The following is a 57,347-nucleotide window of genomic DNA, read 5'->3' as shown; positions in this document are numbered from 1 at the left end:
AAGAAAAAGCAAATCATAAACGGTTTCAGCTTTTTTTTCAGATTTTATCAACCCTTATTGATGTAGAATCGTCTAATATTAAAAAGAACCAGAGAGGGGGGGATGCTATGAATAAGAGTAGCTTTTCTACAGATGATGCTTTTTTTGAATATATCTTTCACCACTATAGTGACGATGTTTTAAGATTGGTTTTTACATATGTAAAGAAGAAGGACATAGCAGAAGACCTTGTACAAGAAATTTTTATCAAGTGTTATAAAAATATGGATAAATTTCAAGAGAAATCTTCAATTAAAACCTGGATATTTAGTATTACGATCAACCAATGTAAAGATTATCTGAAGAGTGCTTACTACAAATACATATATCTAAGTGACAAAATTTCCGCTATTGCTAAAGGAGGGACCAAAACACCTGAGGAACTCTTTATGGAGGAATACGGAAAACATAGACTAACTACAGAAATTTTAAATCTATCATTGAAATACCGTGAAGTAATTTCTCTATATTATTTTCAAGAGTTGAAAATAAAGGAAATAGCAAATGTATTGGCGATAAATGAAAATACAGTAAAATCACGTTTAGCCAGGGCAAAAGAATTGTTAAAGAAAAATTTTGAGGAAAGGGGATATAAGGATGGAGAGAATTTTGAAAGAGCAAGTGAACGAATCTCCAATCAATAAGCTTTGCTTAAGCTCTGAGAAAAAAAAGGAAATGATTTATCAAATAAAACAGAGTGGAAATCCAAAGCGAATGATTGTAAAGAAGCCTATTTTTGCCCCAGTGTTATCAGCTGTATTTGTTGTAGCTAGTCTATTTATCTTTGCCTATTATGGTGGCGTAGGATTAGAAATCATTGATGGAAAAAATGCTGTTAATGGTATTCACTATTATGATGTAAATAAAGAAAGACCCTCATCTATCGATGAAGATTTTAAATTTCTCACAAAGCTTCCTTTTAAGTTAAAGGAATTTGATGTAAACCAATTACAGAACGAGAATACAACCGTTGTAACATTTTACGGGGAAGAAAATCAATATCTAAGAGTTGAGTTATTAAAAGAAGATCCAATTTTTTTCTCCCCTAACGATTTTAATGGAGAAACAATTCAAGATGGGAACTTTGTAGGGTATTACAGAGACGGGCAATCAGATACTGGACCAATTATTACGTTTGATCCAAGTCTGAGTATACTACATTGGGAAGAAGATGGAGACCTTATTTACGGGTTAACATATAATCCAGGAGACTCTAATGTTATGCTCTACAAAAAAGAATTAATCTATATTGCCAAGTCATTTCAGTAAATCTAATAAACCATTACAGAGAAAGTGTTAAGGGAAAACGGTATAGTCATTTAAAGTTTTACAATATGAAAATCATTATAGTCCAACTTATCCTTCAAAATTAAATGCTGTTTCTGAGTATACTTATCAAATTTCCTTTTGCAGAAAAAGCAGCGTTTGCTGACAAGCAGCCGCCCCTTTGTTCAAGTAATGGAGGAGTTTAATAGAATAAGCGAAACTAAAATTTGTATGTTTTCGTCTAATTTATTAAGAAGAATTCGGTTAAGTTTAGAAAGGATAAGTTTATAATGAAATTCTCAAAATTAGTTGCATTATGTGTAATCTCACTATTGTTATTTATGGGGTGCCAATCAAGTGATAATGCTGAAACTCATATTGTACGGGGAGAAACTACTTCGTGGAAAGCGAACCTTGAAGTAGTGTTTACTGCTGACCGAGAAATGTATTATGTAGGTGGGAGCTTGAAGTCCAAGTCCGATTCAATCCCAAAAGAAGTCACGTATTTTATAACCCACTCACAAGGAGGGGGTTCTGGCACATCAAGAGATGGAAACGGTGAATACATTAAAATACCCCAAGGTGGAGGAAATAACCCCCCTGGAGATATAGAAGCATTCGCCGAGGAGATTACACTACGTGTAGAATGGGAAAGCGAAGATGGCGAAACTTTTAATGAAACAATACCTTTAGATTAAGTCACTTCTAGGTATCCACCTTATTCAAGTAAAGGGCAGTTTAGTTGAATAATCAAAACTCAACTGATTTGGATTAAGTAATTTTTATGAATAACAGGAGTATAAATTTCTAATTAAGGGGTGATTTTATCCAAGACCTTAGAAAGAAAAATACTATTTCGAAAATATCATTATTGTCCTTGGCATTAGCTCTTGGCACTACGGTATGGTTAATAACTCTGTTTATAGAGGATAAAATGTTGGAAAAAACAGTTTCTGAAAAACTTGAAGAGACATATGATACTGAAGATATTTCAATTCAATCCGTTGAAGAATTAAAAAAGCACAGTTCTCTTGTAAGTTATCAACTTGAAGGTAACGAAAAGACATTTTTGAGTCTCTATGAAAGGGATAACGGTAATTTGGTTCTAGTAAATACGAGAGAACTTGAGGAATAACAAATGAACTTCTACTGAAGAGGGCGTTTGCTGAACAAGCAGCCCTCTGTTCAAGTAGAGGAACAGGTTAATTGAAATAGATATTAGGGGGAGGTGGAACAAATCCGATTAAGAAAGGGGAAGAGAAATATGAAAAAGACCATTTATATAATAGCAGGTGTATTCATTCTAATTATCATATTGGCAAACGTACCGAAAATAATGGCTTATGCTAATTTATATTCGTTCGACAAGAACAAGGAAGTAACAACCGAAGAAAGGGTTGTATCCTTTGATGAAATATCTGAGACTTTGCACCAACAGAGAAAATTGGCTCAAGAATTAGAAGGTACAAGAAAATACTCATTGATAGGCGACGAAGTGAGAAAAGGACTTGATGAGGCTATTGAACACCAAATGTTTCTAGACAACCATCCACAAGTCAATTCTATTAAAGTTAAAGTGCCAATAACGACATATAAAGATGACAATAAGACAATTGAATTTATTTCTGGAGAGGGCGAGGTTTTAGAAATATTAGAGAATGGTCAATGGAAAAAGTTCAATGGTTCTTAAAATTTAAAGTAAACATTGCCCCACCTTATGGGTTCTGCGGAATAAATAGCAGACCTTTTGTTCAAGTAAAGGGAGCGTTAATGGAAGATCTGGTCGAAGTTTAATGTAGGGATTTTTGTGTCACTCTTCAAGAGCGCTAAAAGTATATGTCATTGAAGAGTTCCCAGAAGAAATCTGTTCTTTTGCGTCATTATTTCTCCAGAATTGTGTTATAACAAGCTAATAATATTCTAAGGATTAAATGTAAGAAGAGGTCTCTTTATAATAAAGCATAAATTAAATAATTTGAATTGAAATATATAATTAAATAATAGGGTAGAGTCCTGACAGTTGTGTCAAAAATTTCATTATCTAAACTTTGTGGCACATTTGTCAGGACTTTTGTGTCAATCGTCACTCCGCCAGCGAAGGTACTTCCACCTAGTAAAAGTCTCAAAAACTCCCCATCAATCTCAAAAAGCCCCTAAAAATGGTAAAATACTCTATAATGGTCCTATGAACCTAGACAAACGATAGAGGTGTATAAAGATGAAAATGATTGGGATGATCGGCGGCATGAGCTGGGAATCTTCCGCGGAGTATTACAGAATCATCAATGAAATGATCAATGATCAGCTTGGTGGACTGCATTCGGCGAAATGCCTGCTCTATAGTGTGGACTTCACAGAAATAGAGCGTTATCAGTCAACTGGTGAATGGGGGAGGGCTGCGGACGTTTTAGGCGAGGCTGCAAGTTCTTTAGAGAAAGCTGGCGCTGACTTTATCATTCTTTGTACTAACACGATGCACAAAGTGATTGATCTTATTTCTGAGCATATAAGTATTCCCGTTCTTCATATAGCAGATGCAGCTGCGGTACATATCAGATCCCAAGGGATTAAGTCTGTTGGTCTGCTAGGGACCAGGTATACGATGGAACAGGATTTTTATAAAGAGCGGCTTAGAATGAATGGAATTGAAGTGGTGGTACCTGATGGGAAGGAAAGAGAAAAAATAAATACAATCATCTTTGATGAGCTGTGTGTTGGCAGGATAGAGGGAGAATCTCGAGAATATATGAAGGATATCATAGAGTCATTACAGACAAAGGGAGCGGAGGGGATTGTCCTCGGTTGTACGGAGATCGGCCTGCTGATCAAGGAGAAGGACTGTAATGTGCCTGTTTTTGATACTGCACTTATTCATGCTGAAGAGGCAGTGAAAAAAGCGTTGCAAATCGATTAATGTCAGGTGCCGGGATATCAGTTGATAACAAGCCGGCACCATTGCTCCTAACAACATTAAATTTTCCCGAAAAGTTTAGACTGCCTCGAAATGCCAGGATTACCAGGAACCCAATTGGCAGGAACAAGCTCTCCGGTTTCACGGCTGTATTGAAGTGCTTGTAGAAGCCTTAAGATCTCGTAAACATTGCGCCCTACTTCCAAAGGGTTCACAAGCCTTGAAGCGATGACTCCTTCTGGGTCTATGATGATTGTGGCTCTTAAAGCAGCACCTGTTTTTTCGTTGAGGACCCTGTAGGATCTTGAAATTTCATGTGTTCTGTCACTGACCAAGGGGTAGGCTACCTTTGATAAAGAAGGTGATACCTCAGTAAATACTTTATGAGCATAAACGCTGTCTGTGCTGATTGCCAGGACTTCAGCGTTTAAAGATTGAAATACAGGGTAAATAGCAGCGACCGCTGCCAATTCAGTCGGTCAAACAAATGTGAAATCACTTCCATAAAAAAACAGGACCACCCATTTTCCCCGTAATTCTTCTAATGTAATGGTCCTGATTTCTTTATCGGAATTATAAAAGGCTTCTGCCGAAAATAAAGCAGCAAAATCGTTAGTCTGTGCACAAAAGTAATCATTGGCAGGCTGGTTTGCTTTATTATCCATTTCCTCACCTCATTTCTATACGATAAATTAAATATATTCAATTACTGCACTTAATAGTAGAAGCAGAATGTCATGAAAAAGCATTCCAGAAATCATGACATATCAGTAGATGAAAAAGAATTTTCAAGTGACCTCTTTTAAATGGTAAAAAAGTGAAACTTTTTGAGGGCAGGATTCGTTATTTTATATAGGGTCCAAAATACAAAATTGAGCGTGATACAAAATGAATATTTATATGATTTTCGCAGTTTGTCTCCTTTCGTATGGTTTTGGAGGCTTAAATGGTGCTTACTACCTGACCGAATATTACCTGAAGGATGATATCCGCCGATACGGAAGCGGAAATGTCGGGGCAACAAACGCAGGAAGAGTGCTGGGGAAGAAAGGTTTCCTCCTCACGGTACTTATCGATGTGACGAAAGTGATGACTGCTTTGACGATTAGTTATTTAATTACCGAAAATGAGACCATTGCTATGGCATTGAGTGCTTTATCGCTTCTACTCGGCCATATCTTTCCATTGCAACTTGGATTCAGGGGAGGAAAAGGTGTGGTGGTCTTTCTCGGTGCATCCCTATTCTTAGTTCCTATAAGCATCTTTATATTCGGTATTATATTCGGAATAACTTATTTGCTGTTAAGAGATTACAAGAAAGCCGGGTTCATTTCCATGTTTTCAATTCCTATCTCTGCTTTTTTATTGAACCAGCCTGCACAGTATGGAACAGCACTGCTGATCATGCTCGGCATCGTCCTGTTGGCACATAAAAAAACACCGACCCAACGTCACCACCGGCATATTAGGAGGATTGAGGATGAATAAAGAGTCTCTTCACTATAAAATTGCAGATGAGCAAGAAGAATTTAATCAAATACATAGAATGAATTATCAAACATTTGTTGATGAAATACCTCAACATGGGGTTAATGAAAAAAAGATTCTCATTGATAAGTTCCATGTTGAAAATACATATATCATAGCGAAAAAGGGGAATGCCCTGGTTGGGATGATAGCAGTTAGGGGAAATCGTCCTTTTTCTTTAGATGAAAAATTGAGTGAAATTGATTCTTATTTACCGGATGGAAGCATTCCTTGTGAAATTCGTTTGCTGTCTGTAAAAAAAGATTTCAGAAGCAGTACGGTTTTTTATAAATTGGTTGAGAGAGCTGTATCCCATTGCCTCGAGCACGGTTATAACCTGGCCCTTATCTCGGGGACTGTAAGGCAGTTGAAATTATATAAGCGGATTGGCTTTGAACCCTTTGGCCCTTTGGTTGGTGAAGAAGATGCCCGTTTTCAACCGATGTATCTGACTAAGGAAAGGTTTATAAAAAGCGCAAAGGTTTTCAACAAGCTGATGATCAGGCAGTCTCCCAACAAGGAATCAATGAATTTCCTACCCGGGCCTGTTCCCGTCCACACTCAAGTGGAAGAAGCATTCTCGCAAGGAGCGGTTTCACACCGATCGGAAGAATTCATTTTGCAAATGAATGAAGTTAAAGAAAAGCTCAAACAACTGACAGGTGCTCAGCACGTCCAAATTCTCGTCGGAACCGGTACCTTAGCGAATGATCTGGCAGCAGCTCAATTAAAAAGATGTGCAGGGCAAGGGCTGATTTTGGCAAATGGGGAATTTGGTTTTCGTCTTGTCGACCACGCAAAGCGAATGGGTCTTTCCTTTAGGGTGATTGAAAAGGAATGGAATGAGCCTATATCCCTGGCTGAAGTAGAAAGGTATCTTTTAATTAATGAAAATATCAGCTGGCTGTGGACGGTTCATTGTGAAACATCAACTGGCTATTTATTTGATTTGATAGGGCTGGAAAAACTATGCCGCAAGTATAGTGTCAATTTGTGTGTCGATGCTTGCAGTTCTGCCGGAATCGCGCCACTGGATTTGGAAAATGTTTACTTGGCGACTGCCGTAAGCGGGAAAGCCCTGGGTTCTTATCCAGGCTTGGCAATTGTATTTCATCGCGAAAAAGTTGAGCCTGATAGGACTCTTCCGCGTTATTTGGATGTGGGGCTGTACCAGGAAAATGGAAGTGTGCCTTTTACACACTCTTCTAATCTGGTATCTGCACTCCTCTCAGCCTTAAATACTTTGGATAGGCAAAAAGGTTTACTTCTTTATAAAGAAGTGAAAAGTATCCTTACGAGAGAGGGACTTGAATTCCTGGGGGATGACTCCTATTCACCTGGAATCATTACGATTCCTCTCAATGAATTTATTTCATCAAAAAAGTTTGGTGATAATCTTAAACGCAAAAACATTATCGTAAGCTATGAAAGTGACTATTTACTGAAGAGAAATTGGGTGCAGTTAGCATTGATGGGAAAATATCATAGAGGTGAAGTGATGAAGGCAATGGGAACTATAATAGAAGAATATAATAATATTAAAGTAAGTGCAGAAACAGTTCAATGATGATCAGGAAACTCGATTCTGCCCAAAACATCACTTCACTCAGACTAGTCATCCTTACTGTCATGGCACTTTGGATCAAGACAGCTTTTGTTTTATTCTTGGGTTTTGATTTACAGGTCGTTTCCACACCTGAGATACCTGCCATCTTGTTGAGCCCGGCCGGATCATTGATATTGTTGTTTGGAATAAGTTTCTGTTTTTCCAAGTCTTTTAAGCCCTCACTCTTCTGGGGCGCATGGCTTGTGGCGAATGCCTTATTGTACGGGGATTTACTGTATTATCGGTTCTATGCTGACTTTATCACCCTGCCGATTCTTTTTCAGTTTGATAATGTTGGGGGACTTGGTCCAAGTACGCTGGAGTTGATGAGTCCCTGGGATCTATTGCTCTTTATTGATCTTTTTATTATTGCCTGGCTTTTTAAGAAAAGATCGAACAGAGAAACAGTAATTAAAACAAAACAAAAAGTTTGGTATGCCTCTGCCGGACTCATGTTGGTATTAATCACAGTCGGCTTCGGTTTAATCCGATCACCCTATCTGTTTTCTGCATCCTATGACCGGGATGGGCTTGTCAAAGCTCTTGGTCCATATAATTACCACCTTTATGACTTTGCACTGGGAGCAGTAACTCCTTTGAACCGAACCTTAGCATCCAAAACGGATGCGCTGCCTTCAGAAGATTACCTGAAGAATAAAACAGGTCAATCTACGGAACTGTTTGGGATAGCCAAAGGAAAGAATGTAATGCTGATCAGTATGGAGTCCACGCAGGATTTTGTGATCAATCGGAAGATAGAAGGAAAAGAAATCACTCCATTTCTCAATGATCTCATAAAAGACAGTTTTTATTTCAACAATATTTATGATCAGACTGCACAGGGGAAAACGTCAGACTCAGAGTTCATGATTGATACGGGGCTATACCCGCTTGCCAGTGGTTCGGTGTTTGTTCAAAAGCCTGAAAATACGTATTACAGCCTTCCTCATATTTTAAAGGAGGAAGGATACTATTCATCCGTTTTTCATGGTAATGAGAGAACGTTTTGGAACCGGGAGAATATGTATACTGCGCTGGGCTATGATCATTTTTATTCTGAACGGGATTATAAGGTGACCGAAGAAAATTCGGTGAACTATGGAATTAAAGATATCGAATTCTTTGAACAGACTGCCGGGAAATTGGAGGATCTTCCTCAACCTTTCTATTCGAGGTTGATTACCCTAACCAATCATTTTCCATTTTTGCTGGATGACAAGGACAAATTGATTGATGAAGCCGATACAAAAGTGGATGTCGTCAATCGGTATGTCACAACTGTCCGGTACCAGGATGAGGCAATTAAGTATTTATTCGACGACCTTAAGGAAAAAGGAATATATGAAAATACTATGTTTGTTCTCTATGGCGATCATTATGGGATCTCTGAAAAGTTTGAAGACGGAGTTTTTGAAATTACTGGCCAGGAGGCGTCTCCCGTAAATCATGTTGCATTGCAGCAGGTTCCCCTGATTATTCATATTCCGGGAGTGGAGGGAGAGGTAATTAGCAAAATTGGCGGTGAAATTGACATCCGTCCAACCATTCTTCACTTATTGGGTATCCAAACAGAAAATAAATTATCATTCGGACACGTCCTCTTTACAAGAAATGAGGAGCATCCTGTTATTTTCCGGGACGGAAGCTTTGTGACCAAAGATTTAACTTTTAATGATGGTGTTTGTTACAAAAACTCAGGTAAGCAAATATCCCCATCAAGCTGTATTCCTTTTCAGGAGACGGTAAGAAAAGAACTGGAACTGTCTGATGATATTATCTATGGTGATCTTATAAGGTTTCTACAATAATGACAATGACCTTTTGCAGAAGTGCAAAGGGTTTTTTGTTAGAACATAATTAACACTTTTCCGTAACCATTTTTGTTTGATAGATGAAAGTGGTTTCTGCTGCAGTTGCGGGATTCCGCAGGACTGGCGGTCAGCCAGCAGAAGGTCACGCATCAGCTTTATCAACCCTATTAACAATAGAAAATTTTCTCTTCTATTCCTGCCCTCCAAAACATAAACTGTACAAGCTGTTTTGGAAAAGGTGGAGAGATTATTGAGTATCAGCATTCTTTTTAGTTATATTATATTGGGTCTTACCCTTGCTGCGCCTATAGGGCCCGTCAATTCGGCGAGATTGGATAAAGGAATCAAGAACGGTTTCTGGCATGCATGGATAGTGGGAGCGGGATCGATGATTGCAGATGCCATTTTCATGCTTCTTGTCTATGTAGGTATGGTACAGTTTCTGGATGTTCCTGCTGTGCAAGTATTTTTGTGGCTTTTCGGCGGATTCGTTTTAATTTATTCAGGGATTGAAAGTATGGTAAGTATCAAGTCATTTTCCGTTGAGTCTGTCAGAAAAAGGGATTCATTGGGTAAATGTTTTTTAACAGGATTTGTCATGTCCATCTCTAGTCCGCTTTCGATTCTCTTTTGGCTTGGTATCTATGGGTCTGTATTAGCAAAGACGGCTTCTGAAAACGGGACAGGCGATCTGTTGATTTACAGCAGCATGATTTTCATAGGGTTAACACTCTGGGACGTTTTTGTGGCATCACTGACAACTACATTCAGAAGATATTTTCACTCGAATATCTTGGTAATCATTTCGACTTTGTCAGGTATTTCATTGATTGGATTCGGGGTATATTTCGGGTATCAGGGAATTATTGCTTTATTCGGTTGAAGTCATTAAATTTATTCTTTGTTTGGAGTTGGTTATGTCAGACTGTGTGGCAGAATTTGCTCCCGCTTAATTTTCGAAAAGTTTTAAAAATAACTCGTCCTGTTAGAGTAAACTATATTGAATATATGTATAATGGAGGTAATCTGAAAAGTAAGGGTGGGAAATATGCAGCCAGTCGGTAGTATACCTGAAAGACTATCTCTGTTGAATGCATTGAATAGTATTGGAGAAAACATCATTATTGCAGATTTGGAGTATAATGTGGCGTGGATGAATAGTTATGCGGCTAAGTTGTTGACTGATTTGGCACCATTATTCGGACTTGAAAGTGCAGGAGAAATGATAGGGCTGAATATGGGGGCTTTTCACCATGCACCATCCTACCAATTGAAAATAATGAATGAGCTTACAGAAATACATAAAGCGAGAATAACCATCCGGGAAAAATTTGCTGCAGATATCGTCATTACACCGATAAAAAATGAAAAAAATGAAATTGATGGTTATGTTGTCATGTTGATGGATGTGACCACAAAAGCCAAAGAGGAACAAGACAAGGAGAAGTTGATTAAGTCTTTGTCAGTACCAATAATTAAAGTCTGGGACAGGACTATTGCCTTACCATTAATTGGACACTTTGATAACGACCGGGCTGAGAGAATGATTACAGCTGTCTTGCATGAATGTGCCTCTAATAAGATTGAGTATGTCCTGGTTGACTTAAGTGGAATTTATGAATTGGACATGAATATTAAATATCATATCCAAAATTTATGTGATTGCTTAAGTCTTATTGGCTCTCAATGTGTGATTGCAGGCATCACTCCTGAATTTGCCAAGGCAGCAGGCGAATTATCCGGGAAAAACCTTATTTTTAGCAATGCCCATGCAGGATTGAAGTACGTTATCGATAAGCTAAAATAATTATTTTAAAAATAAGTGTTGTTTTTACTTTCAAATGTTCCGGAAATCTGTTATGATAAAGATGAATTATTTTTGTTCGGTATGTAAGGAACGAAATCAATCATTCTGAATACCGCTGAGAGCAAGGATAGTATTAATTTGTGTGAAACGCACTAGGAGGCAACAAAAATGGAAAAAGGTACAGTAAAATGGTTTAACGCAGAAAAAGGTTTCGGATTCATCGAAGTTGAAGGTGGAGAAGATGTATTCGTTCATTTCTCAGCTATTCAAGGTGAAGGTTTCAAATCTCTTGACGAAGGTCAAGCAGTAACATTCGACATCGAGCAAGGTCAACGTGGACCTCAAGCTGCAAACGTTTCTAAAGCGTAAGCAGAGTTTTTATAGCACTTTAAGCCGGCAGGATATCTGCCGGCTTTTTCATGTTCTTAAGAGATAGAATAAAGCAAGGTGTAGAGGGTATAGAGGAAATATTAATAATGTATTGGGGGGAAGGGAAATGGCAGACAAACAATCCTCTGTAAAGAATACAAAAGTTGCCTTTTTTATTAATCTCTTATTCGCCATCGTTGAATTTATCGGTGGGGTGATGACAAACAGTATGGCGATTCTTTCGGATGCGGTTCATGATCTTGGAGATTCTCTCTCTCTTGGGAGCTCCTGGTACCTGGAGAAATTGTCCGGAAAGGGCCGGAATTCAAGGTACAGCTTTGGGCACCGGCGTTTTTCTCTCCTGGGTGCACTTATAAATGGTATCATTTTGATTGTTGGTTCGCTGTTTGTCTTGTATGAGGCCATTCCCAGACTATTTCATCCGCAGCATCCAAATGCTCAGGGAATGGTATGGCTGGCAATCTTAGGGATTATTTTGAATGGAATTGCAGCTTATCGTCTTCATAAAGGCTCGTCAATGAATGAAAGTATTCTAAGTTGGCATATGCTGGAGGATATCCTTGGCTGGATTGGGGTTTTGATTGTCAGTATTGTGTTACTGTTTAAGGAAATTCATATACTGGATCCGATTCTGGCGATCAGCATAGCTGGTTTTGTTCTGTTTAATGCTTTTAAAAAAACGGTCAAGACTATGCGGATTTTTCTCGATGGAGTCCCGGAAGGTATTAATCTGGACGCTGTTGAAAAGGATATGAAGAAGGTAGAAGGCGTGGAAGAAATATCACATCTGCATATAGGGTCTATAGACGGTGAAAAGAATGCCATGTCTGCTCATGTTAAAGTTCGGAATGGACTTGAGGCGAGGGATGAAGAGAAGATAAAAGAAACAATCAGGAGTCAGCTTTCATCTTGTAACCTGACTCATTCCACAATTGAAATTAATCACTCGTGAATCTTAATTTGCAACAGATGACTAAGGAGGAAAAGCTATGTCTGAGCTCTTGGGGTTATTGAAGCAGGGTAATAAATCAGCACTTCTCGCAGCAGTCATAAACGCAATCATTGCTGTAGTAAAAGGGGTTGCCTATGTCTTTACGGGGAATGTAGCAATGTTCGCTGAAACTTTACATAGTATAGGCGATTCTGCGAACCAATTTTTTGTTTTTATCGGTTCGGCCTTAAGTAAAAAATCTCCTACCGCCCGCTTTCCAAATGGCTTTGGCAGGCTGGTGAACCTTGTCTTACTAGCTGCAGTATTAATTGTCGGAATCATGGCTTATGAAACGATTATTGAAGGGTATCATCATATTTTACATCCTGTCGAATCTAAAGGGTTCCTGATTAACGTGTCTGTTTTATCGTTTGCTGTCATCCTTGAGGCCTTTGTTTTGTTCAAAGCAATGAAAGAAACCTTGCATGAAGTTGGTATAGAAGCTAAAGGGTTCAATATTGTGACGAAAAGTGTAGCCAACGTCAATAAAGCAAAAGCAGCAACGAAGCTGGTCTTTTTAGAAGATGCTGTAGCAACAGGCGGAGGCCTGTTAGCTCTAATAGCCATCGTGATTTCTCAATACACTCCTTTTCACCAAGCCGAAGGAATTGCTTCTATTATAATTGGGATAATGATGTTCTTTGTTGTCGGAAAAACATTCTTGGATAATGCAGCAGGAATTTTAGGTGAAGCAGATTTAGAAATGAGAAGCGTTATAGGTGAAATCGCCTATAAAGATCCGGGAGTTAAAGACGTTCAGGATATTGCTGTGTTAAAAGAAGGTGATGAATATCATGTGGAGCTGGTTGTTGAAGTCGATCCAACCATAACTGTTGCAGAAGCTGATGATATAAAAGACCGTCTGGAGGACAGGATATTAAGGGAAAACGGGGTAACAGATGTAATTGTTGAATTTGATGAGGACGATAAGTATTCCAAGTGGAAAGAACAAGGGAAAAACAATATTGACTAGTCAGCTGCCTAAGAAAGGCGGCTTTTTTTGGTTTAAGGCTGTGTGTCTATTAAGACGTTAAAAACTTATAGACCAATAAGGCAAAAGATCTAAAAGAAAATGGTCTTAGGCTAGAGTGAATGGACCAAAAAACGAGAGAAGTAAAAAGAAAATGGTCCAATTCCAAAGTGAATGGACCAAAAATACAGGGAAGTACAAAGAACTTGGTCCAATACTCATCCGAATAGACCAAAAATCGATTCAAAGAAGAAAATAATCTAAGCCGGAAAAATAAGAAGGAGAAAGAGCTTGAGGTGTATAATTACTAACCATCGAACTTATAAGGAGGAAATGTATTGTGATAAAAATGAAACCGATTGCAAAAGCCAGTAATAATAGGTCCGAAATAAAAGACGATTACTGGGGGAAAACAATAACAGAAATCACCCTTGATGACCACCTACATGAAGATGCGCTTGAAGGAATTGAGCTGTTCTCTCATCTAGAAATCATTTTCTATTTTCATCTAGTAGATGAGAGCAAGATTATTAGTGGTGCAAGACATCCAAGGAATGATATCAGCCTTCCTAAAATGGGGATTTTGGCTCAAAGGGGAAAAAACAGGCCGAACCGGTTAGGGCTCACGACTGTAAAATTACTAAAACGCGATGGAAGAAAACTATTTGTCGAAGGGCTTGATTGTATTAATGGAACTCCTATACTTGACATCAAGCCGGTTATGAAATCATTCCTGCCCAAGGAAACCGTAAGAGAACCAAAGTGGACTGACGAGATAATGAAAGATTACTGGAAGTGATTTTTTTATGTGCTGATACAAATCAAACCTAATATCATTCTTTGATACATGTGTCTCAAAGTGAAGACGCCGCAACAAGGAAGGTGTATGACCGGGGCGGAAAACAACATTAATGCCTAAGAGAAAAAATGATTTTTAAAAATTGAAACTTTTAGGCGGTCTCCCTCGTATACATACTATACCCGCTAAAATATAGAGGGAAAGAATTTAAGAGGGGGAAACAACATGGAGTTTTTTGGTATGTTAATGATCTTGATACCTGTGCTGATTGTCGCAGCTATTGCGGGGGTTGGTTATTTCTTTTGGGTTAGATTCCGTTACCGCACAGCCAAGTCCAATCAGGCTTTAATCATCACTGGTCCGAGACTTGGAGACCCAGAAAAAGAAACGAATATCTTTACTGATGATGAAGGAAGATCCATGAAAATCATCAGGGGTGGCGGGTACCGCTTAAGAAGGTTCCAGACATCCACACCTGTCAACCTGACATCGTTTCAATTGAAACTTTCCACACCACGAGTATACACGAACGGGGGAGTGCCGATTGTGGCCGACGCCGTGGCAATGGTAAAGGTTGCCGATTCATTGAATGGAATAGCCAATTATGCGGAACAATTCCTTGGGAAAGATCAAGACGAAATTGAATCAGAAATCATTGAAGTACTAGGCAGTAACCTTAGAGCAATTCTTTCAAAAATGACTGTCGAGGATATCAACAGCGACCGGGAGAAATTCAATGCTGACGTCGCTGAAATAGCCCAGAAGCAATTGGACCTTATGGGATTCAAAATCACTTCCCTTGGTTTGACGGATTTACGTGATGCAGATGAAGAGAATGGATACTTAGAAAACCTCGGACGTCCTCGTATCGCAGAAGTGCGTAAGCTGGCTGAAATTGCTGAAGCAGAAAACGAGCGTGAAACGAGAATTCATAGAGCGCAGACAGATCAGCAGGCTAAAGAAGAAGAGTATAAGCGTCAAATCTCGATAGCTGAGAGTAAAAAGGAGAAGGATATAAAGGACGCTGCTTTTAAAGAAGAAACCGAGAGAGCACGTGCAAAATCCGAACAGTCTTATGAGCTGGAAAAAGCTAAATTGGCAAAAGAAGTGAAAGAGGAAGAATTGACGTTAAAATTCCTTGAACGCGAACGTGCTGTTAAGTTAGAAGAAGAAGAAAGCAAAGTCCGTAAGACAAAAGCTGACGCTGAGTACTATGAAACTACGAGAAAAGCGGAAGCAGAAGCCCGCAGAGCCGAAATTGACGGGGAAGCTAAAGCTAAGATCCGCCGTGAAGAAGGTTCCGCGGAGGCAGATGTTATCCGTGAGCGTGGTAAAGCCGAAGCGGAAGCTCGTAAATTGCTGGCAGAAGCCATGGAGAAACATGGAGACGTCATCATTACTGAGAAACTGATAGAAATGCTGCCGCTATTTGCAGAGAAGATTGCCCAGCCGTTAAATAACATTGATTCTGTCAAAATTATAGATTCAGGTAATGGAAACGGCATTCCATCTTTCGGTAAAAGCATCACTAAGACGATGGTCGACATGCAGGAACCACTAAAAGAAATGACTGGAATCGATGTTGGCGAACTGCTAAAATCGTATGCATCAAGAGGAAATACAAACCGTGCTGACCATGCATCAGGTGGTCAATCACATACTGTACTGGCAGAGCCATCTGCTTCTACTGAGGAAACCCCAGTAGAAGCCAAAGAGAAAGAAAAAGAAGATTAATTGATAAATTCATAATTAAAGGCGCATCCGGACAGGTGATGCGCTTTTTAAGGGGGATAAAAAGTGAAATCAGAGATGATGAAAGTAATGGAAATAATAAAACTGGGAGAAAAGTTGAAAAGTGAATTACGTCACAGCTGGTTATCAAATGGACGCAGAGAAAGTGTAGCAGAACACACATGGAGAACCACGCTCATGGCAGTCCTGATCACTCCTGAGTTATCAGTAGAGGCGGATATGGAAAAGCTGCTTAAAATGCTCATCATACATGACTTAGTCGAGGCTGAAGCGGGAGATATACCTGCCTTTGACACTTTAGACAATGCGAGTTTCAAAACAGCTAAAAGAAATAATGAAATCAAAGCCATTGAGAACATAAGAGATATTCTAAACAATAACACGGGACAGGAGTTATATGATCTTTGGTATGAATTTGAGGAAAAACAAACAATCGAAGCGAAGGTAGCGAATGCCCTGGATAAACTGGAAGCTCAAATTCAACATAACGAGAGCGATCTATCAACCTGGATCAATATCGAACATGAAATGAGTTTCAATTTGGGAAGGCATGTAGAGTTTGACCCTGTCCTTATAACTCTCAAAGACATTATACAAAATGAGGCGGAAGCAAAGCTTAAGGGTGCTGGTATTGATGTTGATGTGCTAAAGGATAAATATCAAATCAAGTCATGAATGAACTGTTTTCGCAAAGCATGTTTTTCTCCACTAAACTCGGATTAGCGGGACGGCTAGTTCCAGCGCCCGAGGTTACGTATCCACCGGAACATAACCCCCAAGAGTCACGCACCTGGAGCGGAAATCAGTTTATAACTGTTTAACAAAAGGAATATTTAAAAAGCTTTTCTTCAAAGTCCACTATAAGAATATCAAACATAATTAATCCTCTTGTTATAATTCAGAATATTTATTATGTTAAAATAAAATGATAGATTATAACAAAGGGGGAGAACAATGGAATTTCTAATAGATACCCAGAGGCTTAAAAAAGCATTGAATATTGTCGGAAGAGTGATTCCGGGGAACCCCTCAGTCCCTGTGTTAAATGGAGTCAAGATTGAAGCAGACTTGAAAGGCTTGATCTTGACTGGGGGAGATTCAGATGTGAGTATCGCAAAAACAATTGATTTACAACAAGCTGATGCAGGAAGAATAATAGCCCCCGGGAAACTTGTTGTACCAGTTAGATATTTTCATAACCTTATTAAAAAAATGCCAGATGACACATTTATTAAAATAAAAAAATTCAACAAACAAGTAAAGATTACTAGCGGTGAAATTGAAACAACTTTAAGTCTGCTGAATGAAGAGGATTACCCTGAAAGACCAGAGAATACCGGTAATGAGGGAGTGAGAATAAAAGGCAGCCTGTTGGTTGAGATGATTAAACAAACACAATTTGCAATATCTGCATCAGATTCAAGGGCCGTTCTGACTGGTGTTAATTGGGAATTTTCAGAGAACCAGTTAACACTGATTGCAACGAACTCTCAGCGAATGGCTATGAGAAAAGCAGCCATGTCATCCCCTGTTACTGGATCATTCATTTTACCGGGTAAAGCTATGACTGAGCTTGTAAACGCTATTGATAAACACCAATTTATACAAATTTACCCTAGTGACAACTTGGTCATCTTCCAAGCTGATGACTTGTTTCTTTATACGAGGCTTATATCAGGAAACTATCCTGATATAACAAAAATCATACCTGAACAAACGACTACGGAGGTAGTGGTTTCACGCATCAAACTTCTTCAAGGAATAGGACGGGCTAATTTACTTGCTTCAGAATGGAAGCATAATAATGTATCCTTCTCCTTGACGAATGAAGGCAGAATTCAACTGACATCCAGTACTTCGGAGATCGGGGTGATCACCGAAAAACTGACCCCGCTGGAAATCAAGGGAGACTTGTCATTGAAGATCTCATTTGACGGAAAGTTCCTTGCAGAAGCACTTAAATCGATGAGTGAGGAATTGGTCTCGCTCAGTTTTGGCGGAAGTTTAAGACCTATCATCATCAAGCCATATAATAAGAAATCGACCATTCATTTAATTTCTCCAGTCAGGGCATCTTAATAGCGACTTTCGATAGAATTTTTCTGCAGAAATTACTTCTGTATCGCTATTGTAAGATACAAATTTACACAAGTGAAAACTAGTGAAATTAATATATTTTTCACATGAGTATATATTTTGGACACTGGCCATCAGTTTGGTCAGTGTCTTTTTTTATGAAAGATTTGACGTGTAAGGATGTTTGATTTCTGTCATAAAAGGATAATTAGCAACTAAGATAAAAAATCATATAACATAAATTCTCAAAAAATAAAAGGCGGTGTAAAGAAATGAGTAAAATAAAAAGGGACAAAGTAAATATTGGTGACTGGGTTAGAGGGTTTGCAAAAAATGGAGCATTGATTCAAGGTTATATGGAAAATATTGATCCTCTAGATCCATTGTTTAAGATTAGAGTGATTGACAGTGATGATAAAGACTTGATTGGCTATTCACTAAACATGGATGACAGCCTGATTGAAAAAATACCTTCAAGTCAAACCCTGACGGAGCCTCAGCTTCAATTTCTGATCGACATTTCTCTACAAACCCAGGACAAGGAATGGTTCTATGAACTTTCCAATGCCTTACAGGAGTTCAAACGAAATGCCAAGGGCAGCCAAGCTAAGGAATTTGTCGAATTCTCCCTATAGCAATCATAATAAATAGTAGAGGGACTAAGAAAAGGAGGGCTAAAGTGAAAGATTTGGAAGCAGTTGCCGATAAGCTAAAAGAGCTGTTAGGAGCAGAAGGAGAAGCACAGGAGGGAATGATATCTCTGGAGCTTCCCAGGAATCTCGAAGTAAAGGTACAGGGCAGGCCTTTCAAAAGTGAAACGGATATGGAGATTCATTTTGAGGCTTTTGAAGATGATGGAACAGCATTGAACCATGCTGAAATCGTCTTGCTGCCGGAGGAAGTGCCTGACTTTACTATCGCCTTAGGCAAAAATGACATTCCCATAACAGCATTGCATAATCACTGGCTGTACGCAGAGCCTGCAATAAAGTACTTACATGTTCAGACAGTAGAAAAGCCGGAGTCATTTGCAAAGAGGCTGTCGGAAGCGTTTAAGGTATTGAAACATTAAAACAAGAAATAAATTGATCCTTTATTTACAAAATAAGGTTGGCTAAAAAAGAGCAACTCCATCACTTGGATTGCTCTTTTCGTCTTTGCAGCATCTTTTTCTCGATAGAAGAAGCGAATTCGCCAATTCTCATTAGGATATAGAATTAAGTCCATTTGGCTGATTACTATTCTGGTATTTTTTATAGTAAGCTAGTAAAAGGGCTTCATAAAGTGAACCCGATATGCATATAGCAAAGGAGGAACACGATGTCATTACATAAATATACAGCTTTTCCTATCATACTACTGCTATTGTTATTGACAGCTTGCAATATTACAGAAATACCTTCTGTTCAAAATACAGATCAATCTCCACTTACTGTTGAAGAAGCTTTATCCCTAGAGGATGGGAGGGAATTGACCGTCCTGGGGTATATCACTGGCCAGCCAGTCTCGACCAGCAGTATAGCAAGAGAGGGATTCTCGAATGATTATGCCTTTGTTCTGGCTGATTCTCGTGATGAAATGAATCTTGACAAAATGATATTTGTTCAAATATCCTCTGAATTCCGGGAAGAATACGGCTTGCAAAGTAATCCTTCTTTAATGGGCATGAAAATAGAGGTAACAGGAACTCGAGAAAAATATTTTGCCCATGAAGGGATTAAGTCGACTACTTCAATGGTGTTAAAAACAGAATTGGGTAATCCCGATGAGGAAGAAGATCCCCCTGAACCTCCTGTCATAACAGATCCTTATTATCAGCAAGCAAAAGGCAAAACCGGTATTGAGCTGAAGAATGCCCTGCATGAGATTATTGATGATCACAGAAAGCTTTCGTATGGGGATGTGTGGGAAGCATTGAGAGAAACCGATGAAGATCCAGCAAATCCGGATAACGTCATTCTCCTGTATACAGGCCGATCTCAATCCAAACTTTTAAATGGAGGAGGTTCAGATGAATGGAACCGGGAACATGTATGGGCAAAATCACATGGCGGTTTCGGGACCTCACAGGGTGCTGGAACGGACTTACATCATTTGAGGCCCACTGACACGACCGTAAATTCCTCCAGAAGTAACCTTGATTTTGATAACGGAGGGTCACCACATGATGAAGCCGCAGGTAATTTCTCAGACAGTGATTCGTGGGAACCCAGGGATGAGGTGAAGGGGGATATCGCCCGGATGTTATTTTACATGGCGGTAAGGTATGAAGGGGACAACGGAGAATTAGATCTGGAAGTGAATGAACGAGTTGAAAATGGATCCAAACCATTTCATGGAAAGTTGTCTGTTTTATTGAGTTGGCATGAATTGGATCCGGTAGATGAAGCAGAAATAAGAAGAAACGAGTTAATCTTTGAAAAATACCAAGGAAACCGTAACCCATTCATAGATCACCCGGAATGGGCGGAAATGATATGGTAGATTGGTTGATTCGCTTAAATGATAAACCGGTGTTATGAAGTGATAATATTAAGAAAAGTACAGCTGCAGCTGTACTTTTCTTATGCCTACGTTTCTCTCCAAGTCCTGATTTCCCCTTTGCGCCTTTTTAAATCCATATTTCCAATCACTTCACTGCCGCATTTTTTTTCAATGATTAACAATAATTCTTGCCATGAGTCAGAAAAGGGTAAATACGGAACAGGACATACCTTGGAATAGGGGCCTTTTTTGGCATGGATTTCCATGATTGGAGAACCGCTCATTTTTCCTTTTCTAACTTCATGGATATGGTTGAAATCAATTTTATGGCGGGTAATACCGATGACTTTCAAGATAAATTGCTTCTCGGTAACAATGATCCGCTGACTTTTGATGGCGAAATAAATGAGGGAGCAAGCCACAATATAGAGAAAGCTCTGCAGTAGGAATGATGTCCATTGGGCTAATGTTTCATTAAGGTACAAACTCAAGAAACTGCCGCCTGCTAACAGAATAAAATAAACTGCTGCCATAATCTTGATGATCCCTTTAGTTTCTGGAAAGAAAACTTTTATTACCTGCAAATCAGTCACACCTTTTTGTAGAGAATAACCGTGGCTAAAGTAGAAGGGTTGACTTGGTAAGTGAAGAAGGTTAATACCCATTCTTGCCATAAATCAATGGGTGAAAACGTAAAAATTATCTATTGTACCATTAACCTTATACCATTTTGGTAAACCACTGAGGACCACAAAAACCATAAATATGTAAACATAATATTATTATTATTAATTGCTGTTTGAAAATTTATCTGACTTGCTTATAAGATTTCAGGAAAAGGTTGTTTACGTATAATGTAGATTTCAGAAAAATCCCTTGTGCCGGATTTTTCCCCTGGTACAAGGTTTTTACTCTCTGAACAGGAAGAGTAGCTCTTTTCTTCCTTGCTTACCAAAATATTTCGAGTGATTGATGTTTATATTTTTCGAAATTCATCTTAAATGGCTTCAAAGTTTAAGAAGGGAGCCTAGGAAAAAGAAGCCAGAAGCTGAAAGTTCGGCTCCTGGAGTTATTCTTATAAAGTAAGGTCTTTTTTGATTGAAAGGGTGCGGATAGAGGAAGAAGATAAAAGTGTCGGCCTTCTCTTTTGATAGTCTCCGTCCAATACTGTCCTGATCCCATTCGTTAGTAATGTCAGGGAAGTAATAAGCAGGGCAAAAAGAAGGACGGGAAAGAAGATGATCCATGGTGATACCATTAATTCATAATAGTTGCTGCCAATGAATGCTGTCCATCCTGGTATGTAAAATCCAAGTATAGAAATATGCATCATCAATGTCAGGACTGCAATCAATTGTCCGCTGAACATTAGTATTATTTTACCCCTGATAGAGGGGATGACATGCTTAACCAAAATGTGTGTGCGGCTTCCACCCAGAACTTTTGCACCTTCAATGAATTCATTGTGAAGAGCGAGGTTCGTTTCTTTTCCAATTAGTTGTAACAATGTCGGAATGCCTATGGCAATCAGAGTATAGGCGATGAAATACCATCTGAATTCTGGGTTTTCCATGATGAATTCAAAGTTCATGAAGTTCAACCCGAGGAGCAACAAAAAGGCGAGAAGGGTAGCCGGAACAAAATGAAAGCCTTCAATAAACAGATCCAGCCATTTCAACTTCCTATATTGCAGTCCATAGAGAAAGCCCATAAATAAAGAAATGGTCATTCTTCCTGCAGTAATGAAGAGTGCCAACTTGATCGTAGGGAATGTCTGGCTCAGGACAAGGTCGAATAAATCGATTCCCCCCTGTGATGTTCCAAAAGGATGCTCAGTGGAAGGGGGTTCCGGCTTATTTGCATAATATTCTTCATTTGATATATTCTGCAAATCTTCCTTAAAGAAGTGTGTATTGAATGCACTCCCTGCCAAGATAACCGTTAGCAAGAGTAGTCCCGCTGTAAAACCAGCATTTTTAAACAGCTGCTTGATCATAGTAGGTCACTCCTTTCGGGAGAAGCAGTTTGATAAAGAAAAAGACAAGAGATATTGGCAAAGTCAATAATAGTACTCCAACAGTTATGATTTCATAGCTGGGGTGGTTCGTCATAAATTGCAGCAATCCATAAATGTTATACATATACTCTAGAATAATCATATGAGATATGAGCAGCAGATACATATATTTTAGATTATAAAAAAAGGATAAAAGAACATTGGGAAAAACGTGACGCAGCAATATTTGAAGTTTTCCAATTCCTTTGGAAACACCAAATTCGACATAGGGTTTGCCAAGTTCATTCTCATACATCATAAGTGTATTTTTATATAAATAGATCATTGGAATAAGTGATAATGTCAAAATGGGAAGGAAATAAATCTTCTGCCCGGAAAGGGCATATGGTTCTGTAACGAGCAAATTGGTATGTTTAAACACCCACACTGCACCCAACTGGAGAGAAAAAATCACAAAAACGTCCGGCAGTGCTTCTGCTATATGAGACAGCTTCCTTATCGCTCCTTGCAGTTTTGATGGTAAATAAAAGGTCACAGTAGTGAGGAATACAGCGAACAAAAGGGCTATAAGAAGTGAGACAAATAATAGGGTAAGAGAGTATGAGTAGGATTCAAGGATGTAGGGAAAGATTTTTCGCTCAACATTCGTCCCTTGAGCAACATAGCTAATATCATTCCAATTGAGGAGACTGAATAAAGTATTTTTGATTTCGAAAATATAGTCGACTGGAAAGAAACCAAATGCTTTTTCCACTTGCATTAAAGGCTGTCCCTCTGGGAGAGGTTTATTTTTAAATATGAGAGCCGGTAGATGGCAAATGAAAATTACACTTATCGTTAAAATCATTAACTTTAGTATAAAATGAAAAGACTCTTTGAAAATCATCCAATACCCCCTAAAATTGGAAAACTAACCCTTTTTTTATGTTACTAAAAAAACACTACCTTCTCAACACTTTTTAAGAATTAAAAAAAGAGACCGAAAAACGGCCTCTTTTTTGTGTTATTCGATATAAGTCCATTTATAAGAGTAATCTGCACCGAATGAATGACGGTATAAGTTCTTAACATACTCTCTTTGAAGATATGCAGAACCGTCTTGGAACATTGGGCTGATTGCTTGCTCTTCTAAAAGGATTCGCTCAGCTTCCAGCAGAGCTTCCCAACGTTTTTCCGGATCATCAAGCAATGTCGTTTGAGCATCGTTGATCAATTGGTCATATTTTTCATTTGAGAAACCGGTTTGGTTATAAGAACTTCCTGTAACAAACATATCCAGGAATGTCATTGGGTCTGGATAATCAGGGCCCCATCCTGCAAAGGAGAAGTCATAATCTCCTCTTTGCTCAACTTCAAGCTTTTGTTTGAAAGGCTGTTGAGAAATCGTGATGGTCAATCCTTCAAGAGTGCTTTCCAGCTGTTCTTTCAAATATTCTCCGATTTTACGGGAGTTTTCACTGTCGTAATTCAGCAACTCTAGTGAAGCAGTTTCAATTCCAAGCTCTTCTTTTGCAGTATTCCAAAGTTCTGCAGCTTTTTCCGGGTTATATTCACCCAGTTGACCGTTTGTATCACGGAAGTCATCTCCATTTGGTCCTGTTACAAAATCATCTGGAACAAGATAGTAAGCAGGGATGGAACCGTCGTTTAGAAGAACTTGTACAACACCTTCTTTATCCCAAGCCGCATCGAAGGCTTTACGGGCATTTTTATTAGCCAGCACTTCATTGTTTTGGTTTAAGCGAAGGAAGAATGTTGATGTGCGCAGACGTGTATTGAAATTAGGATCATCTTTATACGAGTCCACATATTGCTCAGAAAGTACAGCAACGTCCGTTTCATTTGTTTCATAAAGGTTTACACGTGTTGAAGTATCTTTAACTATATTGAAGTTGATCTCTTCAAGTTTTACAACATCTGCTTCCCAGTAATCAGCGTTTTTCTTCATTTGGAAGCTTTGTTCGTGTTTCCAATCGGAAAGAACGAATGGTCCATTATAAATCGCATTAGCTGCTTCAAGCCCATATTGGTCACCTTGCTCTTCAACATAAGCTTGATTTTGAGGAAGGAATGTTGCAAAAGTAAGCAAAGACTTAAAGTAAGGAACAATTGTTTCAAGTTCTACTTGAAGAGTCTTGTCATCAATTGCTTTAATTCCTGCTTCCTCTACAGGTAATTCACCATTGTTTACCTTTTCAGCATTCTTGATGTCAAACATGATGTATGCATATTCGGATGCATTATCAGGATTCAACGCTTTTTTCCAAGCATATTCAAAGTCTTGAGCTGTAACAGGTTCTCCATTGGACCACTTTGCATCACGCAGTTTGAATGTATATGTTTTTCCATCTTCTGAAACCTCAGGTTCTTCGGAAGCCATTCCAAGGACTGGCTCATCATCTTCGCCCAGACGATATAAGCCTTCAAAGACATTATTCATGACATTAAAGGAAACAGAGTCTGTTCCAAGTGTTGAATCCAAAGAAGGAATTTCAGAGCTTTCCAGCAAGTTCAGGACTTGCTCATTTTTACCGCCATCTGTACCGGCAGTATCACCATTGTTGTCGTTACCGCCTCCACATGCTGTTAAGAAAGCACTTAAGACAAGCAGAATAGACAGTAAAATTAATGATTGTTTTTTCATGTGAACGCAACCACCTATCTGTTTTCTTATGTATCCCTTTTCATGGGACCAGTTTCCATCTTAATGTTAATTTTTTTTGAATGCAACCAATAGCTCTTATACTGAAATAATGATAGTATTGCTAAGTTTATTAATTTTATTAATATTCTTGAAATTTATACCGCGAGTTTTGCTATATTAATATAATTAGCTGGTGCTGATGAGAGGTAAGTAGAGCTTTCCCGAATTAATGCAGATTATGCATTTTACTTGTCCCAAGAAAGGGGCAGGTTGTGTTACCTTGGTAAAAGAGATGTAATATTTTGCATTTATAGTTCCAGAGAGTAAAAGAATCAAGACATCGTCAATCCTCCTCTATAAATGAAAAATAGTAAGAAGAATGGGGGAGTGACTTAATTTTCAGAAAGTTATTGACAGACTCTTTTAGATATATTATTGTTAGTTTATACAGTTGAATAGTGTCTCCTTAAAGGGGAGTAGCTTTTACAGCAAAGTCGTCATTTCAGAGTGAATACTCTCGGCTTTGTTGGCAACACTTACGTTGTTAGCAAGACCTTTACCTCGCTGGTACTGGTCTTTATTTTATTTATGAAGCCTTTACCACTTTGTTGGTAAAGGCTTTTTTTGTTGAATAAAGGACCGGTTTTATTGATAACCGAAGGGAGTGAATGACATGAATAAAGGTAAATTAACCATTGCCGAGCTGGTAAAAAGGAACAAGGAAGAGCTATTAAAGGATAAAAGGAAAATGGAAAAAATCGAAATGCGGATTGAAGAAAAATATTTAAAAAATTCAAAATAACATTATGGAGGTCAAAAAGTTGATCCTAAGAAAATATATGTCTTTAATTGGTATCGGTTCTGCCAAAATAGATTTGCAGCTGCCTAAAAAGAGCTATTGTGCAGGTGAAGCAGTGAAAGGATTATTCCTCATCGAAGGGGGAACGATTGAACAGCAGTTAAACAGGATTGATTGCGACCTGGTCAGGATCGATAAACGTTCAAAAAGTGAGCAAGTAATCGAAAGCGCCACAGTGCTGACTTCTACAATTATCGCTGCTGAGGAAAAGTCTGAGAGGGATTTTATCTTTAGACTACCTGAAAATCTTCTGGCTACAACCGATACAGTCTTCTATCAATTTAAAACCAGACTGACCTTCAATGAAGGTGTAGAAAGCAGCGATCAGGATGTTATCAATATTGAATAAGAAAAAAGGAGGTAGATAATAGATGGAATGGGCTTTAGTAATGGAATATTTTTGGGTTTTGCTCCTGTTGATCGGGATTGAAGGTCTCCTTGCGGCAGATAACGCTTTAGTGTTAGCCATTATGGTGAAACATTTGCCGGAAGAAAAACGAAAGAAAGCATTATTTTACGGCTTAGCAGGTGCGTTTGTATTCCGATTCGGTTCCCTCTTTGCTATCAGTTTTTTGGTGAATGTATGGCAGGTCCAGGCCATAGGGGCTCTATACTTGCTGTTTATCGCAGCTAACCATATTTTCAGGAAGTTAATGTTGAAAAAACAGCAAGGAGACAAGGAAGGATCAGAGAACAAAAAGAAGCCTTCCGGTTTCTGGGCAACTGTAATTAAAGTTGAATTGGCTGATATTGCTTTTGCAGTAGACTCCATTTTAGCAGCGGTCGCTCTTGCCGTTGTCTTGCCAGACACCTCCCTGCCTCAGATAGGCGGACTTGATGGCGGAAAGTTCCTGGTCATATTTGCAGGTGGACTGATTGGTTTGATCATCATGAGGTTTGCAGCTGATTTCTTTGTCAAACTGCTTCATAAAAAACCTGGACTTGAAATTGCAGCATTCATGATTGTTGGTTGGGTAGGTGTAAAGCTGGCCGTATATACTTTATCTCACCCTGAACTCGGTGTGCTGTCCGAGAGCTTTGCCAAATCTCCACAATGGAAATTTTCATTCTACGCAGTCCTTCTTCTCATTGCGGCAGGCGGATGGTTTTTTTCTAAGGAGAAAGAGTTACCTGACACAAGTGCTTATAAAGAGAGGAGCTCAGAGGTTTGATTGCAAATGTCCTGGATGGAATTGACCGGCAGACTGGTTCTGCCGGTTGTTTGGTTTTATCGGTTAAGGGGTAACTGCTTTGTTTTGTGGAATAAAGGTTGTATGTCTGTGGTGAAAGGCTCATATTGTCGATCTTAGTGTGTGAAAGGGAGATTAGGGTATCTCATGAATCTTTTATGTGACCATCTTTAGTGAGAAATGGAAGTCAGAGTGCCTCTTGAAACGTCCATGAGACCATTTCTAGTGGGAATTGTAGGATAGGGTACCTCAAGAAGCGTTCAAGAGAACATTTATAGTGTGAAATAGAGTTTAGGGTGTCTCATAAAGCGTTCATAAGACCATTATTAGTAGAAATTGTAGGATAGGGTGTCTTATAAAAGCCCTATTTTTATTAAATTGGAGTACCTAAAAATAACCAATACAGTAAACGGATTATTTTCTAAATACCAAGCACAAAATGGAAAAAAGGATTCAAAATAACAAATATAGAATACAAGGTTTGTAGGTCTCTTTTTAGTAGGCCCGAGGATTAACGATTTTCCAGTCAAAATGAGGAAATGAAAAATACACATGTATTTACTATTGGTAATATGTAGAATAAAGGGGGGAGTGGAAGTGAAATTGACAGAAGCAGCATTAGCAGAGAAAGAAGTCATAAAGAATTTAATGCAGTATTATTTCTATGATTTTTCAGAGTTTATTGATACAGCTGTTATGACCAAAGGAAAGTTTGGAGAGTATCCCTATTTAGATAACTATTGGGAAGAGCCAGCCAGATATCCTTTTCTTTTAACAAGTGAGGGTGAATATGCAGGTTTTGTGCTGGTAAGGTACATAGAGGAAGGTGACACGTATTATTATTCGATTGCAGAATTCTTTATCATGAAGAAATTTAGACGCAAAGGTCTGGGACGTGAAGCAGCATTCAAGATTTTCGACAGATTTAAGGGATGTTGGGAGGTTTCTCAGATAAAAAGGAACGGACCAGCCAATATATTTTGGCGAAAGACAATTAATGAGTATACGGGCGGCGATTGGGTTGAGAGAGAAACAGATGGACATTTTGCTCAATTGTTCAGCTCTTAAGATTGAAAGGAATGGAAAATATGAAAATTATCCAGCAATGGCATCAAAAAGATAGTGATTTTATTAAAAAGAAAGTTATTGAGCATAACATGAGTCATATTAGTGACAGCGTAAAAACTCCTCTTAGAAATGAAAGCTTTATAGTTAAAAATGAAAATGAAGAAATAGTTGGAGGAATCACGGCAACTTTATTTTGGGGACATTGTCATATTGATTTTCTGTGGGTGGACAACAAGTATAGAGCACAAGGGTACGGAGTAGAATTGTTAGCCAAAATGGAAAATTTGGCGAAGGAGACTGGCTGTTACTTAATTATCCTGGATACATTCAGTTTTCAGGCACCGGAGTTTTATAAGAAACAGGGATACAATGTTATTGGAATAGTGGAAGACTTTCCAAAGGGCAATCAGCAGTACTACTTGGAAAAACGCCTGAAGGTTTAGTAAATGTTCAAGGATAGATTCCTGAGATTAGCATAACCTATGCTTGTTCAGGAGGTGATCAAATGTCCAATAACAATGAGCAGAAAGATTCTATCACGAATAATATTAAAGATAGTGCAGGTGCTGTTTTCCATGCTACTCATAAGGCGTTGGAAGCCACTGAAAATGCAGCGATGGGAGCTGTGGATACAACATCCAAAGCTATCAAGAATGTGACGGGTAATGCTGATAACGAAAAATAAAAACGCCGGGAACGGCGTTTTTATTTTTCATTTGTTTGTGTAAGAGCACCTGATCAATCTGCTTGATATGGTGTCTGTCATGATCGATAAATTCGTTTTTAGAGTTTTCAATGAGTATGGTGAAAATGGACAACTCATCTACATATTAGAGCTGCATTTGTAGGTGATTCAGCGAAAATAGGAGATTCACCTGCAAAAAAACTATGTAATTGGTATGTGACTCATAGACATATCAGTGGATTTATAATAATTATAACTTTAGCCCTTTAAAGCACTAAGAGGGACTGTCCCTCTTAGTGCTTTAAAGGGGTGAAGAATTAGCTGTGTTTCAGCCACCCCATCTCGATTCCTTTGTGGACCCATTCTTCTATTTGACTGTAGATGGCGGGGGAGACGTCTTTAATCCAGCTGTTTCGGTTCATAACTTGATGAGAGTGTATGCCATGTTCCTTCCAGGAGATCCCCGAAGTCGCTATATTGAGCATTAGCGGTTGAATATGATCGATTATATGGGCAAACAGTGCTTCATGTGTTTTTCCTTCTTCATATTCATTCCAGGTACTGCGGTAATCATCTCTAACGGACTCTGGAAGCATACCATAGAGTCTGTCGGCTGCAAGTTTCTCGCGCTGCTGTTTATCCTGATAGCCATCTTCATCAAATGCATATGTATCTCCGGCGTCAATTTCGACAATGTCATGAAGCAATAGCATTTTTATACTTTTGAATATATCCACTTTATCTTTGTGTTCATAGCTTTCCCAAAGGGTCATGGCCATCAGTGATACATGCCAGGAATGCTCTGCCGTATTTTCATTTCTGCTTCCATCTGCAATATACGTTCTTCTCGTCACCTTTTTCAACTTGTCAATCTCCAATAAAAAATCAAATGACTGTTTCATTAAGTACCACTCCCCAGCTCAACCTTTTTTTATGATCTCTATGGAAATTTTATCATAATCCATAACCCATGGTAAGAATGGTTAATCTTCGGGATTTTTAACATACTAAAACGAGAAACGATACAAGGAGAAATGTTATGGGAGCAATCGAAAAAGATGGATTTGTGTTTGAACCGGAATTCAGCCTGATTAATCAGGAAGGAGCCATTCATGTTTATAAAAACGGCACCTTTTTGGAGGAAATTAAGTTTGAATTCAGCGGAAAAATTCCGGAACATAACATGATAGAAGAGCTTGTAAGTCATTATTGCTTTGAGAATAGTGCCGATAATTGAAAGGATGGGATACCATGAATTTGGAATGGTTTGACAGAGTAAGCGGAGAGCTGCAGGAACATCTTGAGTCCATTTGTGAAAAGTACGATAGAGTGGGACAGATGAATGTTGATAGAGGGGCCAAACATCCCAGACTCGAATTTTACGTAGAAACGGAAGACCAGGAAAGAGACTTCTTCTGTACTTTGTTTTATGATCCTTATAATGATGAGTTCTATCTGGAATCATATGATATTGATTATGGTCAAACCCTTAAGGTCATTCTTCCTGATATTGAGGACATTATTGATGCCGTTCATGAAAGTTTACATGATTATCTGAGTATGGATGAGATCGATTTCTATGATGAAGCAGATGAATATGACGACGACCATATCGATTATATCGTTGATGATGAAGATGAGGATGGGCCTGTCCACTATGTAGTCGATGACTATGATTATGACTATGAGGATCAGGCAGATGAGGACATTCTTGAAGAAATTGAGGTTGAATGGGAAACACCGGAAGTAACAGCCTTTATCCATGGTGATGAGGTGGAAGTGACTTACCAGTTCGGTATTATTACTGAAACCGGTGATGGGGTTTTAAAAAGGCTGAATCGGATCATTACAGAGGATAATGAGTTGATAAAAGATGAATCCCATTTTATTTTCAGCAAGGAAGAAGCCAATACGATCATTGCCATGATTGCCAGCCATAGTGATAAGCTGAGTGAATTTTCGTTTCATTGATTTTCCTATTTAAATGTGGGTATTGCTTTTGAAGATAACGAGATCATTGTTGCGTTAAACCGTCTGCAGACCAAATCGTTTATGATTTGGTCTATTTTATTGGTTGCTTATTTTTATAAGGCTGCTTTACGGTATGTCCTTTCGGATGTATCTTAAGGACTGAAATTTCCCCGGTTTAAAAAGGTTCCCTGTAACGGAGAACAGCGTTTCTTCTTTTCTTACTAACCGGGTTATGTGTGAGTCATGATTTTGAGGAAGTTGGTGTGAAAGAGGACTAATCCCCCCAATGAGATTGGATATTTGTGAGGAAGTTGGTGTGAAAGAGGACTAATTACCCCAATGGAATGGAATTTTGAGAGGAAGATGGTGTGAAAACAGACTAATCACCCCGATGAGAATGGAATTTTGAGAGGAAGATGGTGTGAAAACGGACTAATCACCCCGATGAGAATGGGATCTTGTGAGGAAGATGGTGTGAAAACAGACTAATCACCCCGATGAGAATGGATATTTGTGAGGAAGTTGGTGTGGAAGAGGACTAATCACCCCGATGAGAATGGAATTTTGTGAGGAAGTTGGTGTGAAAGAGGACTAATCATCCTAATGAGGTTTGATATTTGTGAGGAAGTTGGTGTGAAAGAGGACTAATTACCCCAATGAGAATGGAATTTTGAGAGGAAGAAGGTGTGAAAACAGACTAATCACCCCGATGAGAATGGAATTTTGAGAGGAAGTTGGTGTGAAACGGACTAATCACCCCAATGAGATTTGTGGGTTCAAATTAAACAGTATTGCTTAGATGGAAGGTCTGGGTAAAGGCAGCTGAACGAACGTAGTCATGCACTTATCGAGATTTCCGATATTAGCATGTATTGCAACCCTTCTGTAAACAAAAGGGACTTCCTTTGTAGTAAAATTTGAGTACAAGTATTATAGGAGATGATGTAATGAGAAGTTTACAGTTTTCAGTCCGTCAAGTCATAGGAATCATCGCAGTGACATTATCAGGAGTACTAGTGTCTGTAGGTATACAAATCCCTCTTTTCTTTGGTTTCCTGCCGGGATATTTATTATTGACAGCAGTCATTTTATTAAAAGGGGCACGCCCTGAAGAGGTATTAAATAGATCATGGGAGGGCTTGAAGAAAACCCGGGGAGTTATTTATATTCTGTTAATGGTCAGTTTTCTTCTTCCATCATGGTTTATCTCGGGAGTGATTGATCAGCTTGTTTCTATATCACTGCATTTGATTACAGCTGATCATTTTTTTGTGTCGGCATTTTTCATTTCCCTGATATTTTCTATGATTCTCGGCACTTCGGTTGGTACTTTAAGTGCCGTCGGAATTCCTATCATGAGCAGTGCTGCGGCCTTGGGGCTTCCAGTGTCTATAACGGCTGGCGCATTGATATCCGGGGCATTTGTGGGAGACCGTACTTCACCCTTTTCCAGCTCTCATCAACTGCTTTCTCATACAGTGGAAGTGAAAACAGGAATGCAGTTCCGGAGATTTCTTCCTACAACATTAGCGGCTATTTTGGTATGCATGGCTTTTTTTATGGCATTGGACGCAGGTAAACATTCTGGAATGACGGTTTTCTCCAATAATGTTTTTCAGTGGTCGGGTCTCTCACTTTTGAAATTTTTGCCTCCCTTTATCCTGATTCTATTTGTGATTCTTCGACTGAAGATTATCTATGCATTTATCAGCAGTGTGATTGCGGCTATTATCATCAGCATTTCCCAGGGTGTGGGGATTCTCTCTGTTATCCACTCGCTATGGTTTGGAGCTGAGGGGGTAGGCGGCGGGCTTTCAAGTATGTACTTTCTCTTACTCTTTTTGGCATTAGCAGGCGCATTTAATGGTCTGCTCGAAGGGTACCGGGTCATCCAACCTCTTCTCGACCATTGGTTGAGTCAAACGACAGGACTAATCAATGACTCTATCAAAACGATTACTGCTACTTTTATCATTTCATTGATTTCCGCAAACCAGACGCTGCCAATCATTCTGACCGGCCGATCGTTTCTTAAGCATTGGAACGAAAAATATGATAAGGCTGAACTTGCAAGGGTCATGGGGGATTCTACCATGCTGTTTCCAGGAATGATTCCATGGAGTGTCCTGGCGATTATGTGCAGCACCATTGTAGGAGTGCCCATTATATCCTATTTGCCATATGCTGTATTTTTATGGATTCTTCCATTATTGACGATAATTCTTTCATTTTATAAACACAATCGATACAAAATGATGCAAAGTGGTAGTGCAAGTACTACACATTGAAGTACGATTTTACTTTGACTTCAAAGGAATCTTGAGAGAAAAGTAATGGGGCAGAGGAGCAATATCTATATCTTTTTCAGAAGGATTAAGGTACTATAATGGTGTGAATGTCTAAGAAGGGAGCAGCGATATGCGTCTGAACAAACAATTGCATGAGTTTTTCATGAATCATACAAAACAGATGAGCGAAGAATGGTATAAAACGATTGATAAACAGAAGTCTACAGGAGTCTATGTAACGGACAATCCAGACTCTATCAATAGATTAAAAGAACAGAATCATGAATTTTATGTACATATGGCAAATCTTTTTCTGGAAGAAAGAGATACTCTCTGTGATAACTTTACCAAATGGATACATAAAATTGCCAATGACAATGCACATATTGAAACTCCAATTCATCATGTTATACGTGAATTTCTTAGAGTGAGAGATCAATATTTTTCTTATATCAATCGATTTGCAGAAGAAATGGATGAGGATATTGAACAGCATCGAATTGATCAGTGGAAGGATCAAATTCAGGCCGTCTTCGATCATGTTGTTCTGCAGTTTGTAGAGGGGACACATAATGCATCATTGAAACAGCTCAAAGCACAGCAGGAGATGATTAACGAGCTGAGTTCTCCGGTTATTTCTATCAGCACTGATACCGCACTTCTTCCGCTTGTAGGCGATATTGATACGGCGAGAGCGAAGGTGATCTTAGAAAACACGTTGCAGCAATGTACAGAAAAAGGAGTAGATCAGCTGTTTATCGATCTTTCGGGGGTAGTCATCATTGATACCATGGTGGCCCATGAAATCTTTCAGTTGATTGATGCATTGAGCCTGATCGGTGTAAAAGCGACTCTATCCGGAATTCGTCCGGAAATTGCTGTTACAGCAGTCCAGTTGGGAATACCGATGGACAGGATTTCCATTGAATCTACATTATCCAACTCCATTGCCAAAAATGTTGGTTCATTATCCAGAAGAAAATAAAGGTAAAGCCCGGATCATCATCCGGGCTTTGTTTGTTTGATATTGAGAATGTTTTTATATGTTTTGACATTCAGGCACCGGCGTTCTAGTGACTGACAACCGTTCGATTACTTAAGGATGTCCAACTAGAGTTTTTCCGGGGAGATGTCATTTAATCGAAGTTACACTGTCTCTTCTTTTGTTCCCATCTTTATTGAAGGCTTTTGGCTTCTTGAGATCATTCTATCAATCATCAAATAAACTACCCCAGCAGCCATACACCCAATCCCCAGCGTCGTGAACATCACATTACCAAGTGAACGATCCAGTAAGTAACCGGATATAAGAGGCCCGACAGCTCCACCTAAAATCCATTGAAGACCTGATGCTCCCATGTAAGTTCCTCGTAAATGATCAGGTGCAATGTTTGAAATGAAGGTCATCTGCACAGGGCTTATCAACATTTCTCCAAGTGTATATATTCCATAGACAAGTAAGAGGATGATCATGATAGTCAAGTATTCACTCTGTTGATCATAAAAGAGTGAAGGGAGCCATCCTATAGCGATTTGCCCCAGGCCAAATAAGAATGCGCCAAGAAGCATGACGGATCCGATTTTTCTAGTGCCTGCCCAGCTTGAAATCGGGAATTGGAACAACACGACCAGTAATCCATTAAAAGCCATTAAGTATGGAAATGGATTTTTCTCTACTGGAATGTGCTGCAGTTCTGCGTCGAAATGCAACGGCAGCATTCCTTCCGTCTGGGAAAAACTCATGGAAATCACTACGCCTGTCATTACAAATATGAGCAGAACCTTGTCTCTGAACAATACTTGTAATGGAGAAGGAAGATCTTCTTTCTCTTGGTTTGCTTCGTCCAGTGACTCGTCGCGGTCCCTTTTTGGAAGGCTTTCATAAATAAAAAGGGCAACCATTATTGCATAAAGAAAAACAGATCCAGCAGCAATCAAAAATATAATCGCTTTTGAAAAAACGATGATAGAAGCTCCAATCAACGGACCTATGGCTGCACCTAAATTATGCCCCAGTCTTAAGAGTCCGAATGCTTCCGTTCTTTTGTCAGGTGCCGTTACATCGGCGACCATTGCAGACGCAGCAGGATGGAAAAGGGAGTTGAAGAATCCCAAAAATGCTGAAAGAAAAATAAAGGCTATAAAGGTATCAAAGAATACAAATCCAAGCATGACAATGCTGTTTCCCAGCATAGATATGACCATTATTGGTTTACGTCCATATAAATCCGCCAGCTTCCCTCCTAGCAAGGTGCCGAATACAGAGGCAACCGGCGCAACCGCCATGACTACTCCAACCAGCCAGAGGGAGTCGACTTTGTCCTTAAGATAAAGGGCAAAAAACGGCATGAGCATCATAAAAGCAATTCCGTTAATCGCTTCTCCGACAAAGCGTATCCATACATTTCGATCCATATCTTTTAATTGTTTAAATGAATTCAATTATCTCACCTGCTTTCTAACGGACTTCATGATTTATAATAACCGAAAAATGAGTATGTTTAATATTTTTTGAATACTCTTTTTATTGAAAAGGGTTTTTTGAAGCGCTTGGAAATATTTCAACTGTAAAATTGAGCTGAGTTATCTGTATATTGTTACAAAAAGTAGAAAGGCCACACTCTTGCTCGGTAAGAAAACTCTTAAGTGAGAAAATGCTTTCCCTTTATTCTCTTAGGGTATTTGCCCCCGGGAGGCTTGACACTTGAAATATATGTCCAAGCACCTTCCATTTCATTCAAACAACACAATATAGAAAACAACTTCTTCATTTATACTGAAAGGGGTTGTTTAAGATGGGAAGGGACTTATTTTTCTCATCAAGACCTGCTCCATTTTGTAAAGTTGTGAATCCTTGGTTACTCTAGTAAAATCTACGGATAGAGAATGATAAAAGAGTGGTGTGAATATGAAAAAAATCATTGTAATGGGTGCGGGAATCCTTGGTGCTTCCACTGCCTATCATTTGGCAAAGGAGGGCACTGATGTCATAATAGTTGACCGCCGGCACGCGGGACAGGCTACGGATGCTGCTGCCGGGATTGTCTGTCCGTGGCTTTCGCAGCGCCGCAATAAAGCTTGGTACCATCTTGTGAAAGGTGGTGCCCGCTATTATCCATCCCTAGTGAAGCAATTGGAAGAGGATGGGGAGGTAAATACGGGATATAAAAAAGTAGGAGCATTAAGTCTTCATCAAGATGAGGACAAACTTGAAAAAATGGCCGAACGTGCTATAAAAAAACGGGAGGATGCTCCTGAAATCGGGGAAGTGAAAATCCTGTCAAGAGAGGAGACCCGAAAACTTTTCCCTCTGCTAGCAGAAGAATTTGGATCTGTATATGTAAGCGGTGGAGCTAGGGTGAATGGAAGAGCCTTCAGGGATGCACTTCTGAATGGTGCATTGAAGCATGGAGCTCGTCATATCCATGGTCATGGGTCTTTGATTTTTGAAAAAGACAGTGTCAGAGGTGTACAAGTAGAAGGGGAGCATTTACAGGCAGATGAAGTTGTCGTTACAGGGGGTGCATGGGCTTCAGAGCTTTTGGCACCATTGGGGATTAAATTTAAGGTTTCCTTTCAAAAGGCGCAAATCATTCATTTCCAAATGAATGGAATGGAAACTGACAGTTGGCCTGTTGTGATGCCGCCCGGTAATCAATACCTTCTCAGCTTTGAGGATGGCCGGATTGTTGCAGGTGCGACTCATGAGGATGAAACAGGATATGATATCCGTCCGACAGCAGGCGGGATGTATGAAATCCTTGATAAAGCAATAAAGATAGCACCTGGAATACAAAATGGCACAGTTCTAGAAACAAGAGTCGGATTCAGGCCCTATACACCCGGTTTCCTTCCTGTAGTCGGAAGGGCCCCGAAGTATAGCGGATTGTTGCTGGCTAATGGCCTTGGAGCATCTGGTTTGACGAGTGGACCATACCTTGGTGCTGAACTGGCTAAATTGGCATTGGATAAAGAAACGGAATTAAATTTAAACGATTACCCTGTTGGGGATGCCCTTGAAGAAGGTAATGCCTGAGTTCAGGGCCTCGGGGCAAATGGATCGTACACAACACTAATAGGAAACCTTTTAGAACTGACTTGAAAGTTATACAACTCTCCATGGGATGATTTGTATTGAACAAAATAATTTCCGAAAGCAGATGAATACTCTACATGTTGGAATTTTAGTCCTTTCTCATAATGTTGCGTCCTTACGTATGCCTGAGTGGTCAAGAAGGCAGCGGCTCTTTGAAAGAAGGGAATTTGCATCAAGAGAACTATAACAATGACACCACTAATTAGGAATTGTCTTTTTTTCTTTCCTGATTTTAAAAAGACCAGCAAAATAATAATGAGCCCTAGCAAAAAGATCATCATAAGGTTTCTCCTATTTCGTAATTTAAGTCTTACATTCAACATTTTTTCAAATATTCCTCCAAAGTGACGGTTCGTATTTAGATAATTCTGCTATTTTCAACGAAGATATGATATGATAATTTCGGTTTTTCTTTTTAATAATATAAAATGCCGACCTGGTTGGTTTGTTCTGATAAGGAGAATTGTATGTTGATACTAAATATAAATAAAGCTTTGATATTAGGAATGGCGGCCGCTATACAAGGAGTGGCCATGTCTGTATTCTTATTTCCACATTTTATACCTTCAGGTGGTGCGGCAAGTACAGGAGTCCTCCTTAAATATCTTTTTAATGTTCCTTATGCAGTTACTTTGTGGACATTGAACGCAGGGTTATTGATCATTGCAGCAAAGTGGCTTGGGGCTAAAAATGCACTTTGGACGCTTTATTGTGTGACTGTTACCTCACTCATCATCAAGTGGATATCATCCATTGTTTTATCCCCCGTATCCTATGTACTTACAGATCTTCTTATGGGGGCTGTGATTTTTGGAGTCGGTTTAGGAATTCTATTTAAAATGGGAGCCTCTTCAGGAGGAATGGACATCCTTGCATTGATACTGTCAAAAATAAAAGGGTTCCCACCAGGAAAATGCCTGTTTTGGATCAACGGAACATTACTTCTTTTGACAGGCATGGTTGTAGATTGGTTCATCATCCTTTATGCACTCGTGTGTCAACTTATTGGGACAAGGATATTGGATGTGATTTATCATTTTCAAGCTGGATCTCTCAGGAGGCAAAGATCGGTTTAATCCAAAAGCAGTATGCAACCGTACCGCTTTTTTTATTTTCTTTAATCCTTTATACATAAAAAGAATGGCCTTGATTGAAAATAAGGTAAATCTATTTTCTGGAAGGTTCTTTAATGAGTATAATAATATTGATTTTATATCTTTTGGCAGGTATCAGATTTGGCAGATGGTCAAATTTCGCTGAATATTATCCGACTTTGCTCTATTTTATCATAGGGGATCTATTATCACAGTTTCTGCTTTTTAACCATACTTTATGGATGTTTCATCCTATGGATAGGCTGGATCACCTGTTTAAGTTGAATCATACATTCATTGCTTTGGCGAAGATGGCGATCCAATATTCTATGACAGTTGCCATCTTTATCGGACGGCTGCCGGAAGAAAAGGGAAGGCAAGCCATGATGGTTCTTTTGTGGACAGCCATTTATGGATTGAATGAATTCCTCACTCATCATTTGGGCGGGCTCAGTTATCATAGAGGTTGGAGTTTCGGCTGGGATTTAGTATTTAATCTCATGATGTTTATTATGCTGATCATTCATTATAAAAAACCCTTGCTTGCATGGATATTGACCGCGCCCATCATTGTAACCTTATGGCTGATTTTTGATGTACCGTTGGATGTTTTAAAGTAATACGCATATAACAAAGGTAAAAGGAGTACTTAAATCATTGCGATTTGGTACTCCTTTTACTTTTTTATATTGAATTTGTGCTCGTAATCAGAGCCTGTTATGCAAAACAGGCTCTATTAATGTAATTTGTTGGAATGTTGGTTGGTCTTTAATAGATTTATTAATGGTTCAGGGACTGGTACAATTTTGGGCTTTTGCGATTTTGCTTCGTAGGACCTGTAACAATAAAGTTCCCTCTCTTGAGAATGAAGCATCAACTGCAAAATCGATTCATTCATTTTTCCCTTTGTTTCTAAGTGAAGATAATACGGGAACAAATGAAGCTGATATGTATTGTACACGCTTCCGAGTAGAGTCTGGCTCATGTGGGTCGTTTTTTCATGTCTGATTATTAGCGATACCATATCTGCGAATTCAACTTTTTCATTATTGAAATCTTTCATGATAGTCCCGATATCTTCTGATACATGTTTCGAAAAATCTTTTATCTTAGCTACAAAATCATTCATTGAAATCCTCCTTTCTTTTTAAGTTGCCCACTGAAAAAGTTATCATGCGAAACCATAAAATGGATATAGGGTTTATGTTTACCTTGATAGTCACAGGGAAGAGATAGTATATATTTTTTAACCATATAATGGAGGGATAGAAACATGACAGAAAAAAGACCCAATTCAATACCTGGACAGGAACAGAGCCATCAGCCCGGTTTGGAATCTGATATGGAACCAAGACCCGACTTCACGGGCAATTTAGCTGGTGTTGCTAAAAAATTAAATGGTAAAAAAGCATTGATTACCGGCGGGGACAGTGGGATAGGACGTGCGGTAGCTGTTGCTTATGCGAAAGAAGGAGCAGATGTAGCGATTGTCTATTTGGAAGAAAACAGTGATGCTGAGGAAACAAAAGAGTATATCGAAAAAGCGGGCGGGAAATGTTTGCTGATCGCTGGAGATATTGCTGACGAAGAGTTCTGTCAGAAAGCAGTGCAGAATACTGTTGATGAATTTGGAAAACTGGATATCCTTGTTAATAATGCAGGAGAGCAGCATCCTCAGGATTCTATTGAAGATATAAGTAAAGAACAGTTGACGAGAACTTTCAGCACAAACATCTTTTCCATGTTTTACCTTACTAAAGAAGCTCTTAAGCACATGGGAGAAGGAGCATCCATTATTAATACATCTTCCATTACTGCCTATCAGGGAATGCCGAAGCTGATTGACTATTCAGCAACCAAAGGTGCCATTACGACATTTACAAGATCTCTTTCACAGTCATTAATCGATCGGAAAATCAGAGTGAATGCCGTAGCGCCAGGGCCTATCTGGACACCTCTCATTCCGTCTTCCTTCTCAAAAGATACAGTAGAAGGTTTCGGGGAAGAATCCGTTCCTGTTCCTATGAAAAGGCCGGGACAGCCTGCGGAATTGGCTGGAAGCTATGTTTTCCTTGCAAGTGAAGATGCTTCCTATATCTCCGGACAGATGATTCACGTAAACGGCGGTACCATTGTAAATGGATAAAACAACCGGGCACTTCCTTTTATGAGGGAAGTGCTCTGTTGCGTTTGGAAAGGCTTGTTGTTGGAAAAACAAGTATAAAGAAGTTTACAATTATTAATGAGGCTTCTCAAAGGGGGCGTTCGAATGTTTATCGTATCATTATTGGCTGGAGTTGCACTTTTAATCTTTGCATTTTTCGGGCTGAAGGAGAAGGATCAGGACAATATTCAAAACAAGATAGTGAAGATTGGATTTATCCTGCTGGGTGCATTTCTCGTTTATGTAGGCATCGTGGATGTCATTTCAATGTTTACAGATCCAGCAGGTTATATTGAACAGAGAAGGTGAGAAGGAATTGAAGGAAAAGTTGTATTATGAAGATGCATATCTGCGTGAATTCAAAACAAAGCTGGTTTCACAACAGCAAAGTGAAGACGGAAGATGGTTTGCGCAATTGGAAGAAACCGCATTTTATCCAACTGGCGGAGGGCAGCCCTTTGATAAAGGTACTCTGAACAACAGCATGGTTACAGAAGTAGAGGAAGTGGAAGGTATCATTCGCCATTATATCGACAGTCCGCTGAAAGGAACTTATGAGATAAGCGGCGCCATCAATTGGACAAGGCGCTTTGATCATATGCAGCAACATGCCGGGCAGCATATCCTGTCTGCGAGTTTTTCTAAAAGCTTAGGATATGAAACGGTAAGTTTTCATCTGGGAAGGGACACGTGTACCATCGATATTAACACTTCCGCCTTAACAGAAGAAGAAAGTTCAAAAGCGGAAGCGCTTGCCAATCAAGTGATCTTGCAGAACCAGCCTATACATACAAAATGGATAAACAAAGAAGAAGTTGATCAATATCCCCTAAGAAAGAAGCCGGCTGTGGAGGGAGACATCAGGCTCGTAATCATTCCTGAGTTTGATTACAATGGCTGCGGAGGTACCCATCCTCGTAGCACTGGAGAAGTTGGGATGATCAAGATTCTGAACTGGGAGAAACAAAAAAAGAATACAAGGGTGACCTTTGTGTGCGGGCAGCGTGTGGCTGACCAGCTTCATGAGAAAAATAGCATTTTAAAGGAACTTACCGGAGTGTTGAATGCCCCTCCTTCCGAAATGATTTCAGCAGTTCGAACTCTGATAGAAAACGGCAATAAAAATGAAAAACTTCTTGAAGAGGCAAGGGAAACCATCCTTGTTTATGAAGCGGAGGATCTCATTAAATCTTCTGTGGATAGAGGTGGCGTAAAAGTAGTGAAGAAAGTGCTTCAGCACCGTTCAATGGCAGATATGCAAAAAATGGCCAGAACAATCCTGCAAACACACGAAGTTGTCGTTTTGTTGGTCAGTGAGAACGGGGATAAGCTGCAATACGTGTTTGGGTCATGTTCATCATGCCAAAAGGATATGAAAGAACTCATCGGGGTTGCCCTTGCCCTCACCGATGGAAAAGGAGGGGGCAATCCTTCTATGGCTCAAGGTGGAGGCAGCGCAGTTATTACGGGTGAAGAGCTCCTTGAGCGGTTGTTAGATAAATTCTGAGAGAGTGATTGAAAAGATAGGTGCTAAATATGATTTGGGCTGTCCAAAAAGTCTGGAATGGCTATTGGACAGCTTTTTAGGTTTAACATAGAGGCACCATCACATTATTAGAATCCTCTTAGAGTTTCTAAAGGATTTAAGTTTTTAGGTGTGTAAATAAAATCATCTAGGAAGATCATAAAGGACTTTTGTTTGCTTAGTTCTTATATTATTACTCTCGTAATGTCGATTTTTGGAAAGTTGTGACGGTCTTTATTATCAAGTTAATTGTAGCTGAAGGGGCGTGACCTCCTGCGGGATAGCGGGACGTCCAGTTCCAGCACCCAGCCCCTCGGGGTCAAATAACCCTCAGCGAATAAAAGGAAAGATCCCCTTTTTTTTCGCTGAGGAACATTTGCCTGTCGGGGCTGAACAGGGCGTTTCCACTTTTTATTCAGGCGCATCCGAGGAGGCAAATCCAGCTCCAGCAGCCGAGGGTCCGCACCCACTGGAACGGACTTAGCGACTAGCAGATTTCGGTCTCTATCCTTGCGAATCCAGCTGCAAGGTCCCAACGGCTAGCGGGCTTCCCTGCCTCCCTCCTTGCGATAAGTCAGCAAGTTCATTTCCTCCACTCGATTAAAGAGGTATTTAGAAAAAATCGGCATCTGGATTTTTTTCTGACTTAAGCTTTGTTACGTGCAAAGTCCACTTTTGGAAATGGGAACTGATCATCGAACCGCTCCGCTCTTGGTGATTCCTTTATCTCATGCGAGAGCACTAAAATCTGTACGTCGCTGAACGGCCGCTTCCACTTTTTAGTTCACCGCCCGCCACGCGGAGTCACGCACATGAAGCGGAAGTCAGCATACTTTCTTTTCAAAACCACAATGTATAAAACCAAGAAAAAAAACTATAATCCTCAAGAATTGTTCAAAGAGCCACACGGCAACAATCCACTAAAAAATTGTCCTGGAAACCTCAAGCAAAAGTCCCTATACCTTCTGGAGCCCATCAAAAATAACATCACTTAAGCCATTGATCCACCATTTCGCGGTTATCTTCAATCCAAGCTTTAGCTCCTTCAGCCGGGTCGCCTGTATCCTTAATAACAGCCATCAGGTTACCAAGGGATTCATCATCCATTTTCCAAGTATTCATCGATTTAACAACCTCTGGATGATCCTCCTCGAAACCTTTCCTTGTCATGTAGTATATATCATCTGCTTCACCATACACTTTCTTTGGATCTTCAAGATACTTCAAGTCGTATTCAGAGAAAGCCCAATGCGGATTCCAAAGGGTGACCACAATCGGCTCCTTATCTTTATAGGCTTTTGACAATTCGGCAATCATCGCGGGTCCGGAACTCGTCACAAGATCAAGTTCAAGGCCATATTCCTCGATAGCCTTCTGAGTCATCGATGTTAGGCTTGCACCAGGGTCGATTCCTACAATCCGACCGCCGAATTCATCTTTTCTTGCATTTAGTTCTTCAATACTTGTGATATCCTCCATATAAGAAGGGACAACAAGACCTAGTCCTGTATTTTCATACCAAACTTCATGCATGTTAAGTTGTTCTCCATATTTATCCATAAGAGGTTTGTCTGTATTGGGAAGCCAAACTTCGGGAGCTATGTCCAGTTCATCTCTCGTAATTCCCAGCCAAACAGGTGCTTTTTCCATTGATTTTAATTCAACTTCATATTCCTTTTCTTCCAAAAGAATTTTCCACATGTTTGAGACAGCTATATTTTCTGCCCAGTTATTTAGTCCGATGACAAGAGACTTGTCCTCGCCGTCTCCGTTTTCTTCATTGTTACACCCAGTCAATAATATTCCGGTTGCTATTAATCCCAACACGATTAGGTCAATTATCTTCTTCACTATAAGCACCTCTTGTTCTATTAGTATTTTAAGTTAATTCTTTCCTGTGTATTGAGGGATTATGCAGGGGGGGATGGTTGGTAATTTGAAAAAAATCTAAAAAAGTTCTTTTCTTTCAAAAAAAGCTAAAGTATAATTAACTGTATTAATACACATAGTACACTGCATACAGATGGGAGGGTATATATGTTCGAATTGGATTTAAGAAGCCGGAAACCGATTTATGAGCAGCTTGTTGAAAAGCTTAAGGAATTGATAATCAATGAAATATTAAAGGCAGATGAACAATTGCCCTCAGTGAGAACATTAGCAGGGGAGCTTACGATAAATCCAAATACCATTCAAAAAGCTTACAGAGAACTAGAAAACCAAGGGTATATCTACTCTGTAAAAGGAAGGGGCAGCTTTGTGAATCCCGCTGCCCATACCCAGAATTCAGAGAAAATGAAAAACGTCATTTCAGAGTTGGAAAAGCTCATTGCTGAGGGGATGTATCTTGGAATCTCGTCAGCGGAAATTATTGAACTCATCAAGAAAATAGAACAAAAAGTGGGAGGGGGAGATTCCTATGATTCAACTTCATGAAGTGTCTAAGCAGTTTGAAGGCAGAGAGAGTGTATATAATGTATCCCTAACGATTAATCAAGGATCTGTATACGGTTTGCTGGGATCAAATGGAGCGGGAAAAACAACTCTTCTGAAAATATTGAGCGGTATCTATAAACCAGAGAAAGGTGAAGCTTACATAGATGGCGAACCGGTTTTCGAAAACGCTGCAGCCAAACAAAAGTTATTCTTTTTAGCGGATACACCAGGTTTTCTGCCGCAGTATAACATAAAGCAAATGGCCGCATTTTACAGACGTCTTTTTAATAGCTGGGATGAGGAACGATTTAATGAATTAGGCCTGATTTTGGGCATCGACCCGAAGGTCAAGCTGCATAAATTTTCAAAGGGAGTTCAAAGACAGGCGGCTTTCTGGCTTGCGTTATCGTGCCGTCCGGAAGTCATGATTTTAGATGAGCCGATGGATGGTCTGGATCCTGTGGTACGAAAAAAAATTAAATCCATCTTGATGGAAGAAGTTGCTCTTCGGGAAATGACCATTTTGATTTCCTCCCATAACCTCGAAGAAATAGAAGATCTTTGCGATCATGTAGGAATTCTGCATAAGGGCCGTCTTTTAGTGGAGAAGGAATTGGATGAATTAAAGTCTGAGTTTCATAAGATTCAAGTTGCTTTTAAAAATCAACCTCCTAAAGAATTGTTTGATCGTCTCAATGTATTGCAGAAAGAGCAGAGAGGAAGTGTCATCTCCTGCATTATTAAGGGCGAAGAAACAGCGATAGAAGATGTTGTGAACGATTTTCAGCCAGTCCTTTTTGATCTGCTTCCTTTGACACTTGAAGAAATATTCATTCATGAAATGGGGGATGCCGGCTATGCAGTCAAGCAAATCCTTGGTTAATAAAGAAATAATGACTCTCATAGGCAGGAATACTGGTTGGATAGGGATTGTCTATTTTGCAGGACTGATATTTGCTCTTCCATTGAACGTGTGGATGATGCTCACCAGTGAGGAACCTTCTTATCTGCTTACATACGGGCAAATGTTTCAGATCAACTTTGTTCTTCAAGCCGGTTTAATGATGGTCATTCCTGTATTATTGTCCATTTTCTCATTTCGGTTTTTACATGTGAAACAGCAGGCAGATATGATTCACAGCCTTCCAATCAGGAGGAAAAAACTTTTCATGCATTTTTCAGCTGCAGGTATTATCATGCTGATACTTCCTGTTGTGTTCACCGCAATGATTATGGTTTTCCTTACATTAACGAATGACTTGGGTAGTCACTTTCAGGCAGACGATATCATAAGCTGGGCTCTGGTGACAATTTTAATGGTTGTTTTATTTTATGTATGCGGCATCACCGTTGCCATGATAACAGGGCTTTCTGTTGTACAAGCTGTATTGACCTATGTATTACTGTTATTTCCTTCAGGCATGTATATATTGTCCGTACTCAATATAAAAAATTTCTTATTTGGATTTCCAGAAGAGTACTACCTGGCTGTCCGATCGGAAGATTTCTCTCCGATTATTAAAGCGGGTCTGTTTAATGAGGTTCAGCTTTCGTTTACCGAGATTATTATTTACGTGTTCTTGATCTTCGTGTTCTGGATACTTGCTCTTGTTTTATATAAAAGGAGAAAAATTGAAACGACTTCACAGACATTTGCGTTTCCAGTATTGCAGCCAGTTTTTAAGTTTGGCTTAATCATTGGAGTCATGTTGGTTTCAGGAGGTTATTTCAGTGCAGTACAAAAAACGCTGCCTTGGACTCTCTTTGGGTATGGTGTTGGATTTGCAGTTGGTTACTTACTCTCAGAAATGATCGTCCAGAAAACGTGGAGAATTGGGCTGAGACTGAAAGAAATGGCTATATTTGCCTTCTTTCTGACTGGTATAGCCGTCTTCATTCATTTTGGTTTCAAAAATTACGAATCTTATGTACCAGATTTGAATGAAATTGAAAGAATTTATTTCAATGACCATATTTATTCCTATTTGGAAGAATACGAAGAGGAACCGGTTCGTTACCTCTCGAATGAGGAGAATATTCGAAACGTCAAGGACCTTCATGGAGCAATCATTTCTGATAAAGAAAGTAAAGGATCAGTGCAGTTGTATATAGTTTATGAATTGAAGGCGGGCAAAAAGGTTATACGAAACTACGAAATCGACCGCACTCATTTTGACTTCTATTATGAATCCATATATGAATCTGTTGAATATAAGGAATCAGCACATCAAATTTTATCAGTGGATACGCACCTTGCAGACAAGCTTACGATAACAGCAAGAGGACCTCAAGATAAGCAAGTGAGCATTACTGATGAATCATTATTAGAGGAAGCGATAGATAAACTCAAGAAAGAAGTATTGGAAGAGTCATATGAAAGCATGGTGGACAGATCGGAGACTCTGTATGATATTGAAATCCTGCTTGCAAATGAACAGAGATTGTATGTTCCTTGGAAACCATCTTATTCAAACTTTGAAACATGGCTGATGGAAAAAGACCTGTTTAATCAAGTAAAAGTATTACCTGAAGATGTTTCAAAGATCCTTATTTATAAACGGGAGGATCACCAAACACCCCTTGGAATGGAAGTCGATTTGCATGACTCGATCGCCACACTGGAAGAGGATAACAAGGCCTTGAGAATTACCTCTGAACAAAAAGTGAAAGATTTGCTGGAAATGAAGTCCTGGACTATTGAAAGTGAATATATGGCCGCATTTTATTTTAAAGGGCAGGACTACCCGCATGTGAAAGGAATCAAGGCAGAAAATATACCGGATTATATTATGGATCACTTTGAGAGATAGAAAGGAAAAGGGGGGAGAGTTGCATGGCAGTCCATTTCGACCAATTATACTTGCAATATCATAAACTGGTCTATCATATAGCGCTGCGAATTACTAGAGACAGCAGTTTATCAGAGGATATTGTCCAGGAAACGTTTTTAAAAGCATATAAGAAAATTGATACTTTAATCGATGAAAAAAAAGCTGGAGGGTGGCTGTCTTCCATCGCTACTCGTACTAGTATTGACTTCATCAGGAAAGAGATAAGGGCAGGGGAGGTTCCCATCGATCCCTTCAACATGGAATTGGATTGTCTATTATCGTCTTCACAGGAAGATGTTGAAAGAACGGTTGATATCACATTGTTAAAGGAAGAATTAGTGACCGAAATCAGACAATTGCCTTTAGCTCAACAACAAGTTTTCCTGTTGAGGGTCCAGTATGGAATGAATGAGGAAGAAATAGCCGAAAAGCTCGATTTAAAGAGAAGTACAGTAAAGACAAGATTCTTCAGGGCAAGAAAAAAATTAAAAAATCTATATACATTGAAATACAGTGCTTAAATGGACATGGAGGAGTTTTCTTGGGGGACTCCTTCTTTTCTTGTTCTTTTGAAAAAATGTATATTTATCTGGAAAGCATTGACTTTTCGGAAAATTCCACCTAATATTTTACATGTGCCAATTGCTGTTACAGGATTGTAATTATACATTCTATTACTCTCTTTATAGCAAGACAATTGAGAAAAAAACATAAAAGGATGTTTCGATGAAAGAAAAATTAAAAGCTTTTGGATTACCATCGCTGGTAGTGATTGCACTTCTGGCAGCATTATATTTTCACCAGCTTTCCACTATGACGAAACTGCCGAATGAGGAATGGAGCAGATCAATCGCCCTTGATTATGACGGCAAGGAACTGCCTATTACATTTCAGCGAGAAAATGAACTTTACCTTACTAATGTCGACAAGGTAAATAAGTTCGTCATAGGAGAAGGCTTATCAATTGAAAGCTATGAAGAAATCGCAATGGATGTACCGAGGGGATTTCCTTTTTGGACTGATGGAGAAAACTTTATTACCCTCTCGCAAGGGAACTTAACGCTAACCGGTGATGGAGGAACAAAAGTAATCGATGAAGAAGTTAGCGGCCTTGCAACAGAAGAAGAAAACGTTCTGTACTGGAAAAATGGAATAGTATATACATATGACTTCAATACGAGTGAAACGACGGAAATACATACATTTACAAATGAAATAATAGATATAGTATTCGGAAGCGATGGCAGTTATGCTGTTGTTCATCAAAGAGATGATGCGAATGCTGACGTTTTCCTGGTCGATACCTCTGGTGAAGTGAATGAGGAAGCCGTTTTGTCCGTGAAGAATTCACTCTATGACCAGCTTGGCAGCCTAGTGCTGAATATCAAGGATGATGACTTGACAATCATTTACGGAAGGCAGATGAGAACGGGCGGTTCGCTTTCTTATACCATGTATAAAGCGACTGGGAAAATAAGTGATATAGGAGGCAATCCGTTATCCGTCCAGCAGCTGAATTTTTTCAATGAAGAAAGCGCTTCTAAACTGCAAGCTCCAGATGATGCAACTCTTGTCACTCTTAATGGAGAACTGCACCTTGTATTCACTGCGGAAGGACAGAGAATCGGAGACAACAGCAATATGAGGTTGTATTCAGGAAAATTCCAAGGAGGCAATCAGGTTGTCGCCAGGCCTGTCAATACTAATAACAATGTGGCTCAAAATCCGATGAAAGCCAATGAAGAATCCCTGCTGTGGATCTCTTTTAATGGGGATTATTATAAGCTGTTTGGAGCATCGCAAAACAGTCAAGTGAAGGCAGAGAGTACAGAACTCTCAGCTGAGGATTGGAAGTTGAGCGGCTATAACTCTTTCTTGATGCTGTTCAGCAGCATGGTGACGGCTCTGACTTCATTCTATTGGTATCTGCCGTCTCTAACACTTTTATTGCTTCTTTATATCTTAAGGCCAAATATTTTTGAAAAAGACGGCATTAACTGGGTCGAATATGTAGCGATATTCATTTTCATCCTTATGCCATTCACCTACATGAATCAGGCAATGAATCCTTATTTTTATGAAATGGCACCATTCTATTATACGTTCAATCATAGCGGCACGATAATATTAATTATTATCAGCGTTGTGGCAGCACTGATTTGGAAGATTGGCAGAGATCCAGATTGGGGTACGTTTGCGGGTGTATTCTACTACTTGCTAGTTTATATGGTTCTCTATATCTTCTCTGTCGGTCCCTATATTTTCAATTTATTTTAAGCTCAACTTTCTTGCCCGGTATATGCTGCCGGGCATTTTTTTCAGGAGGAGATTCTATGGGCAAACTTTTTATGTACAGTGACCAGGTGATAGATGAAAATCGTAAAATTGATAAAAAACTTTTTGAATCATTTGGGAAGGCCGAGCCTGTCATTGCTTACATTCCTTGTAACGATGATGGGGATCGCAGTCATTATCGTAAACAATTACGTTATTATCAGAGATATGGACTCGGTGAATTACTATTTTTTGATATAGCAGATGAATATGATGAGGGATTACTTGAAGCGGTGATGGAAAGTGATGCTATTCATTTATCAGGCGGCAGCCCGCTTATATTTCGAGAGAATCTTCGAAAGAGGGGACTTGATTCATTTCTCATAGACTATTACAACAAGGGTGGAATCTTGGCAGGTGTAAGTGGGGGAGCTGTCCAGTTCGGCTTGGGTGCTGGTATCTTTGACCTTTTTCAAAATGGTCTCGAGAGTGCCCTGCAAACATATACACAACTGGAAACTTTGCAGGTGGTTCCATTCGAATTTCTTCCTCACTATAATCGCTGGTCTGTATCTTTCAAGCAATCTGTGGAAGAATACACCTTTACGACAGGAAGGGTGGTCTATGCAGCAGAGGATGGAGACGGTATCATAGCAGACGGAAAAGAGTTAACCTTTATTGGTAATGTGAAAAGAATTCAGATGGGAAGGACAGAAAGAGTTCTATAAGTGTGATTTTTAACCCATCTTGAGGGGCGGTCTATTGAGGCTGCCGCTTTTTTGTTAATTCTTTGTAATCATGCTAGTTATTCCTTTCTAGATGTTCCGTGGTCGCTTTTTCTTTTTCCCTTTAAGTTTTTCCTTATGTTCCTCGAAATTAAGTTCACAGATAAACAAGTTTTTTCGTTATTAAACAGGGTAATAGATTTCTGTAAAAACTTTTAAGGCGGTGACTATGATGAATCAAACTTATGAAGAATGTGTAAAAGCATGTCAGGAATGTCTGGAAGCGTGCAATGTCTGTTTTGACAACTGCTTGAAAGAGGAAGATGTTAAAAAGATGGCAGAATGTATCAGGTTGGATAGGGAATGTGCGGATGTTTGCACACTTGCTATTAATGCCATGCAGTATGGCAGCCCGAATGTGAAGAGCATCCTGCAGCTGTTAGTCGAAGTCTGTGGAGCTTGTGGAAACGAATGTAAGAAACATGATCACACTCATTGCCAAAAGTGTGCAGACGCTTGTTTCAAATGTGTAGAAGAATGCAAGAAGCTTATTTAATAGAAAGAGCAGTTCCTTATTAAAAGGGACTGCTCTTTTTGAATCTTCATTTGAATGAATTTACTATCGAACTAGCTTGTTCATTGTTTTTTCATGCAGAGCTAGCCAAGTCCGTATGCCGTTAAGTTTAGTTATAATCCTGGTCATATTTCTTTTCGCTTGAGGATTGGTCTTTAGTGTTCGATTTTTTTCTTTCTTCGATTTTTTCTTCTCTGATATCTTCCATGGGCAGTGGATCTACATGCTGTTCACTTTCAAATTTGTCCAAGATACTTTCTTTGTCTTTATCGTATTGTTCTGGGTTATCAAATTTTTCGAAGCCTTTGCCTTTATTTTTATTATTGTCCTTCACTTTTATAGCCTCCCATTAATAGAATAGTGTTTGTTCTACAGCCAAACGAGCTTATTTAAAATTTCCCTATTGAACGAGCTGTCAAACAATAAATAGAGTCTTCCTGATATTTCTATTTTTTGAATAGTGAAAATGGGGTAAACACAACTAAATGAATCAGGAAGGAGTGACTCTAATTGAACAATCAAGGCAGTTGGTATACTTCCAAGAATGAAAAGTATGAAACCTGGAAAGGTAAACAAGATAGAATAGTTACCAATAAAAGCTTGCTTTATTATGGGGTTCCGTCTCTTTTAATGATAGGACTGCTGGTATTGGGTGCATGAAGCTCTGCAATTTTTGCAGAGCTTTTTTAAATGGGACGATGATAAGGGGTGTAGCTTTACGAATGTATCAACTTACGTTAAATTAATAGTATCAATAAAACGGGGGTCTTGGCACTAATGAAGGAATACAACATTATACATAAAGATCATATCAACGTAGGAGGGCTTGATTTCTCCTGGAATCTTGAAAGAGGATTATTTCAGTTTGAAGGTGATGACGCTGTCTTATTTTGGATCACCTCCGCAATGAAATCTTTTTTCGATACAATAGAGGAAGTTTCAGGAAAAGAAGCAGCTAAAGTGGTATTGGAAACAACAGGATATAGACAGGGCATTGTAGTAGGCGAATACTTCCAAGGTTTGAAAATGCCGCTTGAAGATGTTGCAAAGGCAATTCCGGCAACATATGCTTCTGCCGGCTGGGGTAAAATTGAGATTAGTCATTTGAATCAAGAAGACTATACAGCGACAGTAAAATTGAAAGACAGCTGGGAATATAAAATAAACTTGGCACAAGGAAAAGAAAAAATGACTACTTTTCTGGCCGGTCATTTTTCAGGGATTTTTTCAGGTCTGCTCGGAAAAAATGTATGGTTTAGTGTGGAAAGGGATCAAATTAAACAAGGGGATTATTGCGAATACAAGTTTGCCCCATCTGATATAACAATCGAAGAGAATATACATGACTTGGCAAGGAAATCAGAGTCTGAGAAAATTTTAAAGCTTGAAAGCATGGTTGAAGAGAGAACACAGGACCTGACTGAACTGGTGAAAGAAATTTCCTCTCCGATTATACCGGTACTCGAGGGGGTAGTTGTTGTACCATTACTTGGTAAATATGATGAGAACCGTTCAGAAGATTTGATAACCAAAACGTTAAATAATCTTCCAAAGCATAAAGCTGATTACCTTGTAATCGATCTTACCGGACTGCATCAATATATCAGCCAGTTCACTGTGGAACTCCTAAGCAAACTAGCATCGGCAGCCTCATTAATAGGGACTGAAACAATACTAGTAGGAATTTCCCCTAAACTTGCACAGGAAATCACGGGAACGGATATGCAATTGTCCCGTTTCAGCTGTTTCTCCACTTTAAAACACGGTATATATTATGCCATTGGACAGCAAGGCAGGCAGATTTATTAAAAGTGAGCGGTTTTCCGCTTGCTTTTTTTGTTTTATATCTTTATTAAGGGGTAAAAGAGAGGAAAAGGTGGTGCACTATGGACAAAAGCATTGTCGGTGTATATAGCTCGGTTCCTCAATTGATCTCTGATGTAAAGGAAAGAAAAATAAAGACGGTTGATATTAGCTCCATTCATTTTTATACAGTGGAACCTAAACAGTATAGAATCATGAATGAAAACACATCATTGGAAGGCAGCTTGCTGGATATATCAGCAAGCAATGATGACAGTGGAATCCACAGTTTAGCGACTGCCTTTGATGAAGATGATGGTTCAATTCAACTAGTCCAACTGGAGAAGAAGCTGCGTGACGAGGGCTTTTCACACAGGGATGCATTAGAATGCAAGACCTATCTTCATAAAGGGATGATTGTTGTAACTGAAAAGGTTTAATCTATTGAATGCAGTGGTAAGAATCAACTGTAACAAGATTATTTTAGGAGGTTTTACATATGAATAAAACAGATTTAATCAATGCAGTGGCTGAGTCAGCGGAATTAAGCAAAAAAGATGCAGAGAATGCAGTGAAAGCCGTGTTACAAAACATCGAGGACACCCTTGCCAAAGGTGAAAAAGTCCAATTGATCGGCTTCGGGAATTTTGAAGTAAGAGAGCGTTCTGCCAGGAAAGGACGCAACCCGCAGACAGGTGAGGAAATGGAAATCCCTGCGACGAAGCAACCTGCTTTCAAACCAGGTAAAGCCTTAAAGGATAGTGTGAACGCTTAATCAGCACAATTCGACCAGCCATTTGGCTGGTTTTTATTTTGGGTGTATTAAATAGTAATGTTGTTCTTTAACATAATTAATAAGTATTGCTGAATTTCCGTTACAGGCATGCCAATCCGTGGGCGGGCAGTGTGCCTCAAAATCTGTCTTCAGGATTACGTCCCGGTGGTATGTAACCTTGGTGCTGACAATTGACGTCCGGATAATTCTGAACGAGATTGCACGCCTCCGACTCCAATCGAATATAATATTACTCAGACATAAAAAAACACAATTATTTATGCAAAGCCTATATCTTCCTATTAAGTATTCACCATTATTTATCAAACAAAAAACTGCCGGTTGGCCGGCAGTTTTTGCTCATTAGTTTACTATTATAGTTCTTCCTCTTCAGCAGTATCCAAGTCAGGTTCATCGGTACCTTCACCATACTCATCTTCCGGTACTTCATTTAACATACCTTCATTGTCTTCATCTGATCCTTCTGAATCAATACTATCATTATCATCTGTGTTTACAGAATCATTCTCAGTACCTTCTGTTTCTTCCATATTTTCTTCTTCCTGGATGATTTCGTCTTCTTGTCCTTCTTCAGCACTACAGCCGGTCATGATGATACCTGCAGCTAGAGGGACTGATAGAAATAAATTTTTCTTTTTCATTTACTAACACTCTCCTTTAATTATTTGTTCCAGCTGTCTATTAATTGTTTACCACACTGCCTTTGAACTAAACAATAAGGATCCAAAAAACGCCTTTCTATAAGAAGTTCCGTTCCTTAACATTGGTGCACTTGATATATAAAAGCTGATTTCCGTTCCAGTTGGGTGAGTCCGAGGGGAATTGACACTGCACCTGGACGCATTGTTCGTCCTGCCGGAGGTAATGCTCTAATCGCTTCAATAGATATTAAAACAATAAAAGCAAGGACCAGGCACCATGAGCGTATATAATAAAGGAAGAAATTTCCCTTATGTTATTAATGTGGGGAAAAATAGGCGTTTAACGGAAAATCCTTCCCTTATTTACCCTTCTCCAGCTAAATTCTGTAGTTTAACGGAAAAATTTTCCCTTAGTTTAAATCTCCTTCCTTTACCCCTGGTGACTTTTTCAATTATTGGGGGTTTTCATGAGATTTAATAGTACGATTCCCTACAAAAAAAGCAATCCGTTTTGGACAGCTTTTTTAGTTTTGTACTCCAATACTGGACTGCTTACTTTTAAAACACATGGTTTCTTTCAATGTGAATTCAATGTGAAAAGTAATTAATCAGTCCAATTCAGAAGGGGGATTTAGACCAAACAAAAAAGCAGAATAGAACAGTCCCATCCTGCTTTAAGGATTAAAAGAAAAGAATTTTAATTGCTTCCCAGCCAAAGTAAAACCCAAAGCCTATAAGAGAAAGGCCGGATATAGCGGATATGCCAATCAATAATCTGTCTGTCAGGAACTTTCTGAAGGAACTGGCTAGAGCCGCCATGCTCACATCCCATAGGGTTAAGCCAATAAATATGGCGGCGCTGTAGAGGATCAGATGGGCGTGATCAACCGTTTGGGCTGTTTTGGCGAGGACAGAACCATAAATCCCCAGCCAGAAAAGGATGGTTAAGGGGTTGGACAAGGCCATAAAAAAACCGGTAAAAAACGTTTTAATATAGGTATCATTTGAGTTTCTGGATGAGGCACTGATTTTCCCTGCTCCCATAAGGCTTTCTATTCCTGTATAAACAAGAACAAAAAAACCGAATGACCATAGAAATGTTTTAATGAGCGGGGTATGTAAAAAGTTGACAACACCAAAATAGACGACAAGCATATAAAGAAAGTCTGCAGCTACCGATCCTAATCCGATCATCCATGCATGCCAAAAACCATTTTTGATCCCCCTGTCGATCTGGGCGGCATTAATGGGGCCGATGGGTGCAGCGAGTGATATTCCGAGAAAGACATAACTTAAGAAGACAGCCATAGTTTCACCCCTAATAAGATAACTTGTACATCTTATTCAGCAGATGTCCTTTTTATCACACTTGGTAGAAATGGCTTGTCTAAAAATATTTATTCGTACACTATCTGATAATATTTATAGGCTTGAATGAGCTTCTTGTAAAATCCTCATCCTTTCCTTAGCGTGAAGGTATTGTTTCTGTTCCTCCTCAGGTGCACTCATCATAGAATCGTGAATACTGGTTAAAAGAGCTTGTGCGTAATGAATATCTTGTGCTGCACGCTGATAGTGCTGAGGATCATTGTTTCCTTGTGCATCCAACAAGTTACGTTCAGCCATTTCGACTTGTTGGAGAGCCTCTTCAAGTTTATTGTTGAACATTTTTCTTCACCCCTGAAGTTTTATGTGTGGAAAGGGAAAGAGGAATACTCCCGTGGGAATATTCCTTTTTTTCCTTTAGCAATCTTCATTTTTATGCTGATGCAGAGGAGGAGGGATTAACCAGCCTTTTTCTTTGTTTAATCGGAGAAGTTTACCTCCAAGTGCTGCCTTTTGCATGTGGAATTGTCCGAACATCAAAGCGATATCTTCTCTGACACATTGTCCAATGACCTGGCTGCAAGCAACCAATCCACCTGCAATATCTCTTGTCAACGATGCTGATATTTCTGGATCTTGGTATCTTGCTCCAACTGGAATATCTTCAATACAAGCATTAGGGCGTTCTGGTGGAGTTGGGGGCAGGCCTACGCCATTTTCTTTGAGTAATTCCTCCAATTGTTTAATCTCCTGCAGCCCGTTTTGAATCAATTCGTCGATGAATTTATTTAAGTCTTCATCCCCGGCATGATTTTTGAGAGTCTGATATCCTGCTACCATTCCTTTTCCTGCCATTAAGAATGACCAAGTTCCGAAAACCTCTCCATAGTGCATTGGTTCTTCTTTAGGATTTCCGCTTAGTATACCCATTGTCATCCTCCTGAAAAAATTCATTATTGTGCCACCTCTTTCAATTGCACAACCTTAATATTTCCTCTAATGCCTTGGGTATGCGGATAGAATCCCATAAAGGTCGAGGTAAAATAAGGATGAATGACAATGCTTTTTATACCATATCACTTTGATAGCACATTGAAAGCAGTCAGCTATCAAGGGGGTGAGCTAAATGTGTCCCTTCAAGAAAAGACTTTTAGCCCAATCACACTGATAACGATACATCCGATGAAAAAAATTCTTTTGAATTCTTTTTTTTCATTGAAAAAGATCATTCCTGCAATAACGGCTCCTGCTGAACCTATACCGGTCCAAACAGAATAGCCTGTGCTTACTGGAATAGAAACGAGTGCGAGAGAAAGTAAATAAAAGCTTATTCCGCCAGACAAGATGGCGAGGGCTGTTGGAATAATTCTTTTATATCCATTAGAGAGTTTCATCATAGTAACGAGAAGAACCTCGAACAAACCTGCTGTTATTAGGTAAAACCAAGCCATTTATTTCGCCTCCAAATTCTGAGGTTCATTTTTCTCTTCTTCATTGGAGCTGAATTTAAGTCCAAGTACACCGAATATGAGCAAACTGATGAATCCAATTTTTATCAGGCTGATTTCTTCACCTAAAAAAACCATTCCAATGATGGAGGTTCCACCGGCCCCTATTCCTGTAAACACGGCATAAGCTGTACCTATTGGTATCATTTTCATTGATTTCGCAAAAAAGTAAAAACTGATTAAAAGGAGAAGAATTGTTATGATGCTGGGGGTCAAGTCTGTAAACCCATCTGAAAAAGATATCCCGATGGCCCAACCGATTTCTAAAACTCCCCCTATGACAAGATAAATCCAAGCCATTCCTGTCATCCTTTCTTTTCTTGGTTTTTTCCAATCCCTATCCATTATCCACACTGGATGAGAAATCGCAACTAGTAAGATTTATAAATTGAATAGAGTTTCC

At 39.3% G+C, this 57,347-nt stretch carries 63 protein-coding genes and 1 pseudogene; 48 read left to right on the top strand and 16 right to left on the bottom strand.

What is annotated here, in order from left to right; all coding sequences use genetic code 11:
• Positions 1-107 precede the first annotated feature (107 nt).
• From BSG1_RS04285 to BSG1_RS04260, 6 genes and pseudogenes are all read left to right on the top strand, one after another.
• Positions 108-623: pseudogene (locus tag BSG1_RS04285) on the top strand (sigma-70 family RNA polymerase sigma factor); the annotation flags it as partial.
• 13 nt (positions 624-636) lie between these two features.
• Positions 637-1,308 carry a hypothetical protein gene (locus BSG1_RS04280; protein WP_006835650.1) on the top strand — a complete coding sequence of 224 codons (672 nt, stop codon included), beginning with the start codon at positions 637-639 and terminating at the stop codon, positions 1,306-1,308.
• 287 nt (positions 1,309-1,595) lie between these two features.
• Positions 1,596-2,003: a hypothetical protein gene (locus BSG1_RS04275; protein ID WP_006835649.1), complete on the top strand. Its 408-nt coding sequence runs from the start codon at positions 1,596-1,598 to the stop codon at positions 2,001-2,003.
• Positions 2,004-2,239: 236 nt separating this feature from the next.
• Positions 2,240-2,440, top strand: a complete 201-nt coding sequence (locus tag BSG1_RS04270; protein ID WP_006835648.1) for a hypothetical protein — start codon at positions 2,240-2,242, stop codon at positions 2,438-2,440.
• 129 nt (positions 2,441-2,569) lie between these two features.
• Positions 2,570-2,995 carry a hypothetical protein gene (locus tag BSG1_RS04265; protein WP_044022383.1) on the top strand — a complete coding sequence of 142 codons (426 nt, stop codon included), beginning with the start codon at positions 2,570-2,572 and terminating at the stop codon, positions 2,993-2,995.
• Between the two features lie 528 nt (positions 2,996-3,523).
• Positions 3,524-4,219, top strand: a complete 696-nt coding sequence (locus tag BSG1_RS04260) for an aspartate/glutamate racemase family protein (protein WP_006835645.1) — start codon at positions 3,524-3,526, stop codon at positions 4,217-4,219.
• Between the two features lie 56 nt (positions 4,220-4,275).
• Here BSG1_RS04260 and BSG1_RS04255 read toward each other — a convergent pair whose 3' ends face one another.
• Positions 4,276-4,881 (bottom strand): peroxiredoxin, encoded by a 606-nt coding sequence (locus BSG1_RS04255; RefSeq protein ID WP_232214194.1) that lies wholly within the window; start codon positions 4,879-4,881, stop codon positions 4,276-4,278.
• A gap of 223 nt (positions 4,882-5,104) precedes the next feature.
• On the opposite strand from BSG1_RS04255, the gene BSG1_RS04245 reads away from it, so the two are divergent.
• The 15 genes from BSG1_RS04245 to BSG1_RS04175 all read left to right on the top strand — a co-directional run bounded on the left by BSG1_RS04245 (position 5,105) and on the right by BSG1_RS04175 (position 20,429).
• On the top strand, positions 5,105-5,704 hold the full coding sequence (locus BSG1_RS04245; protein ID WP_006835642.1) for a glycerol-3-phosphate acyltransferase: 600 nt from the start codon (positions 5,105-5,107) through the stop codon (positions 5,702-5,704).
• The gene (locus BSG1_RS04240; protein WP_006835641.1) at positions 5,697-7,310 is read left to right on the top strand and encodes an aminotransferase class V-fold PLP-dependent enzyme; all 1,614 of its coding nucleotides are present in this window, start codon (positions 5,697-5,699) and stop codon (positions 7,308-7,310) included. Before BSG1_RS04245 ends, BSG1_RS04240 begins: the two co-directional genes overlap by 8 nt.
• Positions 7,307-9,157 carry an LTA synthase family protein gene (locus BSG1_RS04235; protein WP_006835640.1) on the top strand — a complete coding sequence of 617 codons (1,851 nt, stop codon included), beginning with the start codon at positions 7,307-7,309 and terminating at the stop codon, positions 9,155-9,157. The genes BSG1_RS04240 and BSG1_RS04235 overlap by 4 nt, the downstream gene beginning before the upstream one ends.
• A gap of 253 nt (positions 9,158-9,410) precedes the next feature.
• Positions 9,411-10,043, top strand: a complete 633-nt coding sequence (locus tag BSG1_RS04230) for a LysE family transporter (protein ID WP_044022382.1) — start codon at positions 9,411-9,413, stop codon at positions 10,041-10,043.
• A 165-nt stretch (positions 10,044-10,208) separates the two neighbouring features.
• Positions 10,209-10,967, top strand: coding sequence for a hypothetical protein (locus tag BSG1_RS04225; protein WP_006835637.1), 759 nt, complete (start codon positions 10,209-10,211; stop codon positions 10,965-10,967).
• A gap of 168 nt (positions 10,968-11,135) precedes the next feature.
• Entirely contained in the window at positions 11,136-11,336 is a 201-nt protein-coding gene (locus tag BSG1_RS04220) for a cold-shock protein (protein WP_006835636.1), read from the top strand.
• Positions 11,337-11,463: 127 nt separating this feature from the next.
• A complete protein-coding gene (locus BSG1_RS04215) occupies positions 11,464-12,309 on the top strand; it encodes a cation diffusion facilitator family transporter (protein ID WP_044022381.1) in 846 nt (281 codons plus the stop codon).
• 37 nt (positions 12,310-12,346) lie between these two features.
• A complete protein-coding gene (locus tag BSG1_RS04210; RefSeq protein WP_006835634.1) occupies positions 12,347-13,321 on the top strand; it encodes a cation diffusion facilitator family transporter in 975 nt (324 codons plus the stop codon).
• Between the two features lie 337 nt (positions 13,322-13,658).
• Complete coding sequence (locus tag BSG1_RS04205; RefSeq protein ID WP_156791392.1) at positions 13,659-14,117, top strand: SAM-dependent methyltransferase; 459 nt, start codon at positions 13,659-13,661, stop codon at positions 14,115-14,117.
• Positions 14,118-14,342: 225 nt separating this feature from the next.
• Positions 14,343-15,851 (top strand): flotillin family protein, encoded by a 1,509-nt coding sequence (locus BSG1_RS04200; protein WP_006835631.1) that lies wholly within the window; start codon positions 14,343-14,345, stop codon positions 15,849-15,851.
• Positions 15,852-15,926: 75 nt separating this feature from the next.
• Complete coding sequence (locus BSG1_RS04195) at positions 15,927-16,544, top strand: HD domain-containing protein (RefSeq protein ID WP_006835630.1); 618 nt, start codon at positions 15,927-15,929, stop codon at positions 16,542-16,544.
• Positions 16,545-16,823: 279 nt separating this feature from the next.
• Complete coding sequence (gene dnaN / locus BSG1_RS04190) at positions 16,824-17,948, top strand: DNA polymerase III subunit beta (protein ID WP_006835629.1); 1,125 nt, start codon at positions 16,824-16,826, stop codon at positions 17,946-17,948.
• A 269-nt stretch (positions 17,949-18,217) separates the two neighbouring features.
• Positions 18,218-18,580, top strand: coding sequence for an IDEAL domain-containing protein (locus tag BSG1_RS04185; RefSeq protein WP_006835628.1), 363 nt, complete (start codon positions 18,218-18,220; stop codon positions 18,578-18,580).
• 44 nt (positions 18,581-18,624) lie between these two features.
• Positions 18,625-19,017, top strand: a complete 393-nt coding sequence (locus tag BSG1_RS04180; protein ID WP_006835627.1) for a DUF1259 domain-containing protein — start codon at positions 18,625-18,627, stop codon at positions 19,015-19,017.
• A gap of 248 nt (positions 19,018-19,265) precedes the next feature.
• Positions 19,266-20,429, top strand: a complete 1,164-nt coding sequence (locus tag BSG1_RS04175; protein WP_006835625.1) for an endonuclease — start codon at positions 19,266-19,268, stop codon at positions 20,427-20,429.
• Positions 20,430-20,515: 86 nt separating this feature from the next.
• Here BSG1_RS04175 and BSG1_RS04170 read toward each other — a convergent pair whose 3' ends face one another.
• The 4 genes from BSG1_RS04170 to BSG1_RS04155 form a co-directional block, all read right to left on the bottom strand.
• A complete protein-coding gene (locus BSG1_RS04170) occupies positions 20,516-21,013 on the bottom strand; it encodes a hypothetical protein (RefSeq protein ID WP_044022380.1) in 498 nt (165 codons plus the stop codon).
• Positions 21,014-21,504: 491 nt separating this feature from the next.
• Positions 21,505-22,425 carry an ABC transporter permease subunit gene (locus BSG1_RS04165; protein ID WP_006835621.1) on the bottom strand — a complete coding sequence of 307 codons (921 nt, stop codon included), beginning with the start codon at positions 22,423-22,425 and terminating at the stop codon, positions 21,505-21,507.
• Positions 22,406-23,206, bottom strand: coding sequence for an ABC transporter permease subunit (locus tag BSG1_RS04160; RefSeq protein WP_006835620.1), 801 nt, complete (start codon positions 23,204-23,206; stop codon positions 22,406-22,408). The genes BSG1_RS04165 and BSG1_RS04160 overlap by 20 nt, the downstream gene beginning before the upstream one ends.
• Before the next feature lie 243 nt (positions 23,207-23,449).
• On the bottom strand, positions 23,450-25,090 hold the full coding sequence (locus BSG1_RS04155) for a peptide ABC transporter substrate-binding protein (protein ID WP_006835619.1): 1,641 nt from the start codon (positions 25,088-25,090) through the stop codon (positions 23,450-23,452).
• A gap of 673 nt (positions 25,091-25,763) precedes the next feature.
• On the opposite strand from BSG1_RS04155, the gene BSG1_RS20100 reads away from it, so the two are divergent.
• The 6 genes from BSG1_RS20100 (at position 25,764) to BSG1_RS04130 (ending at position 28,892) form a co-directional block, all read left to right on the top strand.
• Positions 25,764-25,892, top strand: a complete 129-nt coding sequence (locus BSG1_RS20100) for an FbpB family small basic protein (protein ID WP_006835618.1) — start codon at positions 25,764-25,766, stop codon at positions 25,890-25,892.
• A gap of 19 nt (positions 25,893-25,911) precedes the next feature.
• Positions 25,912-26,298 carry a sporulation protein gene (locus tag BSG1_RS04150; RefSeq protein WP_044022378.1) on the top strand — a complete coding sequence of 129 codons (387 nt, stop codon included), beginning with the start codon at positions 25,912-25,914 and terminating at the stop codon, positions 26,296-26,298.
• Between the two features lie 22 nt (positions 26,299-26,320).
• On the top strand, positions 26,321-27,121 hold the full coding sequence (locus tag BSG1_RS04145) for a TerC family protein (RefSeq protein ID WP_006835616.1): 801 nt from the start codon (positions 26,321-26,323) through the stop codon (positions 27,119-27,121).
• A gap of 615 nt (positions 27,122-27,736) precedes the next feature.
• Positions 27,737-28,207 carry a GNAT family N-acetyltransferase gene (locus tag BSG1_RS04140; RefSeq protein WP_232214189.1) on the top strand — a complete coding sequence of 157 codons (471 nt, stop codon included), beginning with the start codon at positions 27,737-27,739 and terminating at the stop codon, positions 28,205-28,207.
• A gap of 20 nt (positions 28,208-28,227) precedes the next feature.
• Positions 28,228-28,650: a GNAT family N-acetyltransferase gene (locus tag BSG1_RS04135; RefSeq protein WP_044022377.1), complete on the top strand. Its 423-nt coding sequence runs from the start codon at positions 28,228-28,230 to the stop codon at positions 28,648-28,650.
• A gap of 62 nt (positions 28,651-28,712) precedes the next feature.
• The gene (locus BSG1_RS04130) at positions 28,713-28,892 is read left to right on the top strand and encodes a hypothetical protein (protein ID WP_006835613.1); all 180 of its coding nucleotides are present in this window, start codon (positions 28,713-28,715) and stop codon (positions 28,890-28,892) included.
• Positions 28,893-29,209: 317 nt separating this feature from the next.
• Here the strand turns inward: BSG1_RS04130 and BSG1_RS04125 are convergent, their stop codons facing one another.
• Positions 29,210-29,794 carry an HD domain-containing protein gene (locus BSG1_RS04125; protein WP_006835612.1) on the bottom strand — a complete coding sequence of 195 codons (585 nt, stop codon included), beginning with the start codon at positions 29,792-29,794 and terminating at the stop codon, positions 29,210-29,212.
• 137 nt (positions 29,795-29,931) lie between these two features.
• Here BSG1_RS04125 and BSG1_RS04120 point away from each other — a divergent pair, with 137 nt between their 5' ends.
• The 4 genes from BSG1_RS04120 to BSG1_RS04105 all read left to right on the top strand — a co-directional run bounded on the left by BSG1_RS04120 (position 29,932) and on the right by BSG1_RS04105 (position 34,136).
• On the top strand, positions 29,932-30,129 hold the full coding sequence (locus BSG1_RS04120; protein ID WP_006835611.1) for a YbxH family protein: 198 nt from the start codon (positions 29,932-29,934) through the stop codon (positions 30,127-30,129).
• A 14-nt stretch (positions 30,130-30,143) separates the two neighbouring features.
• On the top strand, positions 30,144-30,863 hold the full coding sequence (locus BSG1_RS04115) for a hypothetical protein (RefSeq protein WP_044022376.1): 720 nt from the start codon (positions 30,144-30,146) through the stop codon (positions 30,861-30,863).
• A gap of 947 nt (positions 30,864-31,810) precedes the next feature.
• The gene (locus BSG1_RS04110) at positions 31,811-33,151 is read left to right on the top strand and encodes a Na+/H+ antiporter NhaC family protein (RefSeq protein ID WP_006835609.1); all 1,341 of its coding nucleotides are present in this window, start codon (positions 31,811-31,813) and stop codon (positions 33,149-33,151) included.
• Between the two features lie 130 nt (positions 33,152-33,281).
• Entirely contained in the window at positions 33,282-34,136 is an 855-nt protein-coding gene (locus BSG1_RS04105; RefSeq protein WP_006835608.1) for an STAS domain-containing protein, read from the top strand.
• A gap of 161 nt (positions 34,137-34,297) precedes the next feature.
• On the opposite strand, the gene BSG1_RS04100 is transcribed toward BSG1_RS04105, so the two are convergent.
• Positions 34,298-35,566, bottom strand: coding sequence for an MDR family MFS transporter (locus tag BSG1_RS04100; protein WP_044022400.1), 1,269 nt, complete (start codon positions 35,564-35,566; stop codon positions 34,298-34,300).
• Between the two features lie 493 nt (positions 35,567-36,059).
• Between BSG1_RS04100 and BSG1_RS04095 the strand changes: the two genes are divergently transcribed.
• From BSG1_RS04095 to BSG1_RS04080, 3 genes are all read left to right on the top strand, one after another.
• Positions 36,060-37,187 (top strand): NAD(P)/FAD-dependent oxidoreductase, encoded by a 1,128-nt coding sequence (locus tag BSG1_RS04095; RefSeq protein WP_006835606.1) that lies wholly within the window; start codon positions 36,060-36,062, stop codon positions 37,185-37,187.
• Positions 37,188-37,714: 527 nt separating this feature from the next.
• Positions 37,715-38,323 (top strand): YitT family protein, encoded by a 609-nt coding sequence (locus tag BSG1_RS04085; protein ID WP_006835604.1) that lies wholly within the window; start codon positions 37,715-37,717, stop codon positions 38,321-38,323.
• A 113-nt stretch (positions 38,324-38,436) separates the two neighbouring features.
• Positions 38,437-38,961: a hypothetical protein gene (locus tag BSG1_RS04080; protein ID WP_044022374.1), complete on the top strand. Its 525-nt coding sequence runs from the start codon at positions 38,437-38,439 to the stop codon at positions 38,959-38,961.
• Positions 38,962-39,077: 116 nt separating this feature from the next.
• On the opposite strand, the gene BSG1_RS04075 is transcribed toward BSG1_RS04080, so the two are convergent.
• Positions 39,078-39,470, bottom strand: coding sequence for a hypothetical protein (locus BSG1_RS04075; protein WP_006835602.1), 393 nt, complete (start codon positions 39,468-39,470; stop codon positions 39,078-39,080).
• Positions 39,471-39,614: 144 nt separating this feature from the next.
• Between BSG1_RS04075 and BSG1_RS04070 the strand changes: the two genes are divergently transcribed.
• The 3 genes from BSG1_RS04070 to BSG1_RS04060 all read left to right on the top strand — a co-directional run bounded on the left by BSG1_RS04070 (position 39,615) and on the right by BSG1_RS04060 (position 42,012).
• Positions 39,615-40,487: an SDR family oxidoreductase gene (locus BSG1_RS04070; protein WP_006835600.1), complete on the top strand. Its 873-nt coding sequence runs from the start codon at positions 39,615-39,617 to the stop codon at positions 40,485-40,487.
• 123 nt (positions 40,488-40,610) lie between these two features.
• Positions 40,611-40,814 carry a hypothetical protein gene (locus BSG1_RS04065; RefSeq protein WP_044022373.1) on the top strand — a complete coding sequence of 68 codons (204 nt, stop codon included), beginning with the start codon at positions 40,611-40,613 and terminating at the stop codon, positions 40,812-40,814.
• Positions 40,798-42,012 (top strand): serine-tRNA(Ala) deacylase AlaX, encoded by a 1,215-nt coding sequence (locus tag BSG1_RS04060; protein ID WP_006835598.1) that lies wholly within the window; start codon positions 40,798-40,800, stop codon positions 42,010-42,012. The genes BSG1_RS04065 and BSG1_RS04060 overlap by 17 nt, the downstream gene beginning before the upstream one ends.
• A 1,005-nt stretch (positions 42,013-43,017) precedes the next feature.
• Here BSG1_RS04060 and BSG1_RS04050 read toward each other — a convergent pair.
• Entirely contained in the window at positions 43,018-43,881 is an 864-nt protein-coding gene (locus BSG1_RS04050; protein WP_006835595.1) for a glycine betaine ABC transporter substrate-binding protein, read from the bottom strand.
• A gap of 186 nt (positions 43,882-44,067) precedes the next feature.
• Between BSG1_RS04050 and BSG1_RS04045 the strand changes: the two genes are divergently transcribed.
• From BSG1_RS04045 to BSG1_RS04015, 7 genes are all read left to right on the top strand, one after another.
• On the top strand, positions 44,068-44,466 hold the full coding sequence (locus BSG1_RS04045) for a GntR family transcriptional regulator (protein WP_006835594.1): 399 nt from the start codon (positions 44,068-44,070) through the stop codon (positions 44,464-44,466).
• Positions 44,450-45,349 carry an ABC transporter ATP-binding protein gene (locus BSG1_RS04040; RefSeq protein ID WP_006835593.1) on the top strand — a complete coding sequence of 300 codons (900 nt, stop codon included), beginning with the start codon at positions 44,450-44,452 and terminating at the stop codon, positions 45,347-45,349. Before BSG1_RS04045 ends, BSG1_RS04040 begins: the two co-directional genes overlap by 17 nt.
• Positions 45,324-47,276, top strand: a complete 1,953-nt coding sequence (locus tag BSG1_RS04035) for a DUF6449 domain-containing protein (protein ID WP_006835592.1) — start codon at positions 45,324-45,326, stop codon at positions 47,274-47,276. The genes BSG1_RS04040 and BSG1_RS04035 overlap by 26 nt, the downstream gene beginning before the upstream one ends.
• A gap of 23 nt (positions 47,277-47,299) precedes the next feature.
• Positions 47,300-47,818: an RNA polymerase sigma factor gene (locus BSG1_RS04030; RefSeq protein WP_006835591.1), complete on the top strand. Its 519-nt coding sequence runs from the start codon at positions 47,300-47,302 to the stop codon at positions 47,816-47,818.
• 205 nt (positions 47,819-48,023) lie between these two features.
• A complete protein-coding gene (locus BSG1_RS04025; RefSeq protein WP_006835589.1) occupies positions 48,024-49,574 on the top strand; it encodes a hypothetical protein in 1,551 nt (516 codons plus the stop codon).
• Positions 49,575-49,630: 56 nt separating this feature from the next.
• Complete coding sequence (locus BSG1_RS04020) at positions 49,631-50,299, top strand: Type 1 glutamine amidotransferase-like domain-containing protein (protein ID WP_006835588.1); 669 nt, start codon at positions 49,631-49,633, stop codon at positions 50,297-50,299.
• Positions 50,300-50,525: 226 nt separating this feature from the next.
• Positions 50,526-50,852 carry a four-helix bundle copper-binding protein gene (locus BSG1_RS04015; RefSeq protein WP_006835587.1) on the top strand — a complete coding sequence of 109 codons (327 nt, stop codon included), beginning with the start codon at positions 50,526-50,528 and terminating at the stop codon, positions 50,850-50,852.
• Positions 50,853-50,979: 127 nt separating this feature from the next.
• Here the strand turns inward: BSG1_RS04015 and BSG1_RS04010 are convergent, their stop codons facing one another.
• Positions 50,980-51,204: a hypothetical protein gene (locus BSG1_RS04010; RefSeq protein ID WP_006835586.1), complete on the bottom strand. Its 225-nt coding sequence runs from the start codon at positions 51,202-51,204 to the stop codon at positions 50,980-50,982.
• Between the two features lie 176 nt (positions 51,205-51,380).
• Between BSG1_RS04010 and BSG1_RS20745 the strand changes: the two genes are divergently transcribed.
• The 4 genes from BSG1_RS20745 to BSG1_RS03995 all read left to right on the top strand — a co-directional run bounded on the left by BSG1_RS20745 (position 51,381) and on the right by BSG1_RS03995 (position 53,448).
• Positions 51,381-51,530, top strand: coding sequence for a hypothetical protein (locus tag BSG1_RS20745; protein ID WP_006835585.1), 150 nt, complete (start codon positions 51,381-51,383; stop codon positions 51,528-51,530).
• Between the two features lie 117 nt (positions 51,531-51,647).
• Positions 51,648-52,679 (top strand): STAS domain-containing protein, encoded by a 1,032-nt coding sequence (locus tag BSG1_RS04005; RefSeq protein WP_006835584.1) that lies wholly within the window; start codon positions 51,648-51,650, stop codon positions 52,677-52,679.
• A gap of 77 nt (positions 52,680-52,756) precedes the next feature.
• Positions 52,757-53,113 carry a hypothetical protein gene (locus BSG1_RS04000; RefSeq protein ID WP_006835583.1) on the top strand — a complete coding sequence of 119 codons (357 nt, stop codon included), beginning with the start codon at positions 52,757-52,759 and terminating at the stop codon, positions 53,111-53,113.
• A gap of 59 nt (positions 53,114-53,172) precedes the next feature.
• The gene (locus tag BSG1_RS03995) at positions 53,173-53,448 is read left to right on the top strand and encodes an HU family DNA-binding protein (protein WP_006835581.1); all 276 of its coding nucleotides are present in this window, start codon (positions 53,173-53,175) and stop codon (positions 53,446-53,448) included.
• A 374-nt stretch (positions 53,449-53,822) separates the two neighbouring features.
• Here BSG1_RS03995 and BSG1_RS03990 read toward each other — a convergent pair whose 3' ends face one another.
• The 6 genes from BSG1_RS03990 to BSG1_RS03965 all read right to left on the bottom strand — a co-directional run bounded on the left by BSG1_RS03990 (position 53,823) and on the right by BSG1_RS03965 (position 57,244).
• Positions 53,823-54,110: a hypothetical protein gene (locus BSG1_RS03990; RefSeq protein ID WP_006835580.1), complete on the bottom strand. Its 288-nt coding sequence runs from the start codon at positions 54,108-54,110 to the stop codon at positions 53,823-53,825.
• Between the two features lie 681 nt (positions 54,111-54,791).
• Positions 54,792-55,418, bottom strand: a complete 627-nt coding sequence (locus tag BSG1_RS03985; RefSeq protein ID WP_006835579.1) for a LysE family transporter — start codon at positions 55,416-55,418, stop codon at positions 54,792-54,794.
• Positions 55,419-55,532: 114 nt separating this feature from the next.
• A complete protein-coding gene (locus tag BSG1_RS03980; RefSeq protein WP_006835578.1) occupies positions 55,533-55,778 on the bottom strand; it encodes a hypothetical protein in 246 nt (81 codons plus the stop codon).
• Between the two features lie 75 nt (positions 55,779-55,853).
• The gene (locus BSG1_RS03975; protein WP_044022372.1) at positions 55,854-56,366 is read right to left on the bottom strand and encodes a DUF3231 family protein; all 513 of its coding nucleotides are present in this window, start codon (positions 56,364-56,366) and stop codon (positions 55,854-55,856) included.
• Between the two features lie 206 nt (positions 56,367-56,572).
• Entirely contained in the window at positions 56,573-56,887 is a 315-nt protein-coding gene (locus BSG1_RS03970) for a DMT family transporter (RefSeq protein WP_006835576.1), read from the bottom strand.
• Positions 56,888-57,244: a DMT family transporter gene (locus tag BSG1_RS03965; RefSeq protein ID WP_044022371.1), complete on the bottom strand. Its 357-nt coding sequence runs from the start codon at positions 57,242-57,244 to the stop codon at positions 56,888-56,890. It abuts the gene before it with no gap.
• Positions 57,245-57,347: the final 103 nt, after the last annotated feature.

The organism is Bacillus sp. SG-1 (assembly GCF_000181495.1).
GTDB lineage: Bacteria > Bacillota > Bacilli > Bacillales > Bacillaceae_B > Rossellomorea.
This window is presented reverse-complemented; position numbering and strand designations above follow the sequence as displayed.

Coding starts and splice junctions, on each gene's coding strand:
- BSG1_RS03995 (WP_006835581.1), top strand. CDS start 53,173: ATGAATAAAACAGATTTAATCAATGCAGTGGCTGAGTCAGCGGAATTA.
- BSG1_RS04225 (WP_006835637.1), top strand. CDS start 10,209: ATGCAGCCAGTCGGTAGTATACCTGAAAGACTATCTCTGTTGAATGCA.
- BSG1_RS04275 (WP_006835649.1), top strand. CDS start 1,596: ATGAAATTCTCAAAATTAGTTGCATTATGTGTAATCTCACTATTGTTA.
- BSG1_RS03980 (WP_006835578.1), bottom strand. CDS start 55,778: ATGTTCAACAATAAACTTGAAGAGGCTCTCCAACAAGTCGAAATGGCT.
- BSG1_RS04195 (WP_006835630.1), top strand. CDS start 15,927: ATGATGAAAGTAATGGAAATAATAAAACTGGGAGAAAAGTTGAAAAGT.
- BSG1_RS04165 (WP_006835621.1), bottom strand. CDS start 22,425: ATGATCAAGCAGCTGTTTAAAAATGCTGGTTTTACAGCGGGACTACTC.
- BSG1_RS04070 (WP_006835600.1), top strand. CDS start 39,615: ATGACAGAAAAAAGACCCAATTCAATACCTGGACAGGAACAGAGCCAT.
- dnaN (WP_006835629.1), top strand. CDS start 16,824: ATGGAATTTCTAATAGATACCCAGAGGCTTAAAAAAGCATTGAATATT.
- BSG1_RS04110 (WP_006835609.1), top strand. CDS start 31,811: ATGAGAAGTTTACAGTTTTCAGTCCGTCAAGTCATAGGAATCATCGCA.
- BSG1_RS04210 (WP_006835634.1), top strand. CDS start 12,347: ATGTCTGAGCTCTTGGGGTTATTGAAGCAGGGTAATAAATCAGCACTT.
- BSG1_RS04080 (WP_044022374.1), top strand. CDS start 38,437: ATGAGTATAATAATATTGATTTTATATCTTTTGGCAGGTATCAGATTT.
- BSG1_RS04160 (WP_006835620.1), bottom strand. CDS start 23,206: ATGCAAGTGGAAAAAGCATTTGGTTTCTTTCCAGTCGACTATATTTTC.
- BSG1_RS04030 (WP_006835591.1), top strand. CDS start 47,300: ATGGCAGTCCATTTCGACCAATTATACTTGCAATATCATAAACTGGTC.
- BSG1_RS04045 (WP_006835594.1), top strand. CDS start 44,068: ATGTTCGAATTGGATTTAAGAAGCCGGAAACCGATTTATGAGCAGCTT.
- BSG1_RS04035 (WP_006835592.1), top strand. CDS start 45,324: ATGCAGTCAAGCAAATCCTTGGTTAATAAAGAAATAATGACTCTCATA.
- BSG1_RS04240 (WP_006835641.1), top strand. CDS start 5,697: ATGAATAAAGAGTCTCTTCACTATAAAATTGCAGATGAGCAAGAAGAA.
- BSG1_RS03970 (WP_006835576.1), bottom strand. CDS start 56,887: ATGGCTTGGTTTTACCTAATAACAGCAGGTTTGTTCGAGGTTCTTCTC.
- BSG1_RS04005 (WP_006835584.1), top strand. CDS start 51,648: ATGAAGGAATACAACATTATACATAAAGATCATATCAACGTAGGAGGG.
- BSG1_RS04155 (WP_006835619.1), bottom strand. CDS start 25,090: ATGAAAAAACAATCATTAATTTTACTGTCTATTCTGCTTGTCTTAAGT.
- BSG1_RS04105 (WP_006835608.1), top strand. CDS start 33,282: ATGCGTCTGAACAAACAATTGCATGAGTTTTTCATGAATCATACAAAA.
- BSG1_RS04270 (WP_006835648.1), top strand. CDS start 2,240: ATGTTGGAAAAAACAGTTTCTGAAAAACTTGAAGAGACATATGATACT.
- BSG1_RS04200 (WP_006835631.1), top strand. CDS start 14,343: ATGGAGTTTTTTGGTATGTTAATGATCTTGATACCTGTGCTGATTGTC.
- BSG1_RS04145 (WP_006835616.1), top strand. CDS start 26,321: ATGGAATGGGCTTTAGTAATGGAATATTTTTGGGTTTTGCTCCTGTTG.
- BSG1_RS04040 (WP_006835593.1), top strand. CDS start 44,450: ATGATTCAACTTCATGAAGTGTCTAAGCAGTTTGAAGGCAGAGAGAGT.
- BSG1_RS04095 (WP_006835606.1), top strand. CDS start 36,060: ATGAAAAAAATCATTGTAATGGGTGCGGGAATCCTTGGTGCTTCCACT.
- BSG1_RS04135 (WP_044022377.1), top strand. CDS start 28,228: ATGAAAATTATCCAGCAATGGCATCAAAAAGATAGTGATTTTATTAAA.
- BSG1_RS04245 (WP_006835642.1), top strand. CDS start 5,105: ATGAATATTTATATGATTTTCGCAGTTTGTCTCCTTTCGTATGGTTTT.
- BSG1_RS04280 (WP_006835650.1), top strand. CDS start 637: ATGGAGAGAATTTTGAAAGAGCAAGTGAACGAATCTCCAATCAATAAG.
- BSG1_RS04115 (WP_044022376.1), top strand. CDS start 30,144: ATGAATTTGGAATGGTTTGACAGAGTAAGCGGAGAGCTGCAGGAACAT.
- BSG1_RS04000 (WP_006835583.1), top strand. CDS start 52,757: ATGGACAAAAGCATTGTCGGTGTATATAGCTCGGTTCCTCAATTGATC.
- BSG1_RS03965 (WP_044022371.1), bottom strand. CDS start 57,244: ATGGCTTGGATTTATCTTGTCATAGGGGGAGTTTTAGAAATCGGTTGG.
- BSG1_RS04185 (WP_006835628.1), top strand. CDS start 18,218: ATGAGTAAAATAAAAAGGGACAAAGTAAATATTGGTGACTGGGTTAGA.
- BSG1_RS04020 (WP_006835588.1), top strand. CDS start 49,631: ATGGGCAAACTTTTTATGTACAGTGACCAGGTGATAGATGAAAATCGT.
- BSG1_RS04125 (WP_006835612.1), bottom strand. CDS start 29,794: ATGAAACAGTCATTTGATTTTTTATTGGAGATTGACAAGTTGAAAAAG.
- BSG1_RS04235 (WP_006835640.1), top strand. CDS start 7,307: ATGATGATCAGGAAACTCGATTCTGCCCAAAACATCACTTCACTCAGA.
- BSG1_RS04015 (WP_006835587.1), top strand. CDS start 50,526: ATGATGAATCAAACTTATGAAGAATGTGTAAAAGCATGTCAGGAATGT.
- BSG1_RS04065 (WP_044022373.1), top strand. CDS start 40,611: ATGTTTATCGTATCATTATTGGCTGGAGTTGCACTTTTAATCTTTGCA.
- BSG1_RS04100 (WP_044022400.1), bottom strand. CDS start 35,566: ATGGATCGAAATGTATGGATACGCTTTGTCGGAGAAGCGATTAACGGA.
- BSG1_RS04215 (WP_044022381.1), top strand. CDS start 11,464: ATGGCAGACAAACAATCCTCTGTAAAGAATACAAAAGTTGCCTTTTTT.
- BSG1_RS03975 (WP_044022372.1), bottom strand. CDS start 56,366: ATGGGTATACTAAGCGGAAATCCTAAAGAAGAACCAATGCACTATGGA.
- BSG1_RS04130 (WP_006835613.1), top strand. CDS start 28,713: ATGTCCAATAACAATGAGCAGAAAGATTCTATCACGAATAATATTAAA.
- BSG1_RS04025 (WP_006835589.1), top strand. CDS start 48,024: ATGAAAGAAAAATTAAAAGCTTTTGGATTACCATCGCTGGTAGTGATT.
- BSG1_RS04085 (WP_006835604.1), top strand. CDS start 37,715: ATGTTGATACTAAATATAAATAAAGCTTTGATATTAGGAATGGCGGCC.
- BSG1_RS04220 (WP_006835636.1), top strand. CDS start 11,136: ATGGAAAAAGGTACAGTAAAATGGTTTAACGCAGAAAAAGGTTTCGGA.
- BSG1_RS04175 (WP_006835625.1), top strand. CDS start 19,266: ATGTCATTACATAAATATACAGCTTTTCCTATCATACTACTGCTATTG.
- BSG1_RS03990 (WP_006835580.1), bottom strand. CDS start 54,110: ATGAAAAAGAAAAATTTATTTCTATCAGTCCCTCTAGCTGCAGGTATC.
- BSG1_RS20100 (WP_006835618.1), top strand. CDS start 25,764: ATGAATAAAGGTAAATTAACCATTGCCGAGCTGGTAAAAAGGAACAAG.
- BSG1_RS03985 (WP_006835579.1), bottom strand. CDS start 55,418: ATGGCTGTCTTCTTAAGTTATGTCTTTCTCGGAATATCACTCGCTGCA.
- BSG1_RS04265 (WP_044022383.1), top strand. CDS start 2,570: ATGAAAAAGACCATTTATATAATAGCAGGTGTATTCATTCTAATTATC.
- BSG1_RS04075 (WP_006835602.1), bottom strand. CDS start 39,470: ATGAATGATTTTGTAGCTAAGATAAAAGATTTTTCGAAACATGTATCA.
- BSG1_RS04120 (WP_006835611.1), top strand. CDS start 29,932: ATGGGAGCAATCGAAAAAGATGGATTTGTGTTTGAACCGGAATTCAGC.
- BSG1_RS04260 (WP_006835645.1), top strand. CDS start 3,524: ATGAAAATGATTGGGATGATCGGCGGCATGAGCTGGGAATCTTCCGCG.